This window comes from Rhodanobacter sp. ANJX3, from assembly GCF_014200755.1.
Taxonomy (GTDB): Bacteria; Pseudomonadota; Gammaproteobacteria; order Xanthomonadales; family Rhodanobacteraceae; genus Rhodanobacter.
The window spans coordinates 343,025-400,695 of sequence record NZ_JACHCM010000002.1 but is presented as its reverse complement, the minus strand read 5'-3'; the positions used below and the strand labels follow the sequence as shown (position 1 = coordinate 400,695).

Below are 57,671 nucleotides of genomic sequence, written 5' to 3'. Positions count from 1 at the left end.
CAGCTGCAGCAGGCGCTGGGCACCAAGGCGATGGAGACCAACCGGCTTTACATCGTTCTGCTGCTGACCGTTCTGGCGTCGATCGCGCTATGGGCTTACCGTATCAAGCGGTCGCAGATGAGCTTCATGAAGCTGGCGCGGCGTGATGGATTGACCGGCATTTTCAACCGCCAGCATTTTGTCGCCATGGCCGAACAGCAGCTGAAATACTGCCAGAAGTCGACTCGCATGGCCGGGCTGATCGTGATCGATCTGGACAACTTCAAGCTCGTCAACGATACCCACGGTCATGCCGTGGGCGATCACATATTGCGGCGCACGGTGGCCGCCTGCGAGGCGCATCTGCGCTCTACCGACGTTTTCGGCCGCCTCGGCGGCGAGGAATTCGGCATCCTGATGCCGGAGTGCGACCGCGACGTGGTAACGGGACGAGCGGAATTGATTCGTCTGGCGATTGCCAGCGTGTCCAACGGCGAGGATGCACCTGGCATAGAGGTATCGGCTAGCTTTGGCGTGTCGTCCACTGTGGAATCCGGCTATAACCTGCGGCAGCTGCTGATTCATGCCGACAAGGCGCTTTACGATGCCAAGCGCGGAGGCCGCAATCGCGTGGTCGTATTCGACGACGTCGAACCGTCCTTCGCTCGATCGGATCTGCCGCTGCAGCGCAGGTAAACGCCAGCGGCGACTGGTCGGCCGTGCTTTCGTGGCAAGGCTTGTCGTGGAAGCCACCGCGACTTCCGCTGCACATCCATCTTCTCGATGCGGCGATTTTTCTCCTTGGCACCCCGTGCCGCCGATACCGATGACTCGGGAAAGACTTCCGCGTGGCGCTATGCCGCACAAGGCGGCCCGTCATTTCTTTCGAATTTCATGTCACCATTCCGCTTGAAGTTGCGTTAAGCAGTCATAAAGCGAGTGGGGATACCGTGCTGAGCAAGTTGCGGCATCGGCGGTTCATGGCATGGCTGGGCATGGCCGCGATCTGGCTGACGATCGTGGCGCCGGTGGTGTCGCGAACCCTTGCTGTCGAGTCGTCCATGCCGAACTTGGGCGCTTGGTGCACCGGCCATGGGCTGGCTCCGCACCATACGCCGGAACCGTCGGCGCCCGCGACGCCGATGGACCACTGCGGTTATTGCACGCTGCTCGGCCACAGCCCTTTGCTGTCCGGCCATACCATCGTCTTTTCAGCGTCTACTCTGCCAGCGGCGTCCGTGCCGAGGCTCTGGGCCATTGGCGCCACGTTCGTCGATCCCGTTCTGAGCGCCAATCCTCGCGGACCGCCGTCGCTTCGTCACGGCTGATCTCGCCTAGCGTGCGCTGCGGCTGCGCACGTATCGGCTCTCGCGTCGCTGAAGGCCATCGTCCGAATCACTGCGCCTCTGTTTTGCGCGCGTCTTCGGTCGCATCTGCCTCGCGCTCTTAACTCATGGATGGCGCTGCCGCCGCGCGCGCCATTGACGGAATTTTATTCATGCGATTTTCTCCTTCGGGCAGTGCGTTGATCGCGCTGCCGTTCGTGTTCATCTTTTCTTCTTTTTCGACCGCCAACGAACTCACGGCGGATTCCACCACGCCACTGTCGACCTCGGCCAAGACGCTCAAGGCGGTCGACGTCAACGCAACCAGGTCGGCTGCGCCGCCGTTCGATCCCAACCTGCCGGTGACGGTCGAAACCATCGATGCGGCGCAGCTGCGCAAGCTCAATATCGTCAATGCCGAGGATTCGCTGAAATACATGCCGGCGCTGGGCATACGCAAGCGCTTCATCGGCGATGAAAACGCCACGTTTGCGGTACGCGGCAGCAGAAATTCGCAAAGCGCGCGTGGCTTGGTTTACCTCGACGGTTTGTTGCTGAGCGATTTTTCCAACAACACGTTCGGCACGCCGCCCCGCTGGTCCATTGTGTTTCCCGATCATCTGGCGCGCGTCGATGTGCTTTATGGCGCCTATTCCGCCCTTTATCCCGGCAATGCGATCGGCGCCACGGTGCTGATGACGACGCGTATGCCCGACAAGCTGGAGCTATCGGCACAGACCCAGTTGTTCACCCAGCATGTCGACAACGACGGCGTGGATGGCCATTACGGCGGTAGCCGCAACAGCGTCACCCTGGGCGATCGCGTGGGCAAGCTGTCGTTTCTGGCGGGGTTCGCGCACCTGCAGAGCAACGGCCAGCCGCTGGTGTTCGCTACGCAGAATCTCTCCAGCACCGCGGCCGGCAACGCCGCCGTACCCGTCACCGGCGCGCTCACCGATATCGGCCCGAATGGCCAGTCGCGTGCGACCTTGGGCATCAACAGCGAAGGGCAGGAGGTCACCTCGCAGGATCAGGCCAACCTCAAGCTCACCTACGATTTCACACCCGATCTGCGCGGCGGCCTGGACGTAGGCTACTGGAGCCAGGATATGAGCCATCGAACCGCCAGCTATCTGCGCGATGCTGGCGGTCAGACCGTGTTGGCAGGCACGGTGGCGATCGATGGCCGGCAGTACGTGATACCGGCGAGCTTTTTCGCACCGAGCACGCGCCGAAGCGAAAACTATCTCTACGGCCTGTCGCTGGGGACTCATCGCGACAGCGGCTGGAACGTACAGGCGCAGGCCTCGTACTTCGATCGCGCCAAGAGTCAGGATCGCTCGGCCGGCAGCGCGCTGACCTACGACGGTGCCGGTCAAATCACGCTGGGTGACGGCAGCCGCTGGCGTACCTTCGATGTGCGCAGCAGCTATCGCCCGGACCGCATCGACGCGGGCAGCCACTGGCTTAGCATGGGCTATCACTACGATGGCTACGCGCTGGTCAACAACACCTTCGCGCTGAATCAGTGGCGTGAAGGTGACGCCAGTGCGCCTCTCAGCGACACCGGCGGCAGTACCCAGACGCAGGCGATTTATTGGCAGGACGCCTGGCAGTTGAGTCCTCGCTGGCAGCTCACCTATGGGGCACGCTATGAGCAGTGGCGAGCTTTCGATGGTTTCATCAGCACAACGAGTGGAGCGGTGACGAGCTACGCTACGCTGCTGCCGCGCAAGGAAAAACATCTGTCGCCGAAGGTATCGCTGGCCTTTCAGCTGGACGATGCCTGGCGGTTGAGGTTGTCCGGTGCCCGCGCCTATCGGTTTCCGACGGTGGGCGAATTGTTCCAGGGCTCGTTCAGCGGCCTGAGTCTGGTCAACAACAATCCCTACCTCAAGCCGGAAAACGATCTTTCGCGCGAGCTTTCCGCCGAATGGACCACCGCACGCGGCCTGACCCGTTTTTCGCTGTATCGCAGCGACACGCGCGACACGCTCTTCAGCCAGACGGACTACAGCGTATTCCCGACGGTCACCAATGTGCAGAACGTGGCGCTGGTGCGCACGCGTGGCGCGGAGGTGAGCTATCAGGGGCAGGGTGTGCTGTTCGACCGTCTGGACCTGACCGCCAACGGCGCGTACACGCAGGCCACCACCGTAAGCGATCCGCAAAACCCCGGTGCGCAGGGCAAGCAGTTCTACCGCGTGCCGCGCTGGCGCGCCAACGTGATCGGCACATGGCACAGCAGCGAAAGTACCTCGCTGACGCTGGCCGGTCGCTATTCCGGTCGCCAGTACAACACGCTCAACCACAGCGATATCAACCCCGATACCTTCGGTGGCGTCAGCGATTTTCTGACCTGGGACAGCAGCTTCAACTGGATGGTAAACGCGCACTGGAATGTCGGTGTGGGCATCGACAATCTCACCAACCGTCGCTACTACGTCTATTACCCGTACCCGTCACGCACCATCTATGTCAAAGCCGAGGTGCATCTATGAACGCCGGCGGTGCCGCGAGCGAGCTGGCTAGAGTCACCACGGGTACGCGGCGCCAGCAGGTCTACCGGCTGATTTGGCGCTGGCATTTCTATGCCGGACTGTTCTGTCTGCCGTTTGTCGTATGGCTGTCGATCACGGGCATGATCTACCTGTTCAAGCCGCAGCTCGAACCGCTGCTGGAGCGGCGTTATGCCCACGTCACCGGCGGTCCGCCGCAAGCCGCGTCGGCCCAGGTTGCCGCCGCACTCGCCGCCGTGCCCGGCGGGGTGCTGAATGCCTATGAGTTGCACGCTGCACCCGAAGCGGCGACGCGTGTTCTGGTGGGCAAGGGGGCGCAGATCAATCGCGTGTTCGTCGATCCGTCCAGTCTGCGCGTGCTGCACGTGGTGAACGAGAACGATCGTTTTATGCGGGTGATCTTCTACCTGCACGGCGAACTGCTGCTGGGCACGGCAGGCTCGGTGCTGGTGGAACTGGCGGCGTCGTGGACGATTCTTATGCTGTTGAGCGGGCTGTATCTGTGGTGGCCTCGAACGCACCGCTTCTGCGGCGTGCTCTTTCCGCGCCTGCGCCACGGTTCGCGCACGTTCTGGCGCGACATGCATGCAGTCACCGGCGTATGGGTGTCGTGCTTCGCCCTGTTCCTGCTGGTGTCCGGACTGCCGTGGAGTAAATCCTGGGGCGGCATGCTGCAGACGTTGCGACAAACGTATGCACGTTCGGCCAGTGCGCAGGACTGGAGCATCGGCAGCGCACACGATAGGGCCGTCGCCAGCTTGCAGAATGCGCCGTTACGCGCAGCATTCATGCCCGGCATGCGTATGCCGGGCGATACCGAGGCGGCGGCAATCGGCTTGGACTACACGGCACTGGATCGAGTGCTACCCACCGTGATCGCTCAGCAACTCGCACCGCCGGTGCTGATTTCACCGCCGTCACGGTTCGCGCCCACATGGGCGGCGCGTTCCGATGCGGAGGATCGATCGCTGCGCGCCGATCTCGTGCTCGACGGCACCAGCGGGGCCTTGGTCAGCCGCACGACGTTTTTCCAACGGCCGCTGCTCGATCGCATCATCGGTTATGGCGTGGCCATCCACGAAGGTCGGCTGTTTCCGCCGCTCAATCAGATCCTGGGTGTGTTCACCGCGCTGGGCCTGATCACGCTGTCGTCGAGTGCGGTGGTGCTGTGGTGGCGGCGACGACCTGCCGGCGTGTTGGGTGCGCCACCTGCGCACGCGCAGACGCGGTATCCGATGTTGGTCGTCACGCTGCTGGTGCTGCTGGGCATCGCGCTGCCGTTGCTGGGCGCATCGATGCTCGTGATGCTGCTGGTCGAGCGAATAGGCCTGCGCCACTGGCCGCGAGCCCGACATTTTCTCGGACTCGCGCCGAAACTCGACGTCTGATCGGCGCCACACGACCTACGGCAAACGCAGGCATCGTCGTGTGGCATAGAGCTCAGGTGTGTCCGGCCACCGCGTGCGGCACGTAATGCTCTTCGAGCCTGGCGATTTCATCGGCGTCGAGGTTCAGCGACAGCGCGGCTACGGCGTCATCCAGATGGTGCGGCTTGGAGGCGCCGACGATCGGCGCGGTAACGAACGGCTTCTGTGCGACCCAGGCCAGCGCAACTTGCGCCTTCGATATGCCGCGCGCCTTGGCCACGGCAGCCACCGCTTCGACGACTTTTTTGTCGGCGTCGGGCACGGTGTACAGCGTCTTGCCGTAGACGTCGGTGGACTCGCGCTCGCTGCTTTCGTCCCAATCGCGGGTGAGGCGGCCTCGCGCGAGCGGGCTCCAGGGAATCACGCCGATGCCCTGCTCCTGGCACAGCGGCATCATCTCGCGCTCTTCTTCGCGATAGAGCAGGTTGTAGTGGTTCTGCATGGTGGCGAAGCGCGTCCAGCCGTGTTTCTCCGCCACGTACAGCGCCTTGCTGAATTGATAGGCGAACATCGACGATGCGCCGATGTAGCGCGCCTTGCCGGCTTTCACCACATCGTGCAGCGCCTCCAGAGTCTCCTCGATCGGGGTGCGCGGATCCCAGCGGTGGATCTGATAAAGATCGACGTAATCGGTGCCGAGCCGGCTGAGACTGTGGTCGATCTCGCTCATGATCGCCTTGCGCGAGAGGCCCATGCCGTTCGGGCCTTCGTGCATGCGGTTGAACACCTTGGTCGCCAGCACGATGCTGTCTCGCGAGCCGAAATCCTTCAGTGCGCGGCCGACGATTTCTTCCGAGGTGCCATCGGAATACACGTTCGCCGTATCGAAAAAGTTGATGCCCAGATCCAGCGCTTTGCGTATGAAGGGTCGGCTGGTTTCCTCGTCCAGCGTCCAGCTGTGTGCGCCGCGTTCGGCGTCGCCGTAGGTCATACAGCCAAGGCAGACGCGCGATACGTCGAGGCCGGTGCGTCCGAGTTTTACGTATTCCATCATCGTCTCCAGTAGCCGGTAGAAAAGGGCACGGCCGATAGCGCGGATCGGAGCAGTGCAAAGCGCAAGCCTAACCGTCCGCGTCGCCTAAAGGGTTGGCAACGCGTGAAAGCGCGCCTGCGATACGACGAGTTTTTGCGGCCTCGGCATACGGTCGAACGGGCGGACGGCTCGACGTCCATCGCGTCGATTTTTCATAGACACGCACTGGCGCGCGCGTTACAACGGTGATCTGTTCGTTCATGCTGGAGTGCTCGATGCGTCTCGCCTCAACCGCTTTATTTGCCGCCCTATGCGTGGCTGCCGGCACCGCGTGTGCGGCCGATGCGTCCGTGGCGCTGGCGCCGCAGATCACCGCCGCTGATTTCGCCCAGTTCGACAAGACCCTGAGTTCGGACGAATTTGGCGGGCGCAAGCCCGGCACCGCAGCCGAGCCGCGTACGATCGACTGGCTCGTCGAGCAGTACAAGCGCATGGGCCTGCAACCGGGCAACCATGGCTCGTGGTTTCAGACGGTGCCGGCCAACTCGATCCAGCTGTTGAATACCGATGTCACGCTGAATATTTCAGCCGGCGGCAAGACCAGCCAGTTCGCCAATCACGACGACATGGTGGTGCAGACTCTGCAGGCAAAAGCCAATGTCGACCTGAAAAACTCGCCGATCGTGTTTCTGGGTTTTGGCGCCGACGCGCCGCAGTGGCACTGGAACGATTACAAGGACATCGACGTCAAGGGCAAGACGGTGATCGTGTTGGTCAACGATCCCGGTTTCGCCACGCTGGATCCGAAGCTGTTCAACGGTCGCGCGATGACCTACTACGGCCGCTGGACCTACAAGTTTGCCGAGGCCGCGCTCAAAGGTGCGGCCGCCTGCTTCATCGTGCATACCAGCGACGCGGCGGCCGGCTATCCGTTCCGTGTGCTGCAAAACAGTAACAGCGGGCCGCAGCTCAGCCTGCCCAGCAGCGTCGATCCGTCGCCGCGCCTGCCGGTGGCCGGCTGGCTGACGCGCCCCGCGGCGGAGCGCCTGTTTGCCGCCGCCGGCCAGAATTTCGACGAGCTGGAAAAAGCCGCGGCCAAGCCCGGCTTCAAACCCGTGCCGCTGCAGGCCACGGCCTCGGTCAGCCTGAAAAACAAGATCGGCCATATCGAGTCGCACAACGTGCTGGCGATGGTGAAGGGCAGCAGCAAGCCCGACGAAGCAGTGATCTATACCGCGCACTGGGATCACCTCGGCACCGATCCTTCGCTGAAGGGACACAAGGTCTACGGCGGCGCGATCGACAACGGCACCGGCCTGACCATGCTGCTGGAGATCGCCGATGCGTTCGCGCATCAGAAAACGTCGCCGCCGCGCAGTGTGCTGTTCTTCATGCCGACGCTGGAGGAGTCCGGGCTGCTCGGCTCGCAGTACTACGCCTCCAAGCCGGTATTCGCGCTCGACAAGACCGTCGCGGATATCGCCGTCGATGCGCTGCCGATCATCGGCCGCGCGCACGACATGACCGTGATCGGCAAGGGCCAGTCGCAGCTGGAGGACATGCTGGCCGACGTACTGAAATCGCAGGGCCGGGTGATCTCGCCGGAGACCACGCCGGAGAACGGTTTCTACTTCCGCTCCGATCATTTCAACTTTGCCAAGGCCGGCGTGCCGGCGATGCTGGCGAGCTCCGGCCTCGATCTGCTCAACGGTGGGCGCGAGGCCGGTCAGAAAGGCGCGACCGAATACACCGCCCATCACTACCACACGCCGAACGACGTGTTCGATCCAAATTGGGATTATTCGGGCATCCTCGAAGACACGCAGGCGCTGTACGAGCTGGGGCAGAAGCTTAGCCAGGACAACGTCTGGCCGAAGTGGTACCCCGACAGCCCCTTCGCCGCCAAGCGTGAGGCGGATCCGCCGAAGTGAAGCCGAACTCAGCGTGAGCGGTTCGTCTGCAATCGGCCCAATAAAGTCAGGCACGCCTCTTCGATAAGGCGTGCCTGTTCGGCTTTCTTCGGCACCGGTTGCCAGGCAATCACGGAAAACCAGTAAGCCGAGGATTTCAGAAACGCGACAAAAATATCCGCCGCCAGTTTGGCGTCGAGCTGGCCCAGCTGGCCCGCGTCGCCAGCCTGCTGAAACCAGTGATAGACGCTGTTTTCCTTTTCGCCGAACTTCTCCATCAGCCGCAGGCTTTGCGCTTCGGAGCGCATGCACTCGACCATCAGCACGCGGCTGAGCCGGATGAAGTCCGGGTCGCAGATAAGCTGCATCTCCCGCATGCCGACCTCGCGCAGCTGCTCGATGAAATCGCGCTGGCGGTCGTAGTGCAGTTTGCTCAGCGGATCGACGCGTTCCATCAGCAGCGCCAATACCGCCTCCAGTACCGCGTCTTTGGATGGGAAATGCTTGTACAGCGTGCGCTTGGAAACCTCCGCCCGCGTGGCGATGGATTCCATGCTGGCGCCGGCCAGCCCGTGCTCGGCCAATTCGGCGATACCGGCGTCGAGCATGGCCTGCCGTTTTGTGGCGCTGCGGTTCAACAAGTCGAGCTCCTGATGGCTGGGCGTGTGGCGCCGGTCACCTAACGACCGGCTCACAAAGTACACGATATAGTTTACTTTCTTTATGGCGCGCCATAAAGTATACGAAGTCGTTTACTTTTAATGGAATGTCCGCTCATGGTCAGTGCACTCGTCATCATCGTGGTTCTGTGTCTTGTCCTGTTTGCCTGGCGTGTGATGGCGCAGCGGCAGCGTATCGTGCGACCGCATCCGCAGTCGCCGGCATGGCACAACGGCCGTTTTCGTAACGTGGCCAATACCCGAGCTGCAAGTCTGGGCGAAGTGCGTAAGGCTTTCCGCGCGCATCGCGGCCAGCGGCGCAAGCCGCAAAGTCCGTTGCCGGTGGTGACGGTGCGTCAGGATGTGCTGAGCGGTCCGCCCTCGCAGGCGTTGCAGGTCACTTGGCTGGGTCATTCCAGTGTGCTGATCGAGATCGACGGGCTGCGTCTGCTCACCGACCCCGTGCTCGGCGCGCGCGCCTCGCCGGTGCCGTTCGCCGGACCGAAGCGCTTCACGCCGCCGGCGCTTACGGTGGCGCAGCTGCCGCCGATCGATGCGGTGATCCTGTCGCACGATCATTACGACCATCTCGATCGCGACACCATTCGCGCGCTGGCCGATCGCGTCGGCCACTTCTATACGACGCTCGGCGTGGGCCAGCGGCTGATCGCCTGGGGCGTGGATGCCAAACGCGTCACCGAACTGGACTGGTGGCAGGAAACGCGCTTCGGACCACTGACCCTGGCGGCGACGCCGGCGCAGCATTTTTCCGGCCGCGGCCTTCGGGACGGCAACTCGACATTGTGGGCTTCGTGGGTGGTGCTGGGCACGCACGAGCGGCTGTTCTTCAGCGGCGATACCGGCATGCACGAGGGCTTTGCGCAGATCGGCGAACGCTACGGGCCGTTCGATCTCACCCTGATCGAATGCGGTGCGTACAGCGAGACCTGGCCCAACGTGCATATGCAGCCGGAGCAATCGATCGCCGCGCATCGGCTCGTGCGCGGAAAGACGATGATGCCGGTGCACTGGGGCACATTCGATCTGGCCTTCCATCGCTGGGACGAACCGGCCGAGCGCATCCGCGCGCTGGCGGCAGAGCAGGGCGTGCATCTGGTGCAGCCGCGTCCAGGCGAAACCGTTGGTCCCGACACGGCGTTGCAGTCGCCGTGGTGGCGTGCGTTCGAGGCGGAGGCTGTCGAGCATCCCTCACTCAACCTTTCCAGGGAAACCGGCGCATGAGCGGCTTCACGGTGAACGACATTCCCTCACAGCTTGGCAAGCGCGCCGTGGTAACCGGGGCCAATAGCGGCATCGGTTACGAAGCGGCGTTGGCTCTGGCCAACGCGGGCGCCGAGGTGATTCTGGCGGTGCGCAGCGAACAAAAGGGCAACGAGGCGCTGGCGAAAATACGCGCGCTTTCGCCGGGGGCGAAGGTAAGACTGGAATCTCTCGATCTATCGAAACTCGCATCGGTTGCGGACTTTTCCCGACGGCTACATGCCGAAGGCCGGCCGCTGGATCTGCTGATCAACAACGCGGGCGTGATGGCCCTGCCGCAGCGCCAGGTCACGGCCGACGGCTTCGAGATGCAACTGGGCGTCAATTATCTGGGCCACTACGCGCTCACTGCACAGCTGCTGCCGCTGCTGCGCAAGTCACCTGCGCCGCGCGTGGTCAACCTCAGCAGCGTGATGCATCGCTTCGGCAAGATACATTTCGACGATCTCCAGCTCGAACGCAGCTATACGCCGAACAGGGCCTACGGTCAGTCCAAGCTGGCCATGCTGATGTTTGCGCTGGAGCTGCAGCGCCGCAGCGATGCCAATGGCTGGGGCCTGATGAGCAACGCCGCACATCCCGGCATCGCCACCACGGCGTTGATCGCCAATGGCCTGGGTAGCGATGGCTTGGCCAGCAAGTTCAGCCTGTGGTTTGTCCATATCTTCGGCCAATCGGCAGAGGCCGGTGCTTTGCCCACGATTTATGCCGCCACGTCACCCGACGCCAAAAACGCCGGTTACTACGGTCCGGACGGATTCTCCGAAATCAAGGGCGCGCCCGCGCCCGCGAGAATTTCGGCCCGGGCCAACGACGTTGCGGCGGCGGCACGCCTATGGGATGTTTCGGCGACGCTGACGGCTGCCAGGTTCGGCTAGGCCGGTTGGGTTCGAGACATCACGTAACGGGGATACACATGTCCAAGCGGGGAAGGTCGTTCGGGGTCCGGGTGGCCTGTGCACTGGGTGCTGTGCTGGTGATTCTCGCCGCGCTTTTTTCTGGAAGCGATCGGACCATGCGATTCGCGTCGCCACGGCGAGCAGTGCCGAAGTGATCTGTTCGGGCGTGTTCGTCGAGGGCCTGACACCGGAGCGAGCGTTTACCGAAAGCTATGCCTACGACGAGGGATTGAAGCCGCTCAAGCGCGGCCTGCACTACGCGGTGAACTGTGCCAATCGCCGCATCACGACGGATTGGCACGGACACTTCGTCAGCCTGTCGACCTATTACTTCGCCCAGAAGCAGCAGCTCGAACCGTTCGGCATGCATCACGTGTCGATGGAATTCGACGGTGCGCAGACGCTGATCGGTTCCACCCGTATCTACGCCTCGGCGCGTGACTGGGCGCGCTTCGGCCAGCTTTATCTCGACGATGGCGTGGTGAACGGACGGCGCCTCCTGCCGGCTGGGTGGGCCGCGTTTTCGGCCCGCCCAACGCTGGACGCGCCGTACGGCGCTGGCTTTTGGACCAATGTGGCCGCAGCGGGCGACAAGGCGCCGCGCATCGATGGTCTGCCACCGGACGCTTATTTCGCCTCCGGCATGAACGGGCAGCGCATCGTCATAGTGCCGTCGAAGCATCTGGTGATAGTGCGGTTTGGCTCGACGGTCGATCCGCCGTGGTTCGATATGCAGGGACTGGTGCGCCTGGTCGACGACGTATCCGCTGCTGTCCACTGACATATCGCCGGTATCAAGGGCCTGATCCCCGACAGATGGCGTAGCACCGGGGTTTTCGGCCTCGTATAATGACGCATGCCTCAATGCCGCCAGTGGTTGCACCAGCATGACTGCTGACGAAATACGCGACCTTCTGGCGCGCGACCCCGATCGTTCCGAGCTCACCCTTCAATGGCTGGCCAACCAGGGCGTGGTCACCGCGCAGGTGATGTTTGGCCGTATGCTGCTCGAGGGCAACGGCACGATAAAAAGCGCGGCGGTTGCCCTGGCCTGGTTCGAACGAGCCGGAAAAAAAGGTCACGCCGAAGGCACCATGATGGTCGGGCGCTGCCTTGAAAAGGGCTGGGGTACAGACCCTGATCTGTCCCAGGCGTTTTTTTGCTACGTGTATGCGGCCAAGCTCGGCAACGACTGGGCGCAATACAACGCGGCGCGCATGTATCTCGATGGTCAGGGGGTAGAGCGCGACGCCGAGCGCGCCGCTTACTGGTACGCCAAGGCCGCCGAGCAGGGCCACGCCCGTGCCATGAACCTGCTCGCCCGCTGCTACGAAGAAGGCTGGGGCGTCATGCGCAACACCTTCAAGGCCAACGACTGGTATCGACGCTCGGCCGAGGCTGGCTATTTTCGCGGGCAGTACAACTGGGCCATGGCGCTCGTCGCCGAAGGCAGGATCGAAGACGCCGCGCAATGGCTGAAGCGCGCGGCCGAGGATGCGACGCCCGACGTAAAGGCCGCCATCGTCAGCTACGCGGTGCAGATGGATCATCCGGCGATGCGGGCGATCGTTTCTGCGTCAGCCGAGTAGTCTCGAGTAAAATTCGATCGAGTGTTGCTAACGACTGACGACGGCATGGACGCCATCCAAAGCGCTAATGGATGCCGTTGTTCGTCGTCCAGTCGGATGACTGTACGCCAGCTAGCTATTCGATCAAGGTTTGGCCGTCTGGCCGTCCAATTGATTGAAGTGGGTGATGGCGTTGAAGACCAGGCCGTAGCTGCCGATGGTTTCGCCGCGCCAGATCGGGTTGCCGGCGAATAGCAGCACGTTGCCCTTGCCGTAGTGGGCGTCGACCACGGCGGCGCGCTCGGCCATTTCATCGCCGCCGTCGAGCAGGCCTGCGATCAGCAACTTGTCGGCATCGGCGTAACGCACGATCACCTTGGGCTGCTGGTCGGCGGGAATCGCGAGCGGGTTGTTGCGCAGCTGCTCGGCATTGAGCGGCGTCGGCTGCCACGGCTTGGGATCGGGCAATGTGGGCGGAGCGACCGAGGCGCGTCCTTCCGGCGTATCGGTGTCGTGCGGGCCGCCGCGGCCGGTGGGGCGCTGGAAGTCCTTCGCGTTCGGCAGGCCGTCGTCGCCGGTGACCTGGTTGGAGACGGTGAACGACTGGCCGACCGAGCTGTACAGGGCCAGGTCATCGCTGGCGTAGCCGCTGGCGATCGGATTCTTGCGATCGACAAACGTGCCTTGCAGCACGCTGCCGACGACCTTGAGGTTGTGCGTCGGGGTGACAAACACGCCTGGCGCCAGGCCGCTGTCGATGGCGAACTTGGCAGTGTCTTCGGCGGTGACCAGGAGGCCGCCTTCGCGCACGAACTGCTTCAGGTTTTCCAGACCCTTGGCACTTAGCCCGGGACGGATGTCGTCGGTGGAATCGATCTTGCCGAGGTTCGGCGTGAGCTTGGTGGTTTTCCACGGCATCGGATTGCCCCACATCGGCAGGCCGTCGACGATTTGCTGCGCGCTCACGCCGCCGATCGGGCCGAACAGGATCACGTCGTACTTGGCATGCAGGTCGCCGCCGCGCGCCACGTCTTGGGTGCTGATATAGGTATACGGCACGTGCAGCTTGTCCAGTGCCATGCGCCACCAGCCCTCGGTCTGCGTATCGAGCCAGGTGTGCATCAGCGCGATGCGCGGCAGTTTGGAAGCGGGCACGTCGATCGCGGCCAGGCCTTGCGGTGGCGTAATGGTGTCGCTGACGGCGCTCATCGGCGCCTTGAGGATGGCGTTGTCGGTCACGCGCACGACCTGCACGTTGAACAGGTCGCCCATCGACCAGGCGGTGTCGTCGTAGGGATGCTGCTGCGGGTCTTTCGGCGACCAGTACTGGCGGTCGAGCAGGGCGTCAGCGATGCGCGAATAGGGCTGATCCATGCGCACCACGTAGCTGCCGGCGGCAAAGGTTTTCGACGTGGCCTTGGCCTTCGGATCGTCGCCCTGCTTGGGCAGCGTCACCGTGACAGGCGACGTGGTCCGGCTCAACTCCACGTGCTGCAGCTGCATCACGTGCAGCAGCTGGGCCTGTGAACCGGTGCGCGTTTCGTCGGCGGGGAAAACGTATGCCGCCGGGCCGGCTTCCTGCGGCTTCTCGATCGAGCGCTTGCCCTTGAGGTAGAAATTTTTCAGGAACAGCGGGCCGTTGTCGGAGAAATAATTCAGTGCAGTAAGCAGGCCGGTCTGCTCGTAGTTGTTGTTGTCGCGCTGTGACCACATGACCTCGGGTAACGGTGGGTTCGGCCGGTACCAGGTGCGCGCGTATTCTTTCGGGCTAAGCGTGCGCTTGACCGTGTCAGCGCCGTCGTTGCCGAAGGTTTCGTACAGGCGGCTGACGCCGTTGTGCATGGCGGCGATGAACATCAGATAGCCCGGGCTCCAGGTATCGAAGTCACCGTGGGTGAACACGCCGGGCATGCCGAGCTTGGTCAGCTCCTGCACATTGTTCCAGCCCAGCTGCTGCCACTCGCCGGTGAGGATGGGATCGATCCAGGCGTTGTAGGGGCCGTCGCCGACGGTGTTGTCGTAGAGGAACGGCACCGACTCGTGCAGATCGTGCAGCACCTGCGCGTGCCAGCCGATATAGGTGTCGGCGACGTTGCGCGTGAGGTTCAGCGTCATGCCCATCGCGTCGCGGTTGTTGTCGTGCGCCACGTAGTGGCCCCAGTACATCAGCGGCGAATAGTTCTGCCCTGGGTGCGCCAGGTGCCAGTTGTACAGATCCACCATGCGATCGCGGCCGTCGACTTCGACCACCGGCGTGATCAGCGTGATGACATGCGAGCGGATGTGCTTGATGTACGGCGAGTCGTCCACTGCCAGGCGATACGCCAGCTCCATCAGCGCCGTGGGCGCGCCGGTCTCGGTCGAATGGATGGTGCCGGTGATGTAGTAGACCGGCGTGGACTGCGCGACCAGCTGGTCGGCCGTTTCGTCGTTCATGCCGATGCTGCGCGGGTCGGCCAGCTTGGCCAGCCGTGCCTTGTTGGCGTCCAGATCGGCCAGCACGCTTTCGTCGGCGATCGCTACCGCGATCATCTCGCGGCCTTCTTCGGTCTTGCCGATGGTGAATACCTTCACCCGCGGGCTGGCGGCCGCCAGTGCACGAAAGTAACGATAGACGTCGGCCGAGTAGGGCAGATAGTTCGGCGCACCAGCGATATGGCCGAGCACCTTTTGTGGCGTCGGCACGGTCGCGGATGCCGGCAAATAGTCGGTCAGCGGCGAGTTGAACGACGGATCGGTGGTGAACTTCAGGATCTGGTCGGTATACGCCTGATCGATCGGCTGGCCGGGATCACGTGCATATGCCCGCGCATCGGCCGGGTCGTTGGCCGCCGTCGCGGCGCCCATGCCCAGCGCCAACAGCGCAGTCAACGAAAGCCGAATGGATACGCGCATGCTAATTCCCCTGATTTGGCGCCGTGCTCTATCGACACACTTTGCCAGAACGCAGGGGAATGGGTGTAGCCCATGAGTTGGGTGTTTATTGGCGTCGAACGCGGCTCCTGCGGCAGGATGGCGTCTTGGCCGTCGTCGTCAACCGGGCGGCGGCCCAGATCAAAAAATCTTAATGTGATACCGCTGCCGTGTTCGCATTGGCCGCATTTGTGACGCTAACGCCGGGCCCCAAGTTCGCGCCTAGAAACTGCACGACGCGAGTGAAAAGCTCGCTGACGTTGGCCTCGCTGTAAAACCCATGCATTTCCTCGGGTTTGTCCATCCACTCGTGCGCGATCCCACGCTTGGCCAGCGCCATATGCAGATTGCTCCCCTGGACGGAGGGCACGCGCCTGTCTTCGCCGCCGACCACGAGCATGACTTTGGCCTTGAGGCGATCGAGTTGATTGATTGGTGAATGCTGCGCCAGAACTTCCGTATCTTCGCCCAACACCCTTTTTAGATAGTTACTGCCAAATGTCGATTGCGGAATATCTCCACGGCTGTACATCAGTTTCAAATCGTATACACCGACGTAGCCAATTGCGCATTTATACAAGTCAGGTTCTTTCACCGCGCCCTCAAGCGCGGCATAACCGCCGTAGCTGCCGCCGAAGATACAGATGCGCCGCGAATCAGCGATGCCCTGATCGATCGCCCAGTGCGTGGCATCGGTCACATCGTCCTGCATCTTGCCACCCCATTCGCCCCAGCCGGCCTGCATGAAGCCGTAGCCATGACCGCCCGAGCCGCGATAGTTGACTTGCAGTACGGCGTAGCCGTGCGTGGCCATCATCTGTACGTAAGGGTCGTAGTCCCAATCGTCGCGGATACCGTAAGGGCCACCATGAACGAACACCACCATCGGCAGATGTTTGCCATCTTCGTGGCCCGGCGGATAGCTGATGTATCCCTCGAGTTTCATTCCATCGCGCGCGGTCACATCGAAAGGTTGTTTGGTCGCCATCTGCTCGGGATGGATCCAGGGTTGTCGCGCCAGAAGCTGGGTGAGTTTCTTTGCAGTGCGGTCATAGAGATAAAACGAGCCTGGATCGGCGTCGGCTTCGACTAGCACGACGCTCAGGTGACCATCGCTGGAACCGGAAACGATACGCACGCTTTCGCCGGGAAACTGTTTCATCAGCATGATCAGCGCTTTGGCGTCCGTATTGTCCCCATTGAAGAAGGCTGCACCCGCCCGTCCATCCTGAAAACTGACGCCGATGACATCATCATCGGCCGGTCCGTAGACCAAGCCCCTCGGTTCTACTTTGGGATTGGTCCATAAAACCTGCCAGGTCTGTTTGGCGGTGTCCCAGCTGCAGACGGCAAACCCGACATTCTCCTCGACGCAGTTGAAGTAGACGACACTGTCGTCTTGATTAAATGTCAGAGGCCTTGAACGTTCCGCGCTTGGCTTGGGCATCAGCTGCCAACCCTCAGCGTCAAGTGGATGCTGATACACCTGCATGTTCCCGTAAACGTCATCGCCATAAGCAAAGCGGATGTGACCTTTGTGATCGGCGACGAACTCCATGTTACGTGCTGGCGCGCTGATGATTTTCGTCATCGTGCCATCGCGTACATCCATTCGGTAAGCGATCGGCAAGCTACCTTCTCGGCCCGCGGCGTCCCACAAGCTGACACTTACCAGCACGTGGTTGGGGTCATCGTTAATTGTATGGATGAACTGAGCGCTGCCTCGTTCCGACGACGCGTGCTGAATATGCGATCCGGTGCTCATGCCGCCGCGAAAGCCGTACAGCAGCTGCGGATTGCCACCGTCCGCATTGACCCCGAACAACTCGCCCGTCGCCAGCGGCGAATCCAGTGCGCCGAATCGCGTGCCGACGGTATAAATGACGCGTTTCGAGGCCGCCCACCAAAAATCGATCACGTCGTCCCCTTCGCGGGGTTGCACGATGATGCCCTTTTTGTCGCTTATATGGATAAGGGCAAGAGCCGTCTTCCCCTTTACCACTGCTGTTGCGGCAAGGTATTCGCCGTCGGGCGATATCTTGACGTTCTCGTATTCGATGTGGCGCGCGAGATCTGCGAAAGAAACGGACTGTGCGTGCAAGGTGGTTACAGATACGAGTAATACCAACGCAATGATTCTGCGCTTCCAGTTCATCGTCTTGCTCCCTATGTCAGTAGAGTGCTCGTCCGCTCTCCCACGGTCGAATCACTGCCGCGTTATAGCAGCGAACGACACGAAGTGGGAGTCCCCTGGCGTCGAATGCCGAGGGTGCCATCGATTTGAAGTGTTTTCCTGGCTCATCAAGCAGAAGGGCGCCCGTGTCGGACGCCCTTCTATCCAACGGCAAAACGCTTGGACTATTTTTGGGAATTGAGTAAATCAGTAAGTTGATCAAGCTGCTGCCGGTAACCGTCGATGACCTTGGCGGTAATCGCGGCGTATTGGTTGGCCTCGTCCCAGCGTCGTGCCTCCAGCGCTTCGCGTACGCCGGGCAAGGTTTTGACGCCGTAGCCGGTCAACATGCCGGGCGCGTAGATCATGTGCTTGAACCACGGTCGGGTCGGCAGGCCGTGCGGATCGGTCAGCATCTGCTCCATGCGGGCCATGTGAGTACTGAGTTCGAGCGCTTGTTTTGGCGGTAGGTCGAAGCCTGCTGCCGCCCGTTTTCCGTAAGCCGCTTCGAAAGCCTGTGCGCTTTGCGTCAGCTGTTTTGCGGCCTGATCCAAGGGGGCGAGATCGATTGTCGGTACGTCGGAGTCGCGCTCTGGCGGTGCAACCGGCCGGGTGGGATCGGCATCTAGAGTGAACGCATGGGCATCGAGCAGTTTGTGCTGTTGTTCGGTGGCTTTGCGTGTGTTCTCGACAAGCTTGTGCAGCTCGTCCACGTACTGATTCAGCGTGGTGCTGAAATCGCCGAAGCGCATCGGCACCACGTCGGCATCGGCACTGCGCAGCACGATGTGGCCAACCACCTTGGAGAGCGCAACGCCGTATTCGAAGGTGGGATCGCCGAAACGGACGTAGTGATCGAATGAGTCGTACTGGGAGTGATAGATGCCCGCGTTGTCGTCCTCGTCACCAAAGCCGAGATCGAGCGAAGCAATGCCCAGATGCTCCAGGAAAGCGCTGAAGTCGGAGCCCGAGCCCAGTGCGGCCAGCGGCACGTCGCCGCCTTGGGCGGCGATTTTCGCGATGTCCTTCGCTTCGGGTTTGGCATCGTCGTCATTGCCGGCGATCAGCATGTGCGCCCGCAGGCGCTCGCGCACGCTGACCTTCGTCTCCGGGTCGGTCACGCCGTCGGCAACCTGATTGACCAGATGCTGCAGCGAATGGCTGCCGCCGGCGCCGAGAAAGCCGCGCCCGTTGGTATCGGAGTTGACGTACGTCACAGCCTTGGCCTGCAGCTCTTTCGCATGCGTCTCGGCCCATTCGGTGGAACCCAGCAAGCCCGGCTCCTCGCCGTCCCAGCTGGCATAGACCAGCGTGCGCTGCGGACGCCAGCCCTGTTTGACCAGCGCGCCGATCGCCTTGGCCTCGGCCATCAGCGCGACGTTGCCGGCCAGCGGATCCCAGGCGCCGAACACCCAGCCATCGTGGTGGTTGCCACGCACGATCCACTGATCCGGCGCCGTGCTGCCCCTTATTTTCGCTATGACGTCGTAGACCGGCTTCTGGCCCCAATTCGATTCGACCGTCATATGCACCTTGGCCGTGCTCGGGCCGACGTGATACGTGATCGGCAACGAGCCGCGCCAGTTGGCCGGCGCCACCGGCCCGCTCAGCGACTGCAGCAGCGGCGTGGCGTCGGCGTAGGAGATTGGCAGCACGGGAATCTTCAGCAGCGAGGTGGCGTCCTTGATCGCCAGTCGTTTGGCACCGGGTACCGAGCCAATGCCGGGCGTCAGCGGGTCGCCGGGATACACCTGCATGTCGGCCACCGAACCGCGCTGCACGCCGTCGGCGGGACGCCAGCCGCCCTTGGGATAGACGTCGCCCTTGGCATAACCGTCGTCGTGCGGATCGGAATAGATTAGGCAACCGATAGCACCGTGCTGCTGTGCCAGCTTCGGTTTCAGCCCGCGCCAGCCGCCGCCATAGCGCGTGAGAACGATCTTGCCGCGTACGTCGATGCCGCGACGGGCCAGGTCCTTGTAATCGTCCGGCATGCCGTAGTTGGCATAGACCAGTTCGGCGGTGACGTCGCCATCGGCACCGTAGACGTTGTAGGGCGGCAGTGCGCCATCCTGGATGTTCGAGGTGGCGTCACCGGCAATAGCCGGTTCCTTCAACGCCGCGGTGAAGGGCTGCGGCCCGAGCAATTCGAGCGCGACTTTCTTTGGCGTTGGGTAGAGCACATCGAAAGTTTCTATATGCGCATCCCAGCCCCACTCGCGAAACTTCGCCAACATGAATTCGGCGTTCGCCTTGTCATGCGGCGAACCCACCTGATTCGGCTGCGACGACATCTGCTTGAGCCAGATGCGCTGGTCGGCGGGGTCGAGCTGCGCGTCGAAGCGTTGTTCGAGGCCTTGCTGTTTGGCGGCGTTGCCCGAGCTGAAGCCGAGCATGTCCGTGCTGTGCTGATTGATATCGTCGTTTGCGGCGCAAGCGCCCCAGGTGGATAAGGCGCAAGCGATCGCCAGCAAGGGTCGAATCATCAATCGTGTCATGCATGGATCCTTCAGTGGTTATAATCAAACGTCAGGTGGTTCAAACTAGCTGGTCCGAATTTATCGTGTGTCAGGTATCTGCTTGTCCGGTGCTGCTGGCCGCCGCAGGAAGCGCTACGGGGGCGTCGGCGGGAATATCGATTTGCTGCTCCAGCAATACGACGTTTTTCTGATTGGTGTAAGTCAGTCGGTACTTTCCTGGCCGCAGGTAGAGCATGCCGCTAGGCTCGCTCTTATTAAAAAGAATACGATCATCCTGCTTGGCATTAAGTGGTATGGGGTCCAGCACCAGAATATCGGCAGCGATGGCATCCGGTCCCTCATCCACGTAATGCGCTTCCACCATGCATGGATAATCGTGCATGCATCGATTTCCGCTCACCGGAAAAGGTTTACGTAATCCGCCAAGGCTTACCCACGTCGGTCGGCCTGATTCGAACCGTTGCGCAGGAAAGAAGACGCTTATGTCGTAGCCGTCGCGCAGCGTCCATGGCTTGCCTTCGTTGTTTACAAAGACAGTCGGTACGGTGGGGTGATCATGCTGGATGACCATGTCGTAATAGGGATGATTGTCCTGGCTGACCTGATGCGGAAACATCACGGTCTGCTCGACGGTCAACGGGGCGATGCCCGATAGCTCATGAAGGTGTTCAGCCATCGATGAGCCACCGAGGACGCTGCCGGAAGACTGGATGTGCGCATACCCGGCATCGAGTACGAGCCTAGCATGGGGGTCTTTTTGGAATACTTCGTGGTAAAGATTGACCGCCTGTTCCTTTTCGCGAGCATCACCCGAAGCGTCCGAGATAGCTTCGTACGCAACCACCTTGAACCCGAGTCTCAGCGCGGTGCGAACCATCTCTGCGTAAATAGGCTCCTCAGTGTAAAAACCGCTGTTCTTGACGGGATAACCGCGCGACTGCAGGCCGGTATCGGCCTGATAAAGCGTTTCGGCGGCGAAATAGTTGAACCCCTCGTGACGTAGCTTGCTCAACAGCTGCACGGTCAAGGTTCGCGTCAGAGGCACGTTGTGCGCTTCGTTGAAGAAGACCGCGCGATAGTTTTTGGCAAGCTCGGGAATGGCTTCCAGAGCTGGTCTGGGCGAATAGCCTCCCTCTGCGAGGGGCGAGGCGTGATCTCCTGGCGCGGACGACTGCTTGATGGAAAAGCTGGCCGAGGCATCCGGATAATCGCCGATGAACGTCTGATACCAGCTGAGGTACTGACCGAAAATCAGTCGGAAGGCGGTGTCGGTACTTTTACCGTGCGCGTAGCGCATGACCTGGTACTGGGCGAGCAGGCCCTTGCGGCTTTCCGCTTGGTGCATGATCAGCTCGGATTTGCGCGATGCCTCCAACTGCTGAGATTTCCACTGAGCCGCCGATTGAGCGTGGACGGTGGTCGAAACACATGCCAACAGCAGGGCACTACCCAGCCAGCTGTCTTTATGAAGTGCTCTCATTCGCTTTTCCCCGTGACGACCGACGTTGCAGTTTTACCAGTCTGCAAGACGGCTGTCGCCTGGACGCCGCAAGGTTTTTGATGGACGGCCAATTTCTGGCTTACCCGTGCCAATCGTCACCTCACGTTTTGCCTGAATCGGGCGCACAATCAGCGGACCCTTGCCCGCCGCGGAGTTAATCATGCGCTCAACCGTTCTCCCCCTCCTGATCGCTCTTGCCCTGCCGGGCGCCGCACTGGCGCAGATGTCCGGTGCGCATACCGGGGCCATCTATGCCACGGTGGCCAAGGCCGTGGGCGATCCTGCGCGCGATGCCGACAAGGCCAACGACGCGCGGCGTAAAGTCAGTTCGATCATGGAGTTCGCGCATGTCCAACCGGGACAGAGCGTGCTGGAGCTGATTCCGGGCGGCGGCTATTTCACCCGCGTGTTCAGTGCCATCGTCGGCCCACGCGGGCACGTGTATACGATCTGGCCTAACGAATACGTCAAGGAAGATGCCGAGGATCTGGCCGCGGTGAAAAAGTTTGCCGCCGATCCGCACTATGCCAACGTCAGCGTTCTCGAACAGCCGGCCGACCAGCTGAGCTCACCGGCACCCGTCGACCTCGTGTTCACCTCGCAGAATTATCACGACTATCCGGACAAGTTCATGGGCAAGGTCGATCCCGCCGTGCTCGACAAGCAGGTGTTCGATGCGCTGAAGCCGGGCGGCCTGTTCGTGGTGATCGATCACGTGGCGCCGGCGGGCTCGGGCATGCAGGACACCGATACGCTGCACCGGATCGATCCGGCCATCGTCAAGCAGCAGATCGAGGCGGCGGGTTTTGTGTTTGACGGCGAAAGCAACGCGCTGCGCAATCCGGCGGACGATCACACGCTGAAAGTGTTCGACAAGGCGATACGCGGCCATACCGATCAGTTCATCTACCGCTTCCGCAAGCCGGCAAACTAAGCCAGTAGGTCACTGCAGGCCGCGCCAGATCGCGTCCAGCAGCACGTTCTGCGGATCCTCGCTCTGTTCCCAGTACATGATGCCGCCAAGATGCTGCGCTTTCACGAAGACAGCCTTGGCGGCGATGGACTGCGGATCGTCATAGCTGATGAACTGGCGGGTCGCGGCGTTCCAAAGATAAGGCGCCTGGGCCTGCGCGTCCCAGTAGCGCACGAAGCCGCGGCGGTTGATGAAGTCGGACTGCAACTGTGGCCACGGATGTTCGCTGCCGTAATGACCGTAAGCCTGGTAGAGACCGTTATGGTCGGGCTTCACGTCATCGAATTCGCGGCCGTAGAAGGCTGCGCCGATCAGCAGCTTGCCCGGCGGCACACCTGCGGCGAGAAACTGCTTCACCGCACGATCGGTGGTGCGCGCATCGGCCGGCGCGAGCGCTGACGCGTGCAGGCCGCTGTGATGTCCGGTTGTCTGCGTCATCGAGTTGACGACGTCGTAGGTCATCAGATTGAACCAGTCGAGGTACGGCGCTATCGCGGCGATGTCGATGCCGTCGACGAACGGCCCGTCGGCGACGGCCATGCTCAGTGTGTAATGGCGTCCGTGGCCTTGGCCCGCGGCATCCAGTGCAGTGCGGATACTTTGCAGCAGCAAGGTGAGGTGGGTCCGATCCTGCGGGCTCGAATGAATGCCCGATTCGGAATGACCGGGATATTCCCAGTCCACGTCGAGGCCGTCGGCATCGTTGTCGAGGAGCAGTTTCGTCGCGCTGTCGGCGAAGCGACGGCGGTTGGCCGGCGTGCTCGCCGCTTCGGAAAAGCCGCCCGCACCCCAGCCTCCGACCGACAGCACCACCTTCAGCGCGGGGTGTTTCGCCTTGAGACCCGTCAGCTGATGCAATTTCGTTGAGGCATCCGGATCGAGCACGACCCGGTCATCCGCGACCCGGGCGAAGGCAAAGATCAGCGTGTCGATCTTGCCGACGTCGACGTGATCCACACCGGCCTTGTCGACGTCGTAGCCTACGACGCGATAGTGCGGCGCAGGGGTACCGAGCGCGTAGACAGGCAGGTTGTGGCAGCCAGAGAGAAGCAGTGTCAGTGTCGCGATCAGTCTTGGACCGATCGGGTTGCGTTTTGGTGTGCCGCCGATCTTCATGGGCATCGTTCCGCTAGATACGATCGGCTATCTTCGCAGCCGCTACCGGCTTTGCCTATGCGTCTTTGTCCGCACGTGGTCTGGATAGCGATGTGCAGTCGCTGCGTAACCCGACGCCGATTGCCGGCACGATGATCCGCCGCCGATAGAAAAGGTCGCTGTGACACCTTATGCAGAAAAATGATCCACCATCGAGTCATGTGGCTGACCCAGCCGATCCGCCGCCGCCGCGCCCGGTCGAACCGGACGCGGCGGACTGCTGCGGCGAAGGCTGCGTGCCCTGCGTGTTCGACACCTATGAGCAGGCGCTTGAGCGTTATCGGGTGGCGCTGGCTGCGTGGCATGCGCGGCACGCTGGACATCCGTAGAAGGCGCCAGCGCTGCGGGCAGCACTGAACTACACTGCGCCGATCTCTTTCCGCGCATTCCAGGAATTCCCATGTCGCACGCCATGCACACCAGTTCGGTCCCCGTGTTCCGCCAGATGCTCGGCGGGCTCGATGCCATTCTCGCCAAAGCCGAGAAGCATATGGTGGCCAGGAGCATCGAGCCGGCGGCGCTGACCCAGGCGCGGCTGTTTCCGGATATGTTTCCGTTGGCCAAGCAAGTGCAGATCGCCTGCGATTTCGCGCGTGGCGTCTCGGCTCGTTTGGCCGGTGTCGAGGTGCCGAAGATGGAAGAGGGCGAGCCGACGTTCGACGGGTTGCATGCCCTGATTGCGAGAACGATCGGTTTTATCGATGGCCTGAGCTCAGCATCGTTCGACGACGCGGCCGTACGCGAAATCGTCACCCGGCCGGGTACGCCCAAAGAGCGCCATTTCAGCGGGCAGAGCTATCTGCTGAGCTATGGCCTGCCGCAATTTTTCTTCCATGTGACCACGGCCTACGCGATCCTGCGCCACAACGGTCTGGAGATCGGCAAGCGCGATTACATGGGCGAGTACTGAGTCGAAAGCGGTAGCAAGAGCGAAACCTCGTATCGGAGCTTGCACGTGATGCGTGCAAGCCGGGTGACTGCAGCAGCCTGAACCGAAGGACCGATGCAGCCACCGTCAGGAAGCGTGCGCGATTACTTGGCGTTCTTCTTCTTTTCCTGCTTGGCCAGCTTCTTTTCCTTCATGGTTTTTTCCGGCTTTTTCTTGTCGCTCTTTTTCGAATCCAGACCCTTGCTCATGCTGCTCTCCGCGGTGTGGTGGTGGGACGGTCGGCACTGCTGACATCGCTGCACGCGTTTCGGTGTCTGAAAGCGTCGTTGCAGCGTGCGAAAGTCTACGCTAGATACGTTCGTGCGGCGCCAGATATCGCCACTGGCCGGGCGGCAACTTGGCCAGCGAAATGCGGCCGACGCGCAAGCGCTTCATCGCCAGCACCTTCAGCCCGACCGCGTGGCACATCGGCTCGATCTGGGTGGGCTGCAGCACCTTGAACGCAAACCGCAGCCGCTGTTCGCTCTGCCAGCTGACCTTGATCGGCGGCATGGCGTAATTGTTGAAGTGCAGGCCGTGGTTGAGCAGGGCCAGTCCGTTGGCGATCAGCTCGCCGCTCACGTCGACCACAAACTCCTGCTCGACCCGATCGACGTCCTCGGTGAGCTTGCGCGTCACTCGCCAATCCTGGGTAAAAATCATCAGGCCGGTGGCCGCGGTCGGCAGCGGGAGTGGCGAGTTCAGCCGCTGCAGGTGACGCTTCAGCGGGCGCACGCCGGAGGCATCGTCGGCCCATCGCGTTTCCGGGACGACCAGCGCGCTGGCCGGATTCGGGCCGTCACCGGCGTCGTAGCCGACCGGCTTATGCAGCACCAGAGTGGCCGGTTCGGTGGCGATCAGCTGCGCGCCGGGGTCCAGTTCGACCGTTTGCGTATCGACCATGAACTGCGGTGTTTCCACCACTACGCCATCGACGCGTACCCAGCCGCCCTCGATGTACTGCTCGGCCTCGCGCCGGGAACACTGGGCAAGGGCAACGACGCGTTTGGCGAGGCGAACCGGTTCAGTCATCGAGATGCCGTGCAGGAGAGAGCGGCCATTGTAGGCGGGGTTCGGCGCTGTGGCTGCCCGATATCCCGCGGCCGGGTCGAAAGCCGTTGCCAATCGCGGCAACCGTCCCCAAATCATTGTCCATAGCTACCGCGAGAACTCCCATGATTCCTTTTTCGATACTCGACCTGGCGCCCGTCACCGAAGGCAGCGACCCGGCGCAGGCTTTCCGCAACACGCTGGACCTGGCGCAGAACGCCGAACGACTGGGTTACCGCCGCTACTGGCTGGCCGAACACCACAATATGGTGGGTATTGCCAGCGCCGCCACGGCCGTGCTGATCGGCTATGTAGCCGGCGGTACGTCGAAAATTCGGGTGGGCTCGGGCGGCATCATGCTGCCGAATCATGCTCCGCTGCAGGTGGCCGAACAGTTCGGCACGCTGGCGTCGCTGTACCCGGGGCGTATCGATCTCGGGTTGGGCCGAGCGCCGGGCACCGATCAGCCCACCGCCAAGGCGCTGCGCCGCTATTTCGACAGCGCCGACGCGTTTCCGCACGACGTGATGGAGCTGCTGGGTTACTTCGAGCCGGTGAAGCCGGGCCAGCCGGTGCGCGCCGTACCGGGCGCCGGGCTCGACGTGCCGGTGTGGCTGCTGGGTTCCAGCCTGTTCAGCGCGACGTTGTCGGCGCGCCGTGGCCTGCCGTTCGCCTTTGCCTCGCATTTCGCCCCCGACGCGATGGACGAGGCGCTGGCGCTGTATCGCCGCGACTTCCGCCCGTCGGCCCGGCTGCAGCAGCCTTACGCCATGCTCGGCGTCAACGTGGTGGCCGCCGAAAGCGATGCGCAAGCGCGCCGGCTTTTCACCACCCAGCAGCAGAGTTTCATCAACCTGCGGCGAGGCAAACCCGGTCTTATTCCACCGCCGATCGACAACATCGAGTCGTATGCCTCGCCGATGGAGCGCCACGGCGTCGATCACGCGCTGGCCTGCGCGGTCATTGGCGACGCCGATACGGTGGAAGCGGGCCTCGAGGCCTTTATCGAGCGGCACAAGCCGGACGAGTTGCTGATCACCGCCAACGTGTTCGAGCACGCGGCGCGGCGACGCTCGTTCGAAATTGCCGCCGGCGTGCGTGACCGGCTCGGCGCGGCCAGCCTGCAGGCAAGTTAAAGCGCTCAAGTGTGGGAAATAACCGAGTTGGCCCACGGATCGGCCATAATCGCGGTTATTCCACGAATTGCCGAAGCTTTTCCACGCATGAAGACACCCAAGGGCCTGCAGGATCTGATCGACGAAGGCGTTATCGACCAGGTACTGCGACCGCTGAAGAGCGGCAAAGAAGCTTCCGTCTATGTGGTGCGCTCGGGCGACGACGTCCGCTGTGCCAAGGTCTACAAGGACATGGCGCAGCGCAGCTTCCAGGCCCGCGTGCAGTATCAGGAAGGCCGCAAGGTGCGCGGCAGCCGCCAGGCCCGCGCCATGGGCAAGGCCACCAAGTTCGGCCGCAAGGAGGCCGAGGCGGCCTGGAAAAACGCCGAGGTCGACGCGCTCTACGCGCTCACCGCCGCCGGCGTGCGCGTGCCCAAACCGTACGGCTATTTCAACGGCGTGCTGGTGATGGAGCTGGTCACCGATGCGGAAGGCTATTCCGCGCCGCGCCTGGGCGAAGTGGAGCTGTCGGCAGACACCGCGCGCGACTACCACCGCTTTCTGATGCAGCAGGTGGCGCGAATGCTGTGCGTGGGCCTGATCCACGGCGACCTTTCCGAATACAACGTGCTGGTCGGGCCGGAAGGTCCGGTCATCATCGACCTGCCGCAGGTCGTCAGCGCCTCCGGCAACAACGCCGCGCGCACCATGCTTCGCCGCGACGTCGGCAACATCACCATCAGCCTGTCACGCTTCGCACCCGAGCTGCTGGACAGCTACTACGCCGAAGAAATGTGGGCGCTGTTCGAGCTCGGTGAACTGCACCCCGACACCGAGCTCACCGGCCACTTCGAATTCGACGAAACCATCGCTGACGTCGACAGCGTGATGCAGTCGATCATCGATGCGCGCGAGGAGGCGATCATTCGCCAGCAGGGCAGGGACGAGGCGGCGCAGGCGGATTGAGGCTGCGCCTGCCGGCGGGTAACTTGGTCGCGACGGCCTGGATCGATCGGAGCCGAATGTCTCGCGGTGGCGTTGCGAGCCGAGTCGGTTGTGCGCGCCCCCGGCAGCTGCTGCCTGCCGAGGAAAAGCGTTCGCGCCTATACGCAATCCGCCGACAGATCCGCACCGGAACGCAGCACGCAGATGGGCAACCGTCGGTGCTTGCCGGCTTGCTCCGATCGGTCCGGCCAGAATGACCGTCACTTGAAAGCGGCTAGGCTTCGGGCTGAAAAAACGTGCCATGATTTGCCTGCCGCCGAAACAACGCGCGGCATGGCATGCCGTAGAGATCGTCTTGTCGATTTGCATGGCAGTCGACTATCGACGCCACGCCCTTTATCGTTTTACCGTTACTGCCGCCTATTGAACCATTCCAAGGGTAACCCGAGCAGGCAAGCTCGTTCGAGAACGGACATCGAATGAGCGGTGGGGCATCCATTGGGTATCTTGCCGAATCCTATCTATTTCGTCGCAGAGACCTGAAGCTATATGTCCGTAGACAGCCAAGAACCAAGCATGCGCCAGATGAATACGCGAGATCGGCTGTTGCACGCAGCCGAAGCGTCATTTATCGAGCATGGTTACGAAGCCATGCTGCTGCAGGATGTTACCCGTCGCGCGAAGGCGAATGCGGCTGCCGTGAACTATCATTTCGGCGGCAAAGAGCTGTTGATGCGTGAGGTGCTTTCCATGCGTCTGGACCGCTTGAACTCCGAACGGCTGCAGTTGCTTTCATGCTGCGAGCAGCGTCGTGGCCGGCGGCCGCTGGACGCTACCGAAGTACTTAGCGTGCTGTTCGTGCCGGCGTTGCGGCTCAGTCGCCCGCCGGCCGGTAGTCCGGCTTTCATCAGCCTGCTGGGGCGCGTCTATAGCGACTCCTCGCCGTTTATCCGCGATTATCTGGAAGAACACTACCGACCGATCTTCGAACGTTTCTTCGAGGCGTTTTCGCGAGCCTTGCCCGACATGTCGCGCAGCGAACTCAGCATGCGCTTGCGCTTCAGTCTGCAAGGCCTGGCTGGCCTGCTAGCAGGCCAGCGCGTCGATGAACTGATTGCCGCATTGAGCATGGGGAAGTCGATCGATGAAACCGTGCTGCTGGCGCGCTTGATCGCACTGGTGCAGCCCATGCTTACCGATCCGCTGGGTACGCCGAAGCAGGTGCGCGCCGTGGAGCAGGTCGAGAAACTCGCCCATGTCGCCGCGCAGGCCACCGATGACGCCGCAAAGGCAGCCGTTTCCGTACCGGGCAGGCGCTCGATCAAACGAAAAGCTTCTTAGCCTCGCGTCCATGGTGTCGCGCTTCATGCACGGCTTGCCGGTCCCGCCAGGTTCGGCGCGATGCGCGCAGAGGCAGCCGAAGACGGGCGACTTTGCTGCCGCGATGCCATGAAACCCTTCTGAAGACGGCGCGACAAGTGGCCCGGCAAGACGGTGCCGTTCGAACAGGAGTTTTCCATACGGATCGCGGTCCCTCTTGATTCGGCGGTTTTCGCTGGCGAGCGCAAGTCCATCAGACCGCTCGTCGATCTCCTTGCCGTCGATGGACATGCATTACGGCTCCTGCGCCATAGCCGGGGCGGCAGGAGATGGCTGCGGTGCAGCAAACGATGTCCCTGGAAGCCGGTTGGCAGGCGCTCCCGCCATCCGGAGCGTCGATGCTCATGCCGCTGAAAACTCAAGCCCGCACGTTCATCGCCAGTACTCGGCGACACCTGCCACAAGCCTGCGCGGGCACATGGTGCGTTGCAGATTGACCCGTGCCTGTGCCGGGCTCATTGTAAAACCTCCATTTCAAATGGTGCATTGAAATAATGATTTCAATGCACTCATTGAATTTCGGGGTGCCGAAAAACACCGAGAAAGGTCGACCTGAAATCGATCTGAAACCGATGTTGGGCGGTGGGGTAAGTCAGTGAGCTGAACCAGCGTTTGTGTTGCATCTGGCCATGGAGGCATGGGGCGCATGTTCGTCAATAGGAAAGACATCGGGGTCAGCGGAGCTGATACGCGAAAGCGCTTGTGCGTGCCGCGTGCGGCCGAATCGCGATTCATCCAGCACGGATACGAGGCGAGGTCGCTGCACCAGATCGCCCCAGGCGCGAATCCCAACCCGGTCGCCATCAACCATCACTTCGCCGGCAACGCACTATTGATCGAAGAGATGTTGGCTGCGCGGCTGGACTCTCTCAATCGCGAACGTCTGCGGTCATGCCAGGGAAGCTTTTGCTGCCTTCTGGCTGGCGAAGGCATGGATGCATGGATCGCCGCCATCGGCGCAGGCGAGGCCGCCGATGCAGCCGTACTGCTGGCGCGCCCGGACGCGCTGATCAGTCTGACGCTAACTGCCACGTTGGGTGCCACCGAACGAGTCAGCCTTGTGCGGCAGGTCGTAGAGCAGGCGAGTGCGGCCGCGCTTGCGATCGATGCGCCCGATGTGCCGCCGGGCAACCGGCGCCGGCGACCATCGCCGAAAAACGAGTCGTGGGGTGGCCGGATACGCAGGGAATCGTTTTAAGCCGTTGCCGCTGTCCGGCACCGGGCGGTGCCGTGACATCTCAACCGATGCCGCAAGGCATCGCCTATCAACTGGAGATACAACATGAAAGTGCAATCCAAATCGCTGTTGTTGGCATGCATGTTGGCCGTGGGCTCGATGGGCGCTGCGCCAGCGTTCGCTGCTCATGGCGTTCCTCTGAATACGACGTTCAGCGCTTCGGGAGCGACCAGCCTGACGGCGGGCGGCATAACCGTCGCCTGTACCTCGACTTTTACGCTGGTGAGCGGTGCCAACGTGGCCAATAACACGACGGTGACGCAGGCCGTCTTTACCGGCAGCAATCCCATTTGCGCCTCGCTGACTGCGCAAGGCTTGCCCTGGCAGGTGACTTACAACTCGACCACCGCGGCAACCATTCAGAACGTCAGCATCAGGACGCCACTGACGACTTGCGCCGGCAATGTAAGCGCGGCGATCAACAGCGCCGCCAGCAGCATCACGATCAGCGGCAATGTGGGCTCCGGCTGCACCGCCAGCGGCGTGCTCGCCGTATCGCCTGCATTCCAGGTGATAACTCCCAACTGATGCCTTGAGCGTCTGAGAGTGCAAGGCATGCAGAGGAACGCTCGTCGGTCGTCTGCATGCCGTTTTTCCTGCAACGTTTGCCGACCTGAGAGAACTTTTTAATGGAAAAGATCCGATCATTGCATCGTCATGTCTCCACGCGCCTGGCGACGACCGCGCTGGCCTCGGCGGTAGTTATCGCGTTGTGCGTGCCGACGCATGTGCACGCTGCCGCGTTCCAGCTGCCGGTTTCCAACGCCGCGGGATTCGGCCGCGCCTTTGGCGGCGGCTCGCTGTGGCAGAACGATCCGTCCGCCTCCTACAACAATCCCGCCGCGATGGCGTGGTTCACCTCGCCGGTAGTGCAGGGTAGCTGGATCGGCATCGACATCAGCACCCAGTTCCACGGTTCCATGACCGATCCGTCGGGTGCGCCGTTGCCCGGCAGCAATCCCAACGGCGGGGACCATCTGAACAATGACGGCTCGGCCTTCGCCGTATTGCCGGTCTCGGATCGTTTCGCTCTGGGTTTCGGGCTGGACGTACCTTATGCGCTGGTAACCAAATACAGCCCGGACGCGCGATTTGCCCAGTTCGGCACCATGACAAGCCTCAAGTCGATCGGTCTCAATGTGTCCGGCAGCTTCAAGATCAGCGATACCTTTGCGCTGGGTCTTGGCGTAATCGCCCAGCGTACGCGCGCCCAGCTCAATAACGGGCTCAATCTCGGCGGGACCGCATATGCGTCGGGGGCCACGGGGGGCATTCCCACGCCGCTGGACGAAGTCGCGCAAATCAACGTACGCGTGCACAACTGGTCGGAAGGTTATTTTCTTGGCGGCGAATGGAAGCCAACCGACGATGATTCGCTGGGTGTGAGCTACCACTCGCGCGTGGGCAACCGGCTGACCGGCAGCTATTTTATCTCTTATCCCAACGCTGCCACAGCAGCCGACGCGCAAGGTCTGATCAACGCGATTCCCGTATTGAATGCGATCTTCACAGGCCTGCCCGGATTCGGCGCTTTTCCGTTGCCCGAACTCAACGGAAGCGGCAGCAATTCCCCCGCCTCCGCCGTGCTCAACCTGCCGGCGTTCGTCAATATCGACTATCTGCACCGGTTCAACGATCGCTTCAGCCTGGGCGCTTCCGTGCAATGGACCAACTGGTCCAAATTCCAGACCCTGACGCTGTCCTCGCAGGGGGTCAACTTGATCACGTTGCCCGAGCATTATCGCAACAGTTATTCGTTCAGCCTCGGTGGCGACTACATATTGAACGATCAGTGGACGTTGCGAGGTGGCGTGGCTTACGACGAGACGCCCACGGTAACCGACACGCGCGAGACGCGAGTGCCGGACAATAACCGCAAGGTTCTCGGTCTTGGCGTGGGCTACCAGGCCACCGATCGTCTGAGCTTCGACGCGGCGTATGAGCACCAGTTCGTCAGCAACGCCACGATAAAACAGACCAACCAGGTCGCGCTCGGTGGCGGCACGATTGACGGATATGCCAAGGACAGCGGTGACGTCGTCTCGTTGACGGCCACGTATAAATTCTAGATCGGCCAGCGGGTGAGTTCCCGATCGTGCAGTCGTCTGTTTGCACGAACCCGTCATCCGCGGATGACGTCGGGCAGGCTGCGGGATGGCCGGTGTTTTCATTTCACAGCGGCAACGGACGCTTCTACGCCGGCAGACGATGGCTGGGATGCCTCGTCTGCCGACGACCACGGGTGTTCCATTTTGTGGAAAAGTGGAGGCCATCGACGTCCGGCCCTCCGGTAAAGCCGGACCGTCGTGACCGCGCGCTGCACGCGGTTTGGTCGCGTCCTGCGAACCCATGCCGACAGCAAGGCGCTGGCGGGAGCGCCTCACCGGCAGCGCGTACCGATGCAACAGGTGAGGCCCATGTCCCGGAGGGATCCGATAATGCGCGGCGGCCGATCGTCGACGCCCGTGAGAGGGCGGTCATTCGTCAGCCGCGCACGGGCGAGGCGGTGCAAGCGTAGGCGTTGGGCACGGCGCGACGCAGCGCTGAACCGCTGCGCGCACTTACGCGTAGGGGGTTCCATCCTTGTGCACGAACGTCCACTTGCCGTTGTCCATAAGGGCTTCCAGATCGTCGTCGGGATAACGGACTTCGTCGCCCGCAATTCGGTCGCCGACTTCGAGATACAAAACGTCTTCCGACGTTTCGTTCACCAGACAGTGTCCATCGCCCGTATTCGCCTTGAATCCGGCGCACATGCCAGGGTCGAGCTGCGTCGAACCCACGTCCGTTCTGAGCGTGGGATGCCCTTGCAGAATATAGACGAACTCGTCTTGTCGAGTATGCGCATGACGCAGCGATGAAACGGCATTTGGGCTCAGTCGAGTGAGATTGACGCCGAAATTCGCGAGGCCGAACATGTCGCCGAGCGCGCGCTTCTCACGCCCGGCCATGCGCGATGCGAAAGGCTCGGGGTAATTGGACGGCCGGGTTCTTACTGGCGCGTCGAAGGCCCTTATGGCCGCAGGTTTGGCATCTTCCGACATACCTATCCTTTGTTGTGAAAAACGGAAAAGCACCCGCGCACGAGATTTGGCGGCCGTTTTCCCCCGAGCTTCGCTCGGCGCATCAAGAGCCAACTTTTAGTTCGCTGTCCATCGAACGTAGCCCTACACAAGCACTTGCCGGGCCGCGAGTCATATCAGGCACAAACACGCCCCATCACTGGCCGGCAGGTGGCTGCCAGAGCTCGATCTTGTTGCCTTCCGGATCGATAACCCAGGCGAACTTCCCGTACTCCGAGTCGTCGATCTTCTCGAGCACGTTGCAGCCTTCGTCGCGCAGGGCTTTCACCAGGGCGTATAGATCATCCACGCGATAATTGACCATGAAAGATGCCGTGCTCGGCGCAAACTGATCTCCCTCCGACGAACCGACCGACCAGACGGTTGTCCCAGCCACCGGCTGGCCTTCGTCATCGGTCCAGGGAAAAGCGGTTCCACCCCAAGCCTGGACATCGATGCCGAGATGCTGTTTGTACCAGGCCCGCAGTGCGGGAGCGTCCTTCGCCTTGAAAAAGATGCCGCCAATGCCAGTGACCCGTTTCATGGAACCTCCGCGGTTGGTGGTAATGAGAGGATGCCTTTTTGAGAACTAATGCTTGAATTGAGCAGTGGCGGTTTGCGCCTTGAATGAAGTGTCAGGCCACTCCCTGCCGAAAGCCGCGTCGAATCCAGCGAACGGTGCCGATAAAAACCCAAAATAGAAAAACAGGCATAACGATGTAGGTGATGATTGCGAAGGGATGCGCATTTACGTGAAAAGGAGTATCCCGATTTCCCGTGGTAATTATGTTGAAGAAGGGATTGGGTACGGGTGATACGGCAAACTTTGGTGTGACTGAGGGGTAGGCTGCGGCGACGATCAGGCTTGCAAGCAAGAGCCAAACTGCCCACAAGGCGACAAACAAACGATTCCATCCACTGAGTATCATAAACATCTCCGTGTCAATTAACGTACAAATTCAACGATGAGCCATCAGTGATTCGTACTCCGAAGCAGAACAAACGTTTTGCTTTCCAGTCAAGGACGACAGAGCAACGATCAAGACAGATCTCGATTCTCAGGGCGTCACGTTCAGCAGTTCCACATCGAACACCAGCGAAGCGCCGGGTGGAATGGCGTCGCCGGCGCCATTGTCGCCGTAGCCGAGCGACGCGGGAATCAGCAGGGTACGTTTGCCGCCGACGCGCATGCCGGCGACGCCCTGGTCCCATCCTTCGATGACCTTGCCTTCGCCGAGGGTGAAGGTGAACGGTGTGCCGGTGTCGAGCGAGCTATCGAATTGGCTGCCGTGGTGATCCTTGGCGTTTTTATCGTAGAGCCAGCCGGTGTAGTGCACGACCACGTCCTTGCCGTTCATCGCTACCTTGCCGGTGCCGACTTTCGTATCGATCACGATGAGCTTTTGCACTTCGCCCTGGGCATGCGCCTGCGGCGAGGCGCTGCAGGCGGTGATGACGAACAGGGCGAGCAGGGGCAGCAACCAGCGCATGGATTGATTCCTTGGTGAGTATGGTTGGATGTGAGCGATGGGACCGAGAACGGCTGCATCGGTGCGCCATTGTTCTTGAAAACGAACCGGCGCGGAAGCCGCGCGCTACACGCTCAGCCGACGGTTTCGGCCATACCCATGCGCTGCATCGGATCGATCGTCACCGACTCGGCGTCGTTCATCAGCTGCAGCTGGCCGTCCTGGATCAGTGCCTGCAGGCGCATGCCTCGCTGCAGCAGCGGCAGCAGTTCGGCCACGGTGGCAGCAGGGATATCGAGCACGGTGAGGTTTTTATGGCGCGCCAGCGAAGCGCCGACTTTGCTCCACCAGATATCGGCCGTGTTGCCGCCGTAGTTGATCACCACGACCTGGCGCGAGCGGCCGCATGCCTTGCGGATACGCGCTTCGTCGGGCTGGCCCAGCTCGATCCACAGCTCGATCTCGTCGGTATAGTCCTTGCGCCACAGCGCCGGCTCGTCCTCGTCGCTGACGCCCTTGCCGAATTCCAGTCGGTCTTCGGCATACAGGGCAAAGGCCAGCAGTCGCACCATCAGCCGCTCTTCGGTTTCCGACGGGTGGCGTGCCAGGGTCAGCGCATGGGTGGCGTAGTAGTGCCGATCCATGTCGCTGATCTGCAGTTCGACTTTGTAGATGGTGGCGTTGAGTGCCATGAGCGTGGCCGTCGGAGGTATCCCGCCCATTCTACGCCTCTCGCAGGCCCATCCGCGGTCGCCTGGACGATTCTGGCGATGTCAGCGCTCGTTCACCTGTAGCCCCTTGACCAGCCGATCGAGCTGGCTTTTCATGACTTCCTGCGGTACCGAACCTTCCGCCGCGACGAAAGCGGTGTAGAGCACGGTAGAGGAATCGGTGGGTTCGCCCACCACGGTGGCGATGCGGGTGACGCCGTCCTTGTTGTACGCCACGCTGTCGTCGGGCGGCTGGCGATGCCGAAACTTGTCCCACTGGTTGCGAAAGCCGTCATCGAGATCGTCGGTCGGCGCGATATGCCGATTGACGTTGATGCGCGTGTTTTCGTGGGCATCGGGTCGGGCCTCGACGTCGGCCACTTCCCAGCTCGCCGTGCGGCGATCCTGGCTGGCGCTGTTGACGATGTAGCCGAAACCCAGGTCGAGATAACTGTCTGGATCGATCTTCTGCAGGTCCGGGGTATAGGTGAGGCTGAAGCGCTTGGAGTGGAACGCGAACCGGTGGCCGTAGTCGATGCGCAGATCGATGCCAGAGAAAGCGGCAGGCAGCAGGGCCGTGTTCGTCAGATAGTCCTTCCACTGCGCCAGCGTGCCGCCGTAGGACATGTCGACGAAGTCGCAGGCCGCCTGCACGTCGATCATTGCGGGATGCTGCTGGCTGGCCGGCACCAGGCGGATCATCGAAACATAACCGTCTGGAACCGGCAGCGAAAAGGCGATAGCAATCGCGTTGCCGTAGGCAAGCGGCCACACGCGAACCTGCCAGTGCCGCTGGTAGGTGTCGCTGAAGATCGTCTGCTGAGTGGGCTCGCCCAGCGACGTGACCCGGACCTTCGCCGAACCGATATCGCGGAAAAACGACCAGCTCTTCAGCGTCAGATCCATGAACGTCTTGGCGTGCCCATATAGCTCGCTGGCGGTCAGGTCGTCCGGCTTGCGCAAGTGCATCAATATCAAGTTGCCACCCACGACGCTGGTTTCCACAAAGCCGTTCCTCTGCAGCGATGAACGGCTTGCCTGCGGCCGCGCCATCACCCAAGTGCCGCTGCCGTTGCGTCGAATGATCGCTGGGAAGGTGCGCAAGTCGGCGTTGGCGTGCAGCAGACGATTGGACCCGTCGCCGTTCGGAAACAGCTGATCGGCATGGGCCTCGCTCAGCTTTTTCAGCTGGCCGTCGACAAAGGCATCGCGCAGCGTTAGGTACGTGGCGCTGAAATCGGCGAAGCTCTTTGGCAGGGCGAACTGCTGCTTGAAGGTGTCGGTCTGGGACGTATCGAGAAAGCTGGCCTGATAGGGAAAACGCTTGTCGATCACGGCGAGGTGGCCCGGCGCTTTCAATACCTCGTCGATCGGCAGGGCGTAGTTGAGATTTTCGTTCGGCGATTTCATCAACACGATGCCGATGATCTTGCCGTCCTTGTCCAACAGCGGACCACCGCTGTTGCCGGGCGAGGCGGCGGCGGAGAAGCGCATCCATTTCCAGCGTCCGTCCTGATCTTCCGGCGTGTCGGAGGTATACAGGCCGTCACGAACGATCACGCCGGTGCCCAACGCATTGCCGACTGCGTAAACCACCGTGTTCAATGTGGGCTTGGTATTGATGTCCAGCGCGGTGACTTTGGACGGCTGAGTGGCCAGCGAAAAAACCACGAAGTCCTGGCCCAGCGAAAACTGCGTGATCTTGTCGATGGCATAAACGTGGCCGTCCGCATCGCGTAGTGCCGGTGCGCCCATCAGGCTGCCGACGCCAAGATTGATGACATGCGCCGCCGTCACATAGCGGTTGCCGCCGAGCGCGAAAGCCGTACCGATCGACAGGTATTTGTCGTTGCGAAATTGATACGGCAGCAGATCCAGCGGCAGCGCCTTCTCATACGTGAGCGGGTCGTCGACCGGCTTGGGAATCACCACTTCGAAGGTGGCGGCCTGCACTTTCTGCAGCATCCCAGGATCGAGGCTGGCCGCCAAGCTGGGATGGATGCCGGCGAGTGACAGTGAGAGGACCAGCAGTGTGGCGAGGCCGACGCGAGCGATCCATGGCCTGATAGATGAAGCGGCTTGTTCCCTAAACCTCGATGCCTGCATGGTGAGTCCTTGTTGTTCGCAAAACGGATGCCGAGCCACGTGTCGGCAGGGATGCGTTCGGGCTGAGTCATGCCCGCGTCGAGTCTATTCAAAGCTCACCGCAAATACATATCGGCCTCATTAAGCCATAGTCGAAAGAAGCTGCAGATCGACCTCTAATGCGCACTACACTCACCGGCATGAGCCTGACCACGATCTATGCCCGCGATGCCGACGCCAGCACCGTGCATCTGCCTGCCGGACCGTGGCCGACCGTGCTGGACAGTTTGTGTGCGACTTTTACGTCGATCCCCCGCGAGCAGTGGCTCGATCGCATGGCGCGCGGGCGCGTGCTGGATGCACGCGGTGTCGCCATCACGCCGACGATGTCGCATCCGAGTATGGGATTACGCGTTCATTACTACCGTGAGGTGGTGGATGAAACGTCCATTCCCTTTGCCGAGAACGTGCTGCATGTCGACGAGCATCTTGTGGTGGCCGACAAGCCGCATTTCCTGCCGGTGATACCCAGCGGTGGTTTTGTGGAGCAGACGCTGCTGCGACGACTGATGCGTCGGCTGGACAACCCCGATCTGGTGCCGCTGCATCGGATCGACCGTGCCACCGCGGGGCTGGTGTTGTTTTCGGCCAATCGCACCAGCCGCTCGGCCTATCAGGCGCTGTTTCAGCAGCAGCGCATCGAAAAACGCTATGAGGCGCTGGCGCCGCCCTTGCCCGAGCAAGCTTTTCCATTGACTCGACGCACACGGCTGGTGCGCGGCGAACCGTTTTTCCGCACGCAGGAAGTCGACGGCGAACCGAACAGCGAGACACGTATCGAAGTGATGGCTGCGGTCGAGCGTGGAGATGAGAGTTGGCGCTACGCGCTCTATCCCATTACCGGCAAGAAGCATCAGCTGCGCGTGCATATGGCCGCGCTCGGGGCGCCGATTCTCAACGATCCGTGGTATCCGGTGTTGACTGAGCGGGATATCGATGATTACCAGCGGCCGCTGAAGCTGCTGGCAAAAACGCTGGCGTTTGTCGATCCGCTATCCGGCGAACGGCGAGAGTTCGAGAGTCGCCTGCGCTTGTGAGCGTTCTGCGAGCCGCGCGCGGCCGGCGGCTTTCGACCTCGAAACAACCACGGCGGGCCATTCCACGCTATCTTTCCCCGCAGCATCCGTCCGGGGAGAATCATTCGTGAGTGCACAACTGCCATCCAGCGCCGCGCCGCGCACCGAATTGACCGTTCGCGGCCTGATTATCGGCGTGGTCATCACGCTGGTATTTACCGCGGCCAACGTGTTTTTCGGCCTGAAGGCGGGGCTGACCTTCGCCACGTCGATTCCGGCGGCGGTGATCTCGATGGCGATCCTGCGCGGGTTCAAGAACTCCACGATCCAGGAAAACAATATCGTGCAGACGATTGCCTCGTCGGCGGGCACGCTGTCGGCGATCATCTTCGTATTGCCGGGGCTGGTGATGATCGGCTGGTGGAACGGTTTTCCGTTCTGGGTGACGTTCGGCATCTGCGCGACCGGCGGCATTCTCGGCGTGATGTATACGATCCCGCTGCGCCGCGCGCTGGTGACCGATTCGGACCTGCCGTATCCCGAAGGCGTGGCCTGCGCCGAGGTGCTGAAGGTCGGCGGCGGTGACGATTCCGAATCGTCCGCGGAAGAAAGCAGCAAGGACGGCTTGCTGGCCGTCGCCGCGGGTACGGCGGTATCGGCCGTATTCGCTATCGTGGTGGCGACCAAGATTTTCGCCAGCGACGTGGTGCAGTACTTCCGCATCGGCGATCGCGGTGGCGCCACCGGCTACGACTTCAGCCTGTCGTTCGCCTTGTTGGCGGTCGGCCATCTGGTAGGTCTGTGGGTCGGCGTCGCCATGCTGCTGGGCGCGGCGATCGCCTGGGGCTGGGCGGTGCCGCACTATACGGCGCTGGCGGGAGCAGCCGGTGCCGCGGCCGACGTGGCGCAGGCGGCTTGGAGCCACAAGGTACGCTTTCTCGGCGCCGGCACCATCGGCGTGGCGGCGATCTGGACGCTGGCCAAACTGGTCAAGCCGGTGATCAGCGGGCTCGATTCGGCGATGGCCGCCTCGCGCGTGCGCAAGTCCGGGCAGGGCGCCACGCTGCCACGTACCGAGCAGGACATGCCGATCGGCATCGTTGGCCTGATCAGCCTGATCTGCCTGCTGCCGATCGCGTGGCTGCTGGGCAATTTCGCGGTGACGACGGGACTCGGTTCGCATCTGTGGCTGCTGATCGCGGGCGGCATCGTTTTCGTCGTGGTGATGGGCTTTTTGGTGTCGGCGGTGTGCGGCTACATGGCCGGCCTGATCGGTTCGTCCAATAGCCCGTTGTCGGGCGTCGGCATTCTGGTCGTCATCATCGCCGCGCTGCTGCTGGTAGTGACCGTGCAGTCGCAGCTGCCGGTCAGCGCGGGCAAGGGCATGGTCGCGTTTGCGTTGTTCATCACCTCGGTGGTGTTCTCGGTCGCGACGATCGCCAACAACAATCTGCAGGATCTGAAAACCGGCCAGCTGGTCGATGCCACGCCCTGGAAGCAGCAGGTGGCGCTGGTGATCGGCGTGCTGGTCGGCGCGGCAGTGATTCCGCCGGTGCTCGATCTGTTGAACAAAGCCTACGGCTTTGCCGGCATGGCCGGCGTCGATCCGGCGCGCGCGTTGGCAGCGCCCCAGGCGGGCCTGATCTCGGCGCTGGCGCAGGGCGTGATCCAGGGCAACATCGACTGGAGTCTGATCATTCTCGGCGCGATCATTGGTGTCGCGCTCATCATCGTCGACGCGCTGCTGAGTCGCTTCAGCAAGTCGGCCTCGCTGCCGCCGCTGGCGGTGGGTCTGGGCATCTATCTGCCGATCTCGACCACGTTGATGATCGTGGTCGGCGCGATGGTCGGCTGGTATTTCGACAAGCGCGCCGACCAGACGCCGAAAGCCGAGGCGACCAAGCAGCTCGGTGTGCTGCTGGCCTCGGGCATGATCGTGGGCGAGAGCATCATCGGCGTGATCATTGCCGCGATCGTGGTGTTTTCGGGCAAAGCCACGCCGCTGGGTCTGGTGGGTGACGGGTTCGATACGGCAGCGATCTGGATGGGCGGTATCGCCTTCGTGCTTGTCAATCTGGCGCTGTATCTGTGGGTAGCCAAGCGGGGCCGGAAGTCGGCGCTGGCCTAGGAGCTTGCCGGACTTTAGCTGGCCGGGCTACAAATCCGGCCATGCGGTCCATCTACCGTCGACTCTTGGCCCATAGCACCACGATGGGCCGGCGAATCGCCAAAAATCTGTCCTCGCATGGTCAGATTTTCGCCTCGACCGCCAAAGCCCGACAGGCTCCTAGCATTCCTGTGACGATGGCGAACGCAGCCAACAGGTTGTTCACGACCTGACATAAGCCAGGCTTTACACTAGACAGCTATACAGAGGGAGTTCGTCGTCGCGTGAAGCCACAGGGCCCTAAGCCAACAGACGCGCAGCCACAAGACGTGCAGGAAAAGGTCGAGCCGGCGTTGAGCGCCGAGCAGGTGCTGGCGCCGCCGAGCCAGCGCATGGTGCTGTTGCGCCGGCTGGCCGGACCGCTGTTCTCCGTGGCCATGCTGTGCCTCGCACTGTGGGCACTGCATCTGCTCGCCAAAGAGGTGGATTACCACCAGGTACGCAAGTACGTGAACCGGCTGTCGCGCGGGCGGCTGCTGCTGGCGGCGCTGTTCACGGCGCTGGGCTATGGCGTGATGACGCTGTACGACCGCTACGCGCTAGTGTCCATCGGCCGCAAGCTGTCGTGGCGCCGCGTCACCCTGATCTCCTTCATCAGCTACGCCTTCAGCAATGCGGTGGGCATGGCGCTGCTGGTGTCCGGCTCGATCCGCTACCGGTTTTACATACAGAACGGGTTGACCACCGCCGAGGTGGGCCGAATCGTGCTTTTCTGCACCACCAGCTTCTGGCTCGGCCTGCTGGCGCTCACCGGCGTGACCCTGTTGTGCATCCCGCTGCCGCTAGATTTTCAGCTGGCCCCGCTGCGCGTGATGGCGCAGTTGCGTATTCCCATTGCGCTGGCGCTGACCGCGGTGCCGCTGCTGTGGCTGGCCGGCGGTTTGCTGCGTCGGCCGCTGCGCATTTTCAATCTGCGCATCAATATGCCGTCGGTCGCGACAGGCTTTCGGCAGATTTTGATCGGCGCGTTCGACTGGGGTCTAGCCGCGGCGGTGCTCTACATTCTCATGCCGGACCAGCTCAACAACGGTTTCGGGCACTTTCTGGCGATCTTCGTGATTGCGCAGATCGCCGGCCTGGTCAGCCACGTGCCCGGCGGCCTGGGCGTGTTCGAGGCGATCATGCTGGCCGGCTTCGGCGCCACCGGCAATGAGGCGCTCGCCGCGCCGATCCTCGGCGCGCTGGTGGTGTTCCGGGTCATTTACTACCTGCTACCGCTGTGCGGCGCCATCGTGATGGTGCTGCAGCGCGAGGCGCGCGGCATCCGGCAAAAATCGCTGCTGTCGCCGTGGTTCACCGGACTATTGCCATCGTTCTTTGCGGGGCTGACCCTGGTCTCCGGCGCGGTGCTCCTGTTCTCCGGCGCCACGCGCGCGTTGCCGAACCGCATGGAGCTGCTGCGCGAGGTGCTGCCGCTGTCGGTACTGGAAGTGTCGCATCTGCTCGCCAGCGTCATTGGCATGCTGCTGCTGATTCTGGCGCGCGGGCTGCAGCGCCGGCTCGACGCCGCCTACGTGCTGACCCTGATTCTGCTGGTGGCCGGCGCGATCTTCTCGCTGCTCAAAGGCATTGATTACGAAGAGGCGACCCTGCTCACGCTGCTGGCGATGGCGCTGGCACCGGCGCATCGTCTTTTTTACCGGCGCGCCTCGCTGTTCAGCACCACCTTTTCACAGGGCTGGATTCTGGCCATTCTGGCGATTCTCATCTGTGCGGCATGGCTGGTGACATTCAGCTTCAAGCACGTCGATTACAGCAATAGCCTGTGGTGGGAATTCAGCTTCCACGAGGGTGGCGCGCCGCGCGCGCTGCGTGCACTGGTGGCCGCGGCGGCAGCCGGCATGCTGTTTGCCGTCGCCAGCCTGATCAAGCCGTTGAAGCTGCATCGCGAGCCGCCGACCGAGGCCGAGCTGGCGCAGGCGCTGCCGCTGATCAAGCAGTTTCCATCGGCCCAGGCGCATCTGGCGCTGATGGGCGACAAGACCCTGCTGTTCGATGCCGCTCACACGGCTTTCGTGATGTACGACATCGAGGGCCGCAGCTGGGTCACCATGGGCGATCCGGTCGGGGCCGACGACGACACTCGCCGCGAGCTGGTCTGGGCGTTTCTCGAACAGTGCGAGCGCGGCGGCGGCTGGCCGGTGTTCTATCAGGTCAGTCCGGCGGATCTGGACCTGTATCTCGAAGTAGGCATGAACCTGCTGAAGATCGGTGAAGAGGCGCGCGTGCGTCTGGATGGCTTCAATCTGGACGGCAAGTCCAAGAAAGTGCTGCGCAATACGGTCAACAAGCTGGGGCGCGAAGGACTGCGCCTGGAAATCATTCCGGCCGAATCGGTCGCTCCGCTGCTGCCGCAGATCAAGCAGGTGTCCGATGCCTGGTTGGGCGACAAGCGCGGGCGCGAGAAGCGCTTCTCGCTGGGCGCTTTCGATCCGCGTTATCTGGTGCGTACGCCGATGGCGCTGGTCTGGCAGAACGACAAACTGGTGGCGTTCGCCAACCTGTTTCTCACCGACACGCACGAAGAAGCCTCGGTGGATCTGATGCGCTTTCTGCCCGACGGTCCGCCCGGCATCATGGATTATCTGTTCGTGGAACTGATGCAGTGGGCCAAGGCCCAGGGCTATCGCTGGTTCAACCTCGGCATGGCGCCGCTGGCCGGTTTGCAGAACCGGCGGCAGGCGCCGCTGTGGAACCGCTTCGGCGCCCTGGTATTCGGCCGTGGCGAGCGCTTCTACAATTTCCGCGGGCTGCAGCGTTACAAGGACAAGTTCGATCCGGAATGGGAGCCGCGCTATATGGCGGTGCCAGGCGGCATCGCCTTGCCCATGATTCTGACCAACGTCGCCAGCCTGATCGCTGGCGGCCTCACAGGCGTGGTACGTCGATGAAAGGCCGGCCGATGAAACACAAGAAGCTCGTGGCGCTGGCCATCGTGGTCGTAGTGGTGGCGGTCGTGCTGCTGATCTGGCGACCGTTCGCCCGCGTCAGCCTCGAGAGCGTCACCGTGCCGATGCAGGTGAGCAGCTTCAGCTCGCCGCCGCCGGCCGGCAAAAGCGATGTGATGGCGATCATCTATTCCGGCGACGGTGGCTGGGCCGACCTGGATCGTCGCCTCGGCATCGCGTTCATCGACCGCGGCATTCCGGTACTCGGCGTCAACACCTTCAAGTACTACTGGCGCAACCGGACGGCCGACGAATCGGCCGCCGAGCTCGATGCGTTGATGACCAAATACACCACCGCGTGGAACAAGCCGCGCATCTGGCTGATCGGCTATTCCTTCGGCGCCGACCTGCTGCCCACCCTGGTCGGTAAACTCAGCCCGGCGAACCGGGCGCGCATCACCCAGCTGGTGCTGCTGGCACCGAGCAAGGAGCTCAATTTCGAGATCGAGCTCGAGGGTTACATGATCAAGCAGGGCTGGTTTCAGGACCACTTCAAGTCGTTGATGGAAAGCATCAACCCGATCAAGGAATACGATGCCATGCCGCCGCTGCAGGCGCTCGACAACAAGCCGCCGGTGGTCTGCTACTACGGCCTGGACGATGCCGACGACACCGTATGCACCGAGCCCAACGTGCCCAAGTGGATCGTCATGCATCCGAAGAAGGGCGACCATCACTTCGACGGCGGCTACCAGCCGCTGGCCAAGCAGATGCTTGACGAACTGCCGGCGTCATCGGCGTCTGCTGCAGCTAGCCATTAACTTGACGCAGTGTTCGGAGTTGCCGCCGGGCGTCGCTCAATTCTCCGGCCGTTCCTCTGCTCTGCGTCGCGTGGCCGAGATGGCCCGCGCGACCACCAGGGCGAGAAACGCGCTGACCACCAGCGAGAGTTCCAGACCGTAAGCCCACCACTGGCGTGACAGCGCCAGCGATACCGGCATGTGTTCGGACAGCGGTATAAGCACATAGATCGTGAGCACGATGCCTGCAAGGTAAAACAGCGCCGATCGCGCGGTGGGCACAACGAACGAGCAATACGCGGCCAGCAGCGCACCAAAGGTGATCACGCCCGCGCCCAAACCATAGACGACGAGGGCGTCCCATAAAAACAGCCCGATCTCGAATGCTGCGCGCGAACGCAAGCCGAGAAAAATTCCGCGCGGAGCCGAAAACGCTGCCGTGTAGGCGAGCGTGTGAACTACCACAAGCCCAACCGCGACGCCGAGCAAACCGCAAAACAGGGAGTGGCGGCGCAGTGTTTTCGGCATGGCGAGTGTGTCCACGAACAAGGTGGCGTGGCGCTTATTGGATACCAGCCGCTGCGGCCGCGAAAGCGCCGCTGTTGACGCAGGTTCAGCCCCTCATTTCGATGACCGGCCCGATAGCCAAGTACAATGGCATCTCGTTTTACTGCCAAGAAATCCTGTGACGGCTGCCGGTGTGTTCGCAGCGCCGCCCGATGCGGCGCTGGATGCGTTGTTCTTTCCTTTCGAGTCGGCCCAACTTCGCCTGCCGGCGGACGGTCGCGTGCTTTTTTTGAACGCGCGTGCCGGCGTGCGGCTGCGCGAGATGGCGTCGAAAAGCTGGCTCTGCCAGCAGAGCTTTATGCCGTTTGCGGACGAACTGGCGCGCAACGGCTTTGCCGTTGGTGAGCCCGCGCAGGGCGAGCAATTTGACCTGGTCATGGTGTTACCGCCACGCCAGCGCGACGAATCGCGCGCGCTGTTCGCGCGCGCTTTGCAGCATCTCGCGCCTGGCGGCAAGCTGTTGGCGAGCATGCCCAATACGGAAGGCGCCAAGTCAGGCGAAGCCGATCTGTCCAAGCTGGCCGGCGCCGTGCAGCACGTTTCCAAGCACAAATGCCGGGTCTTCTGGAGCACGCCCGCGAGCGCCGATATCGATCAGCCGCTGCGAGACGAATGGCAGGCCCTGGATGCACCGCGCGAGATGATGGACGGCTATATCAGTCGGCCCGGATTGTTCGCCTGGAATCGCGTCGATCGCGCCTCGGCACTGCTGGCGTCGCATTTGCCTGCCAGCCTGCACGGTCGCGTGGCCGATCTCGGCGCGGGCTACGGCTATCTCGCAACGCAGCTGATCGCGCGCTGTCACGGGGTGACGGCGCTGGATCTGTACGAGGCCGAGGCACGTGCGCTGGAGCCGGCGCGGATCAATCTGGATCGCGCCTGTCGCGCCAGCGGGCATGCCCCGGAAGTAGCCGTCCACTGGCATGACGTTACGCGCGGTCTGCGGCAGACCTACGATGCGATCGTCAGCAATCCGCCGTTTCATCAAGGTCGCGCCGATCTGCCGGCGCTGGGTCAGGCGTTCATTACCAGCGCGGCGGATGCGCTGCAGCCGGACGGCTGTTTGTGGCTGGTGGCCAATCGCCACCTGCCGTACGAGGGGCTGCTGACCCGACGTTTTCGCGAGATGCGCGTCGTGGTACTGGAAGAGGGTTTCAAGGTGATCGAAGCAAGCGGAGTGCGGCAATGAAACGGGTCAAGCCATGAAGTTAGTCAAACTGATCGCCAATCTGGGCTACGGCAGCCGCAAGGACGTCGCGCAGATGTTTCGCGCCGGGCGCATCACCGACCTCGCGGGCGAGGTGCTGTACGCCGACGACGTCGTGCCGCATGAAACCATCCGCATCGACGATGAGCCGATCGATCCGCCGGTGGGTTTGGTGCTGATGATGAACAAGCCGCTCGGCGTGACCTGCTCGCGCAAGGATCCGGGGCGGGTGGTCTACGATCTGCTGCCGCCGCGCTACAACGTGCGCACGCCGTCGCTGTCCAGCGTCGGTCGACTCGATCGCGATACCACTGGACTGCTGCTGTTTACCGACGACGGTGCGCTGCTGCATCGGATCATTTCGCCCAAGGCCCAGGTAGCCAAGGTGTATGAGGCGACGCTGGCGCAGGATCTGCGCGGCGACGAAGGCGAGCTGTTCGCCAGCGGCACGATGATGCTGGAGTCGGAGAAAGAGCCGCTGGCGCCTGCTTCGTTGGAAGTGCTCGGGCCGCGCCACGCGCGTCTGACCGTGACCGAAGGCCGCTATCACCAGGTGCGTCGGATGTTTGCCGCGGCCGGCAACCACGTCGAAACCCTGCAGCGCGTTTCAGTGGGTGGACTCACGTTGGGCGACTTGCCGCTGGGCGAATGGCGTGCCATCGATGCGGCAGAAGCTGCAAGGATTTTCGATCCCGCGTGATTAGCGGCGGCGGTCTAATGCCTTTAGATCAGATTGACGAGGGTCGGCACGGGCTCGCCGTACCACTTCAGCCGCTCATCCTGACAGCTGGGGCTGCCCATCGCGTACTTGCGACAGATCGACGGACGTTCGTCGTAGATCGTGCAGCGCGAGGTGTTGGGATCCACCGCGGCACACCAGCCGTCGTCACCTTTGGCCAGCGTTTCCATGCCGTGCAGATCGCGATCGATCAGCCATTCGGGCACGTGATCCTCGGGCATCAATACCACCGTGAGGCGGCAGCAGATGGCTTCACAGGATGTGCAGCGGATGCTGGGATCGATGCTTTCCGCGTAGGGTTTGGCGAGGCTGTTCACGCGTCAGCATGACAGCATCGCTCGCAGCGCATATGAACCGAGGCGTTTCAGCGCGCCGCCATCAGCTGTTGTTATCGCGCCACAGTGCCTGCCAGCCCTCGTTCCCCAGGCGCTGCAAGGTGTCCATGTTGCGCCGGTAGATGGCGTCGGTATCGGTCATCGCTTCCATCGCGCGCTCCACGCTGGCTTCGCGCAGCAGGTGCAGCGTGGGGTAGGGCGAGCGGTTGCTGAAATTCTCGATATCGTCCGGATCACTGTCGGCGAATTGATAATGCGGATGAAAACTGGCGACCTGCAGCTCGCCCTCCAGCCCCAGCGTTTCCACCGCGGCATCGGCGCTGTCGAGAAAATCGTTGTAGTCGAGAAAGTCGCCCAGCACGTGCGGATGGATCAGCAGCGTGGTTTCGCACTCGCTGGCGTCGATCGCATGAAGGCTCTGCAGCTCGCCGAGCAGATCGTCCAGCAGCGCGTCGGTGTCGCGCGCGTGGCTGACCACGTAACGGATCTTTTGCTGCACCATCGGCGCGCGTGCGAACGGACACAGGTTGAGGCCGACCACGGCACGCTCGACCCAGCGACGCGTGGCGTCGATATAAGGTTCGTCGCCAGGCTGCAGATCGGCGGTGATGAAAGGACTGACGGAGTCGTTCATAGCGTGCGGCGGTAACAGAGAAAGCGCGACTATAGCCGCTGCACCGGTCGACATCATTGGCGATCGGCCGACGCATCCCCATATCGTTTGTTCGACCATTCAGGCGCGCGCCGTATGCATCAACCGACCTTCGATAATGCGTTCGTCCGCGAGCTGCCCGGCGATGCGGTGCTGGGCTCGCGCCGTCGGCAGGTGGAGGGCGCCGCGTATTCGCGCATCGATCCGTCGCCGGTGAGCGCGCCGCGGCTGCTGGCGTATTCGCGCGAGATGGCGGCGACGCTCGGTTTCAGTGAAGAGGATGTGCTCGATCCGCCATTCGCCCAGGTTTTCGGCGGCAACGCCTTGTTGACCGGCATGGAACCCTACGCCGCCAACTACGGCGGCCATCAGTTCGGCAACTGGGCCGGCCAGCTGGGTGACGGCCGGGCGATCTCGCTGGGCGAAACCGTCAATACCCGTGGCGAGCGCTGGGAACTGCAGCTGAAGGGCGCCGGCCTGACGCCGTATTCGCGCGGTGCGGACGGCCGCGCGGTGCTGCGTTCGTCGGTGCGCGAGTTTCTGTGCAGCGAGGCCATGCATCATCTCGGCGTGCCGACCACGCGCGCGCTGAGTCTGGTCGATACCGGCGAGCATGTGGTGCGCGACATGTTCTACGACGGCAATCCCGCGCCCGAGCGCGGGGCCATCGTCTGCCGCGTGGCGCCGTCGTTCATCCGCTTCGGCAACTTCGAACTGCCGGCCTCGCGCGGCGATATCGCGTTGCTCAAGCAGCTGGTCGATTTCACCATCTGGCGCGATTTTCCGGAGCTGGAAGGCGAGGGCGAAGCGCTCTATGCCGAATGGTTTGCGACCGTATGCGAGCGCACCGCGCAGATGGTGGCGCAGTGGATGCGGGTGGGCTTTGTGCACGGGGTGATGAACACCGACAACATGTCGATTCTCGGTCTCACCATCGACTACGGCCCGTATGGCTGGGTCGACAATTTCGATGCCGACTGGACGCCCAATACCACCGACGCGCAGCGCCGCCGTTACCGCTTCGGCCAGCAGCCCAACGTGGCGTGGTGGAATCTGAGCCGGCTGGCCGGTGCGCTGGCGCCGCTGTTTGCCAGCACCGATCCGCTGCAGGCCGGACTCGATCGCTATGCCACGGCGTTCGGCCTGGCCGATCGCGCCACCATCGCGGCCAAACTGGGTCTGGCCGAATGCCGCGACGACGACGTGACGCTGATTCAGTCGCTGCAGTCGCTGCTGCAGCAGGCCGAAGTCGACATGACACTGTGGTTCCGCGCGCTGGCCGATCTCGACCTTGCGGCTCCCAGCCTCGCGCCGTTCGACGACGCGTTCTATGACGAGGCGAAAAAACAGCAGGTGACGCCGGACTTCAACGCGTGGCTGGCGCGCTACACCGCACGGCTGGCCAACGACCCGCAGTCGACCGAGCAGCGTCGTGCCTGCATGAACGCGGCCAACCCGCGCTACGTGCTGCGCAATTACCTCGCGCAGCAGGCGATCGATCGGGCCGAGCAAGGCGACAATAGCGGCATCGACGAACTGCTGGATGTCATGCGCCATCCTTACGACGAACAGCCGGAGCGGGAGCATTACGCACAGAAGCGTCCCGACTGGGCAAGGCAGAAAGCCGGTTGCTCGATGCTGTCGTGCAGCTCCTGAGCCCACGCCCGAGCGACGCTTTGTCTGCTACGAAAACGCAAAAAGCAGGCAATGCCGGCTTTTTGCTTGAATGAGTGGTGCCCTCGAGACGATTCGAACGTCCGACCTGTCCCTTAGGAGGGGACCGCTCTATCCAACTGAGCTACGAGGGCAGCGGCGGGATTTTCGCATGGATCTTCCGACGGTGCGATCCGAGCCACGCGCACCTACCTGGTCCGCCCATTCTGGCGGCCGTCTCCCGGCCGATAAACAAGGCGCCTGCTAGAATGGCGGGCTAGGTCCTTTCAATTCACGGCGCCGCAAGGTGCCAAGCCCGTATCAGGAGTTACCCATGCCCCACGCCATCCTCACCGCGCTCGGCCTTTCCGACGCGCAGTCCGGCACGTATCTCGGTCAGGGCGAGTGGTCGAAGACCACCGACGCCGGCACGCTGCAGCCGGTCAACCCGGCGACCGGTGAAGTGATTGCCAGCGTGCATGCGTCCAGCGCCGCGGATTATGCGACGATCGTCGAGCGTGCCCAGGCAGCGTTCAAGGTCTGGCGCACCACGCCGGCGCCACAGCGTGGCGAAGCGGTGCGGCTGTGCGGCGAAGCACTGCGCAAGCACAAGGATGCGCTCGGTTCGCTGGTTGCGTTCGAGATGGGCAAGATCAAGCCCGAGGGCGATGGCGAAGTGCAGGAGATGATCGACATCGCCGACTTCGCCGTGGGCCAGAGCCGCATGATGTATGGCGCCACCATGCATTCGGAGCGCCCGGGTCACCGCATGTACGACCAGTACCATCCGCTGGGCCTGGTCGGCATCATCAGCGCGTTCAATTTCCCGGTCGCGGTCTGGGCGTGGAACGCCATGCTGGCCACCATCGCCGGCGATATCTGCATCTGGAAGCCGTCGCCGAAGACGCCGCTGTCGGCGATCGCCACGATCAAGATCTGCAACGAGGCGCTGAAGGCCGGCGGATTCCCGGACCTGTTCTTCCTGTTCAACGACGCCGGCACCGAGCTGTCGCAGGCGTTTGTCGACGACAAGCGCATCCCGCTGATCAGCTTCACCGGCTCGACCAAGGTCGGCCGCATGGTCGGCGAGCGCGTGGCGCACCGCATGGGCCGCTCGCTGCTGGAGCTGGGCGGCAACAACGCGATCATCCTGGACGAAACCGCCGACCTGAAGCTGGCCATCCCCGGCATCGTGTTCGGCGCGGTCGGCACCGCCGGCCAGCGCTGCACCACCACGCGCCGGCTGTTCGTGCATCACTCGATCCATGACAGCGTGGTCGAGACCCTGGTCAAGGCCTACGGCCAGGTCGAAGGCAAGATCGGCGATCCCACGCTCGCCACTACGCTGATGGGCCCACTCAACAGCCCCGAGGCGGTGCAGGGCTATCTGGCCGCTGTGGAAAAGGCCAAGGCAGCTGGCGGCAAGGTGCTGACCGGCGGCAGGGCGCTGACCGAGCGCAAGGGCAACTTCGTGCTGCCGACGATCGTCACGGGCTTGAAAAATTCGGACGAGGTGGTCCAGACCGAAACTTTCGCACCGATTCTCTACGTGATGCCGTTCACCACGCTGGACGAGGCCATCGACATGCAGAACGACGTGCCGCAGGGCCTGTCCTCGTCGATATTCACCAACAACCTGCGCGCGGCCGAGCAGTTCCTTTCGGCGGCAGGTTCGGATTGCGGTATCGCCAACGTCAACATCGGCACCTCCGGTGCGGAGATCGGCGGTGCGTTCGGTGGCGAAAAGGAAACCGGCGGTGGCCGCGAATCCGGCTCGGACGCCTGGAAGGTCTATATGCGCCGACAGACCAATACCATCAACTACTCCGACTCGCTGCCGCTGGCGCAAGGCATCAAGTTCGATCTGTAATCGTTCGAGCTTTTATGGCGCCGACGAAAGGCGGATGATGCGTCACCGCCTTTCGATCGCGAAGGCTTTGTTCCCACCCTGCACGCGTGAGCGAACCGATGAGCTATCAACCGGCGTACCCATCCGCCCGCACGACCAGCACCATGGCCATCGTCAGCCTGGTCTTCGGCATTCTCTCCTGGCTATTGCTGCCCTTCATCGGAGCGATTGTGGCCGTGGTCTGCGGCCATCTGGCGCGCAGCGAAATACGTCGTGCGCCGGTGGATACGGTGCTGGAGGGCGACGGCATGGCCGTCGCCGGACTGGTGCTCGGCTATCTGCACCTGACTTTTGTCGTGATCTGCCTCGTCGTGCTGTTTGGCGTGCTGTTTTTCAGCATCGGCACGTTCTGGCACTGATTCGGCAGAAGCGACCGATTTGCCTTCACGGCTGCTTGTCCGGATTTCATGCGTCAAGAGAAGCTTTTGTTACTTTGCTTTTCAGCTATGGCACTATGATCTGCGACAATTCAAGCTGCCTTGGTTCTAAGTTCGTCAGCTAATGTCTAGATACTCCAGAATAAGGAAATTTTCGGATGACATCGCAAACTATCGATCAGCCGTCGTTGTCTAGCACCAGCGCATACGCCGTCGTCAGCCTGATCTTTGGAATATTGACTTGGGTAGCGCTACCTTTGGCCGGTGCGCTGGTTGCCATTGTTTGCGGACGATTAGCAATGAGGGAAATCAGCAGGGCGGCGCCAGGTGAAATCGCGGGAGCCAGCCTTGCCAAAATCGGTATGTTATTAGCCCGCGTGCAGGTTGTACTTTGCGTGTGTTATGTCGCTGCTCACATGATCATGCAATTGATGTTTCGGCATCATTGAATATCCGCGGCACTACGTATCAGTGAATCGTTTCCACACGCCTTTTGATTTTCGTAGCTACCGCATCGTCGTCGCCGGCGGCAGTCGCGGTATCGGGCGCAGCATGGCGCTGGCGTTTGCGCAATCGGGCGCCGCGGTTTCGATCTGCGCACGCGGTGAACTCGCGCTGGAAGACACCCGTGTAGCGATGGCGGCATTCGGCGGGGTGACGCATGCGCAATCGTGCGATCTTGCCAGGCTCGATGAGATAGACGGCTATATTGCCAACGCGGCGACGGCTTTGGGTGGCGTCGACGTGCTCATCAACAACGGCACCGGTTTCGGTTTTGCCGATGACGAAGAGAGCTGGATGTCGGGCATCCATGTCGATCTTCTGGCGGCCGTTCGTGCGTCTCGCGCGGCGCTGCCGTTTCTCACGGCATCGAAGCGAGCGAGCATTCTGCACACCACGTCGATCGCCGCGCTGCGCCCGCGCGGCAGCGGTGCGCCGTATGCGGCGGTCAAGGCGGCGCTGACGCACTACGCCGGATCGCAGGCGTTGGCCCTCGCGAAAGACGGCATACGCGTCAACGCCATCGCGCCGGGTTCGATAGAATTTGCCGACGGCCTGTGGGAGCAGCGCAGCAAGGACGCTCCCGACGTCTATCGCGCCACGCTGGCGAAGATTCCATTCGGGCGCTTTGGCAAGCCCGAAGAGGTGGCGCACGCCGCGCTGTTTCTGGCATCGCCGTACGCGGGCTGGATCACCGGGCATACCCTGGTAGTCGACGGCGGACAGATGCTCAATGGCTGAGTATCTGGATAGAGATCCAACCATAGGCAGGCCCGAATAACATGACGCCGCTGCAATCCACCTCGCGCTTCAGCGATCGCGTCGACGACTACGTGCGCTATCGCCCCGACTATCCGGCGGCACTGCTTGAATGGCTGCAGCGCGAGTGCGGTGTCACGACTGATTGGCTGGTGGCGGATGTCGGCGCCGGCACCGGCATTTCGTCGAAGATGCTGCTCGACGCCGGCTATCGGGTGATCGCGGTGGAGCCGAATGCGCCGATGCGCGCGGCGGCTGAAACGTGGCTGGGTGGCGATGCCAACTTCAGCGCGGTCGATGGCCGCGCCGACGCCATCGGCCTGGACGATGCCAGCGTCGATCTGGTCACCGTGGCACAGGCCTTTCACTGGTTCGATGAAGAAACGACGCGGCGCGAGTTTGCACGCATTCTCAAGCCCGGCGGCCTGGCGGCGATCTGGTGGAACTCGCGCCGGCTCACCGGTACGCCGTTTCTGGAAGGCTACGAAGCGCTGCTGCAGAACTACGGTACCGATTACACCAGCGTCGCCGAACGCTACGCCGACGACGTGCGGATGCGCGCGTGGTTCGGCGCGGGGTATGTCGGCAGCGGGCGTTTTCCGCACAGCCAGAAGCTGGATTTCGAGGCGCTGCGCGGGCGGCTGATGTCGTCCTCCTATGCGCCCAAAGAAGGCCATCCCAAACATGCGCCGATGCTGAAAGCGCTGCGCGAGCTGTTCGAGGCCTGCGCCGAGCGCGGCACGATAAGCTTCGATTACGACACCCGCGTCTTTGCGGGTCATCTGGCCTGACCATGTACGACGTTCTTCGCCCCCTGCTGTTCAAGCTCGATCCTGAAGTGGCGCACGGCCTCACGCTGTACGGGCTGGGCGTGGCTCAGCGCAGCGGCTTCGCGCACTGGCTGGCCAGGCCGCCGGTGGATCTGCCGACCACGGCGTTCGGCATCACCTTCCCCAATCCGGTCGGCCTGGCCGCTGGGCTGGACAAGAACGCCGACCATCTCGATGCACTGGCCGCGCTGGGCTTCGGTTTTATCGAAGTCGGCACGGTCACCCCGCTGCCCCAGCCGGGCAACGACAAGCCGCGCATGTTTCGACTGGCCGGACACGAGGCGATCATCAATCGTCTCGGCTTCAACAACGGCGGCGTCGAGGCGCTGGTGCGCAACGTGCAGAAGGCGGCCTATCGCGGCGTGCTCGGCATCAATATCGGCAAGAACAAGGACACGCCGAACGAGCGGGCCGTCGACGATTACCTGATCTGCCAGCGCCGCGTGCACGAATACGCCAGCTACATCACCGTGAATATCTCCTCGCCGAACACGCAGGGTCTGCGTGATCTGCAGGAAGAGGCCACGCTGCGCCGCTTCATCGGCACGCTGCGCGAGGCGCAGGAGCAACTCGGCTCGCAGCAGGGAAAGCGCAAGCCGATGCTGCTGAAGATCGCGCCGGATCTGGCCGAGGCCGAGCTCGATGCGATCGCCGAGGTGCTGCTCGATACCGGCATCGACGGCGTCATCTGCACCAACACCACGATCGATCACGCCTCGGTGGCGGATGATCCGCAAAGTACCGAGACGGGCGGGCTTTCCGGCAGGCCGCTGTTCGATCGCGCCACGGCCGTGCTGGCCGGTATGAGCCGTCGCGTGCAGGGGCGTATTGCGCTGATCGGCGTCGGCGGCATTCTCGACGGCAGCAACGCGGCGGAGAAAGTCGAGGCCGGCGCGGCGCTGGTGCAGATCTATTCCGGGCTGATCTATCGCGGGCCGCAGCTGATCGGCGAATGCGTCAACGAAATGCGCCGGCAGCGGGAAGACACGCATGCCGGCTGAGCGCATGAACACCACGCCGCAAGGCACGGACATGCCAGCGGAGCGAATAGATATGGGTGGCTACACGCTGATCGAAAACGCCTCGCTGGCGACCCGCAACACGCTGCGCGTGGCGGCCAAGGCCAGCCTGCTGGCGGAAATTCGCGATGCCACCAAGCTGCCCGAACTGCTGCAGTTTCCGGGCATTCGCGATCGCCCGCTGCTGGTGCTGGGCGAGGGCAGCAACGTGCTGTTTACTGGCGACTTCGACGGCACGGTGCTGGTCATGGCCACGCGAGGCGTGCAGGTCGAAAGCGATGGCGACAGCGCGCGCATCGCGGTGGCCGCCGGCGAGCGCTGGGACGACTTCGTGCGCTGGACTCTGGGTCAGGGTTACGCCGGCATGGAAAACCTGATCCTGATTCCCGGCACGGTCGGCGCCGCGCCGATTCAGAACATCGGCGCCTACGGCTGCGAAGTGGCCGAGTTCGTCGAGAGCGTCGAGGCGTGGGACATCCGCGAGCATCGTGTGATGACGCTGGATCATGCGACCTGTGCCTTCGCCTATCGCGACTCGCTGTTCAAGCGCGAGCCCGGTCGCTACATCGTCACCGCCGTGCGCTTCGTGCTGCCGCGCCAGCGCGAACTGCGCACCGACTATGCCGGTATCCACGATGAGCTCAAACGCATGGGCGTGGACAAGCCCGCGCCGTTCCACGTGGCCGAGGCCGTGGTGCATCTGCGCACGAAAAAATTGCCCGATCCGGAAGTGATCGGCAACGCCGGCAGCTTCTTCAAGAATCCGATCGTCGAGCGCGCGCTGGCCGAATCGTTGGCAAACGCGCATCCCGGTCTGGTGTCCTGGCCGGCCGGCGACGCGCACAGCAAGCTGTCCGCCGCGTGGCTGATCGAGCAGGCCGGCTTCAAGGGCCTGCGCGAGGGCGACGCCGGCATCTCCAATCGCCATGCGCTGGTGCTGGTCAATCACGGCAGGGCCAGCGGCGCGCAGCTGTGGGCGCTGGCGCAGCAGGTAATGGCCGGCGTACAGAAGACCTTTGGCGTGCAGCTCGAGCCCGAGCCGCTGATTATCGGTGCGAGCCCGCGCTGACGACGATCGCTGACGACGATTGGCTGCCATCGCCGGAACTTGCGATCGAGCCTGCGTTCCATGGAAGCGTTCGCCGCGGGCGCTCTCCGCCATACCTGCTGCGGTTCTGCCTCGTCATGGGATCATGGCTTCTGGCACGCGGCAGTCGGCCGGGGCGCCAGCAGAATTCCGTCGTCGTTTCATGGTCGAACAAGGCGCGGCATATCGCGCCCGCACGACACCTCCCATCAGCAATCCACAAGGAATCAACGGTCATGATGTTGAACAAGCTCAAACCCCTGACATGGAGCGTGCTGCTGGGTATCGGTTTGCTGGGCGGCGCGGCGCATGCAGCCGAGGCGGCGATTCCGGCCGTCGCCAGCGAAGCGGGCAACGTCACCCGCGCCACGCTGACGAACGGCCTGCGCGTGGTCATCGTGCGCGACACGCTGGCGCCGATGGTCACCACGCAGATCACCTATCTGGCCGGCGGCTGCGAGACGCCGAAGGGCTACCCCGGCACCGCGCACGCGCTGGAACACATGATGTTTCGCGACAGCGCCGGCATGACCGGCGCGCAGTTGAACGAGATGACCGGCAAGATGGGCGGCGACAACAACGCCTTCACCACCAACGATGCGACCCAGTATTACTTCGTGGCGCCGTCGGCCTATCTCGACATCCTGCTGCATATCGAAGCCACCCGCATGCAGGGCCTGCTGGTCAGCGACAAGGACTGGGGCCTGGAGAAGGGTGCGATCGAGCAGGAGGTATCACGCGACATTTCCGATCCGGGTTTCCTGGCCTTCGAGAAGGCCGAGGGAGCGCTGTTCGCCGGCACCGGCTACGAGGCCGATCCGCTGGGCACGCGGCCCACGTTCGACAAAACCACGTCGGCCGTGCTCAAGCAGTTCCACACCGACTGGTACGTGCCGAACAACGCGATCTTCGTGATCGTCGGCGACGTCGATCCGCAGGCCACGCTGGCCAAGGTCAAGCAGCTGTTCGATCCGATTCCGCAGCGCGCCACGCCGGCGCGCGTGCCGATCGCGCTGAAGCCGTTGAAGCCGCAGACCATCAGCAGCAGCACGCCGCAGGGCACCGGCACGGTGCAGTTTCTGTATCGCATGCCGGGCCAGCAGAGCAAGGATTACGCCGCGGCGCAGGTGCTGATGGACGTGCTGGGCAATGCGCGCAGCAGCCTGTCGGAGCTGGCGGCGCAGGGCAAGGTGCTCAGTGCCGATGCGCAGATGCAGCCGTTCACCCGCGGCGGCATCGGCGCCATCGAGGCCAGCTTCCCCAAAGGCGGTGACGCCAAGCAGACCCAGGCCAATCTCGAGGCCGTCGTGGCACAGCTGTTGAAAGACGGCATGTCGCCCGAGCTGGTCGATGCGGCCAAGCGCTCCGAACTGGCCCAGGCCGAGTTCA

Annotated in this window: 50 protein-coding genes and 1 tRNA gene (2 of these 51 running past the window's edge); 33 read left to right on the top strand and 18 right to left on the bottom strand. The window is 62.5% G+C overall.

Annotation, left to right across the window (positions count from 1 at the left end; genetic code table 11):
* The 4 genes from HDE76_RS06540 to HDE76_RS06525 all read left to right on the top strand — a co-directional run.
* Window positions 1-675 carry the end of a GGDEF domain-containing protein gene (locus tag HDE76_RS06540; RefSeq protein WP_343205672.1) on the top strand. 1,074 nt of this gene lie to the left of the window's left edge, so the window shows 675 of its 1,749 coding nt (coding positions 1,075-1,749); its start codon lies off the left edge, out of view; the stop codon is at window positions 673-675.
* Between the two features lie 152 nt (window positions 676-827).
* Window positions 828-1,307, top strand: coding sequence for a DUF2946 domain-containing protein (locus tag HDE76_RS06535; protein ID WP_184506145.1), 480 nt, complete (start codon window positions 828-830; stop codon window positions 1,305-1,307).
* Window positions 1,308-1,477: 170 nt separating this feature from the next.
* A complete protein-coding gene (locus HDE76_RS06530; protein WP_184506143.1) occupies window positions 1,478-3,805 on the top strand; it encodes a TonB-dependent receptor in 2,328 nt (775 codons plus the stop codon).
* On the top strand, window positions 3,802-5,211 hold the full coding sequence (locus tag HDE76_RS06525) for a PepSY domain-containing protein (protein WP_184506141.1): 1,410 nt from the start codon (window positions 3,802-3,804) through the stop codon (window positions 5,209-5,211). Before HDE76_RS06530 ends, HDE76_RS06525 begins: the two co-directional genes overlap by 4 nt.
* A gap of 52 nt (window positions 5,212-5,263) precedes the next feature.
* Here the strand turns inward: HDE76_RS06525 and HDE76_RS06520 are convergent, their stop codons facing one another.
* Window positions 5,264-6,241 carry an aldo/keto reductase gene (locus HDE76_RS06520; protein ID WP_184506139.1) on the bottom strand — a complete coding sequence of 326 codons (978 nt, stop codon included), beginning with the start codon at window positions 6,239-6,241 and terminating at the stop codon, window positions 5,264-5,266.
* A gap of 257 nt (window positions 6,242-6,498) precedes the next feature.
* Between HDE76_RS06520 and HDE76_RS06515 the strand changes: the two genes are divergently transcribed.
* A complete protein-coding gene (locus tag HDE76_RS06515) occupies window positions 6,499-8,154 on the top strand; it encodes a M28 family metallopeptidase (RefSeq protein WP_184506137.1) in 1,656 nt (551 codons plus the stop codon).
* Between the two features lie 8 nt (window positions 8,155-8,162).
* On the opposite strand, the gene HDE76_RS06510 is transcribed toward HDE76_RS06515, so the two are convergent.
* The gene (locus HDE76_RS06510) at window positions 8,163-8,774 is read right to left on the bottom strand and encodes a TetR/AcrR family transcriptional regulator (RefSeq protein WP_184506135.1); all 612 of its coding nucleotides are present in this window, start codon (window positions 8,772-8,774) and stop codon (window positions 8,163-8,165) included.
* A 135-nt stretch (window positions 8,775-8,909) separates the two neighbouring features.
* Between HDE76_RS06510 and HDE76_RS06505 the strand changes: the two genes are divergently transcribed.
* The 4 genes from HDE76_RS06505 to HDE76_RS06490 all read left to right on the top strand — a co-directional run bounded on the left by HDE76_RS06505 (window position 8,910) and on the right by HDE76_RS06490 (window position 12,561).
* The gene (locus HDE76_RS06505; RefSeq protein ID WP_255481458.1) at window positions 8,910-10,034 is read left to right on the top strand and encodes an MBL fold metallo-hydrolase; all 1,125 of its coding nucleotides are present in this window, start codon (window positions 8,910-8,912) and stop codon (window positions 10,032-10,034) included.
* Window positions 10,031-10,951: an SDR family oxidoreductase gene (locus tag HDE76_RS06500; RefSeq protein ID WP_184506131.1), complete on the top strand. Its 921-nt coding sequence runs from the start codon at window positions 10,031-10,033 to the stop codon at window positions 10,949-10,951. The genes HDE76_RS06505 and HDE76_RS06500 overlap by 4 nt, the downstream gene beginning before the upstream one ends.
* A 172-nt stretch (window positions 10,952-11,123) precedes the next feature.
* Window positions 11,124-11,753 carry a serine hydrolase gene (locus HDE76_RS06495; RefSeq protein ID WP_343205671.1) on the top strand — a complete coding sequence of 210 codons (630 nt, stop codon included), beginning with the start codon at window positions 11,124-11,126 and terminating at the stop codon, window positions 11,751-11,753.
* A 106-nt stretch (window positions 11,754-11,859) separates the two neighbouring features.
* Window positions 11,860-12,561 carry a tetratricopeptide repeat protein gene (locus tag HDE76_RS06490; protein WP_179479969.1) on the top strand — a complete coding sequence of 234 codons (702 nt, stop codon included), beginning with the start codon at window positions 11,860-11,862 and terminating at the stop codon, window positions 12,559-12,561.
* A 123-nt stretch (window positions 12,562-12,684) separates the two neighbouring features.
* Here HDE76_RS06490 and HDE76_RS06485 read toward each other — a convergent pair whose 3' ends face one another.
* From HDE76_RS06485 to HDE76_RS06470, 4 genes are all read right to left on the bottom strand, one after another.
* A complete protein-coding gene (locus HDE76_RS06485) occupies window positions 12,685-15,435 on the bottom strand; it encodes a M14 family zinc carboxypeptidase (protein ID WP_184506129.1) in 2,751 nt (916 codons plus the stop codon).
* A gap of 169 nt (window positions 15,436-15,604) precedes the next feature.
* Window positions 15,605-17,608, bottom strand: coding sequence for a prolyl oligopeptidase family serine peptidase (locus HDE76_RS06480; RefSeq protein ID WP_184506127.1), 2,004 nt, complete (start codon window positions 17,606-17,608; stop codon window positions 15,605-15,607).
* 203 nt (window positions 17,609-17,811) lie between these two features.
* Entirely contained in the window at window positions 17,812-20,124 is a 2,313-nt protein-coding gene (locus HDE76_RS06475; protein WP_184506125.1) for a transferrin receptor-like dimerization domain-containing protein, read from the bottom strand.
* Window positions 20,125-20,194: 70 nt separating this feature from the next.
* Window positions 20,195-21,586 carry a hypothetical protein gene (locus HDE76_RS06470; protein ID WP_184506123.1) on the bottom strand — a complete coding sequence of 464 codons (1,392 nt, stop codon included), beginning with the start codon at window positions 21,584-21,586 and terminating at the stop codon, window positions 20,195-20,197.
* A 181-nt stretch (window positions 21,587-21,767) separates the two neighbouring features.
* On the opposite strand from HDE76_RS06470, the gene HDE76_RS06465 reads away from it, so the two are divergent.
* Window positions 21,768-22,541 (top strand): class I SAM-dependent methyltransferase, encoded by a 774-nt coding sequence (locus tag HDE76_RS06465; protein ID WP_179479977.1) that lies wholly within the window; start codon window positions 21,768-21,770, stop codon window positions 22,539-22,541.
* 9 nt (window positions 22,542-22,550) lie between these two features.
* Here HDE76_RS06465 and HDE76_RS06460 read toward each other — a convergent pair whose 3' ends face one another.
* On the bottom strand, window positions 22,551-23,696 hold the full coding sequence (locus HDE76_RS06460; protein WP_255481456.1) for a glycoside hydrolase family 18 protein: 1,146 nt from the start codon (window positions 23,694-23,696) through the stop codon (window positions 22,551-22,553).
* 200 nt (window positions 23,697-23,896) lie between these two features.
* Here HDE76_RS06460 and HDE76_RS06455 point away from each other — a divergent pair, with 200 nt between their 5' ends.
* Together HDE76_RS06455 and HDE76_RS06450 are read left to right on the top strand one after the other, a co-directional pair.
* Entirely contained in the window at window positions 23,897-24,064 is a 168-nt protein-coding gene (locus HDE76_RS06455; protein WP_343205670.1) for an oxidoreductase-like domain-containing protein, read from the top strand.
* Window positions 24,065-24,135: 71 nt separating this feature from the next.
* Window positions 24,136-24,645, top strand: coding sequence for a DUF1993 domain-containing protein (locus HDE76_RS06450; RefSeq protein ID WP_184506117.1), 510 nt, complete (start codon window positions 24,136-24,138; stop codon window positions 24,643-24,645).
* Window positions 24,646-24,972: 327 nt separating this feature from the next.
* On the opposite strand, the gene HDE76_RS06440 is transcribed toward HDE76_RS06450, so the two are convergent.
* On the bottom strand, window positions 24,973-25,695 hold the full coding sequence (locus tag HDE76_RS06440) for an rRNA pseudouridine synthase (protein ID WP_179479985.1): 723 nt from the start codon (window positions 25,693-25,695) through the stop codon (window positions 24,973-24,975).
* A 143-nt stretch (window positions 25,696-25,838) separates the two neighbouring features.
* Between HDE76_RS06440 and HDE76_RS06435 the strand changes: the two genes are divergently transcribed.
* The 6 genes from HDE76_RS06435 (at window position 25,839) to HDE76_RS06410 (ending at window position 32,459) form a co-directional block, all read left to right on the top strand.
* The gene (locus tag HDE76_RS06435; RefSeq protein ID WP_184506115.1) at window positions 25,839-26,849 is read left to right on the top strand and encodes an LLM class flavin-dependent oxidoreductase; all 1,011 of its coding nucleotides are present in this window, start codon (window positions 25,839-25,841) and stop codon (window positions 26,847-26,849) included.
* Between the two features lie 87 nt (window positions 26,850-26,936).
* Complete coding sequence (locus HDE76_RS06430) at window positions 26,937-27,794, top strand: PA4780 family RIO1-like protein kinase (RefSeq protein ID WP_179479989.1); 858 nt, start codon at window positions 26,937-26,939, stop codon at window positions 27,792-27,794.
* 564 nt (window positions 27,795-28,358) lie between these two features.
* The gene (locus HDE76_RS06425; protein WP_255457783.1) at window positions 28,359-29,114 is read left to right on the top strand and encodes a TetR/AcrR family transcriptional regulator; all 756 of its coding nucleotides are present in this window, start codon (window positions 28,359-28,361) and stop codon (window positions 29,112-29,114) included.
* A gap of 745 nt (window positions 29,115-29,859) precedes the next feature.
* The gene (locus HDE76_RS06420; RefSeq protein ID WP_184506113.1) at window positions 29,860-30,351 is read left to right on the top strand and encodes a hypothetical protein; all 492 of its coding nucleotides are present in this window, start codon (window positions 29,860-29,862) and stop codon (window positions 30,349-30,351) included.
* An 84-nt stretch (window positions 30,352-30,435) separates the two neighbouring features.
* Window positions 30,436-30,918, top strand: coding sequence for a hypothetical protein (locus HDE76_RS06415; RefSeq protein ID WP_179479994.1), 483 nt, complete (start codon window positions 30,436-30,438; stop codon window positions 30,916-30,918).
* Between the two features lie 101 nt (window positions 30,919-31,019).
* Window positions 31,020-32,459, top strand: a complete 1,440-nt coding sequence (locus HDE76_RS06410; protein WP_184506111.1) for an outer membrane protein transport protein — start codon at window positions 31,020-31,022, stop codon at window positions 32,457-32,459.
* A gap of 492 nt (window positions 32,460-32,951) precedes the next feature.
* Here HDE76_RS06410 and HDE76_RS06405 read toward each other — a convergent pair whose 3' ends face one another.
* From HDE76_RS06405 to HDE76_RS06380, 6 genes are all read right to left on the bottom strand, one after another.
* The gene (locus tag HDE76_RS06405) at window positions 32,952-33,434 is read right to left on the bottom strand and encodes a cupin domain-containing protein (protein WP_184506109.1); all 483 of its coding nucleotides are present in this window, start codon (window positions 33,432-33,434) and stop codon (window positions 32,952-32,954) included.
* A gap of 175 nt (window positions 33,435-33,609) precedes the next feature.
* Window positions 33,610-33,996 carry a VOC family protein gene (locus tag HDE76_RS06400; protein ID WP_179480000.1) on the bottom strand — a complete coding sequence of 129 codons (387 nt, stop codon included), beginning with the start codon at window positions 33,994-33,996 and terminating at the stop codon, window positions 33,610-33,612.
* 91 nt (window positions 33,997-34,087) lie between these two features.
* Entirely contained in the window at window positions 34,088-34,387 is a 300-nt protein-coding gene (locus tag HDE76_RS06395; protein ID WP_184506107.1) for a hypothetical protein, read from the bottom strand.
* A gap of 123 nt (window positions 34,388-34,510) precedes the next feature.
* Window positions 34,511-34,942: an FKBP-type peptidyl-prolyl cis-trans isomerase gene (locus HDE76_RS06390; RefSeq protein ID WP_184506105.1), complete on the bottom strand. Its 432-nt coding sequence runs from the start codon at window positions 34,940-34,942 to the stop codon at window positions 34,511-34,513.
* Between the two features lie 113 nt (window positions 34,943-35,055).
* Entirely contained in the window at window positions 35,056-35,613 is a 558-nt protein-coding gene (locus HDE76_RS06385; protein ID WP_184506103.1) for a YaeQ family protein, read from the bottom strand.
* An 81-nt stretch (window positions 35,614-35,694) separates the two neighbouring features.
* Window positions 35,695-37,737: a serine protease gene (locus tag HDE76_RS06380; protein ID WP_184506101.1), complete on the bottom strand. Its 2,043-nt coding sequence runs from the start codon at window positions 37,735-37,737 to the stop codon at window positions 35,695-35,697.
* Window positions 37,738-37,895: 158 nt separating this feature from the next.
* Between HDE76_RS06380 and HDE76_RS06375 the strand changes: the two genes are divergently transcribed.
* From HDE76_RS06375 to HDE76_RS06360, 4 genes are all read left to right on the top strand, one after another.
* The gene (locus tag HDE76_RS06375; protein ID WP_255481454.1) at window positions 37,896-38,813 is read left to right on the top strand and encodes a pseudouridine synthase; all 918 of its coding nucleotides are present in this window, start codon (window positions 37,896-37,898) and stop codon (window positions 38,811-38,813) included.
* A 106-nt stretch (window positions 38,814-38,919) separates the two neighbouring features.
* Window positions 38,920-40,920: an oligopeptide transporter, OPT family gene (locus HDE76_RS06370; protein WP_184506099.1), complete on the top strand. Its 2,001-nt coding sequence runs from the start codon at window positions 38,920-38,922 to the stop codon at window positions 40,918-40,920.
* A gap of 263 nt (window positions 40,921-41,183) precedes the next feature.
* Window positions 41,184-43,850 carry a bifunctional lysylphosphatidylglycerol flippase/synthetase MprF gene (gene mprF, locus HDE76_RS06365; RefSeq protein ID WP_343205669.1) on the top strand — a complete coding sequence of 889 codons (2,667 nt, stop codon included), beginning with the start codon at window positions 41,184-41,186 and terminating at the stop codon, window positions 43,848-43,850.
* An 11-nt stretch (window positions 43,851-43,861) separates the two neighbouring features.
* Complete coding sequence (locus tag HDE76_RS06360; protein ID WP_184506097.1) at window positions 43,862-44,668, top strand: AcvB/VirJ family lysyl-phosphatidylglycerol hydrolase; 807 nt, start codon at window positions 43,862-43,864, stop codon at window positions 44,666-44,668.
* 36 nt (window positions 44,669-44,704) lie between these two features.
* Here the strand turns inward: HDE76_RS06360 and HDE76_RS06355 are convergent, their stop codons facing one another.
* On the bottom strand, window positions 44,705-45,175 hold the full coding sequence (locus HDE76_RS06355; protein ID WP_179480011.1) for a hypothetical protein: 471 nt from the start codon (window positions 45,173-45,175) through the stop codon (window positions 44,705-44,707).
* A 157-nt stretch (window positions 45,176-45,332) separates the two neighbouring features.
* On the opposite strand from HDE76_RS06355, the gene HDE76_RS06350 reads away from it, so the two are divergent.
* Together HDE76_RS06350 and HDE76_RS06345 are read left to right on the top strand one after the other, a co-directional pair.
* Window positions 45,333-46,403: a class I SAM-dependent methyltransferase gene (locus HDE76_RS06350; RefSeq protein ID WP_343205668.1), complete on the top strand. Its 1,071-nt coding sequence runs from the start codon at window positions 45,333-45,335 to the stop codon at window positions 46,401-46,403.
* A 13-nt stretch (window positions 46,404-46,416) separates the two neighbouring features.
* Window positions 46,417-47,121 (top strand): 16S rRNA pseudouridine(516) synthase, encoded by a 705-nt coding sequence (locus tag HDE76_RS06345; RefSeq protein ID WP_179480015.1) that lies wholly within the window; start codon window positions 46,417-46,419, stop codon window positions 47,119-47,121.
* Between the two features lie 23 nt (window positions 47,122-47,144).
* Here HDE76_RS06345 and HDE76_RS06340 read toward each other — a convergent pair whose 3' ends face one another.
* The gene (locus tag HDE76_RS06340) at window positions 47,145-47,477 is read right to left on the bottom strand and encodes a YkgJ family cysteine cluster protein (RefSeq protein WP_179480017.1); all 333 of its coding nucleotides are present in this window, start codon (window positions 47,475-47,477) and stop codon (window positions 47,145-47,147) included.
* A gap of 61 nt (window positions 47,478-47,538) precedes the next feature.
* Complete coding sequence (locus tag HDE76_RS06335) at window positions 47,539-48,129, bottom strand: DUF1415 domain-containing protein (protein ID WP_179480019.1); 591 nt, start codon at window positions 48,127-48,129, stop codon at window positions 47,539-47,541.
* 114 nt (window positions 48,130-48,243) lie between these two features.
* On the opposite strand from HDE76_RS06335, the gene HDE76_RS06330 reads away from it, so the two are divergent.
* Window positions 48,244-49,803: a YdiU family protein gene (locus tag HDE76_RS06330; protein WP_184506095.1), complete on the top strand. Its 1,560-nt coding sequence runs from the start codon at window positions 48,244-48,246 to the stop codon at window positions 49,801-49,803.
* Between the two features lie 75 nt (window positions 49,804-49,878).
* Here the strand turns inward: HDE76_RS06330 and HDE76_RS06325 are convergent.
* Window positions 49,879-49,955: transfer RNA gene (locus HDE76_RS06325), tRNA-Arg, on the bottom strand.
* Between the two features lie 179 nt (window positions 49,956-50,134).
* On the opposite strand from HDE76_RS06325, the gene HDE76_RS06320 reads away from it, so the two are divergent.
* The 8 genes from HDE76_RS06320 to HDE76_RS06285 form a co-directional block, all read left to right on the top strand.
* Window positions 50,135-51,670, top strand: a complete 1,536-nt coding sequence (locus HDE76_RS06320) for an aldehyde dehydrogenase family protein (protein ID WP_179480023.1) — start codon at window positions 50,135-50,137, stop codon at window positions 51,668-51,670.
* 98 nt (window positions 51,671-51,768) lie between these two features.
* On the top strand, window positions 51,769-52,068 hold the full coding sequence (locus HDE76_RS06315) for a DUF4190 domain-containing protein (RefSeq protein ID WP_179480025.1): 300 nt from the start codon (window positions 51,769-51,771) through the stop codon (window positions 52,066-52,068).
* 176 nt (window positions 52,069-52,244) lie between these two features.
* Complete coding sequence (locus HDE76_RS06310; protein ID WP_179480026.1) at window positions 52,245-52,535, top strand: DUF4190 domain-containing protein; 291 nt, start codon at window positions 52,245-52,247, stop codon at window positions 52,533-52,535.
* A 22-nt stretch (window positions 52,536-52,557) separates the two neighbouring features.
* The gene (locus HDE76_RS06305) at window positions 52,558-53,328 is read left to right on the top strand and encodes an SDR family oxidoreductase (RefSeq protein ID WP_343205667.1); all 771 of its coding nucleotides are present in this window, start codon (window positions 52,558-52,560) and stop codon (window positions 53,326-53,328) included.
* Window positions 53,329-53,369: 41 nt separating this feature from the next.
* Complete coding sequence (locus HDE76_RS06300; RefSeq protein WP_184506093.1) at window positions 53,370-54,137, top strand: class I SAM-dependent methyltransferase; 768 nt, start codon at window positions 53,370-53,372, stop codon at window positions 54,135-54,137.
* A gap of 2 nt (window positions 54,138-54,139) precedes the next feature.
* Window positions 54,140-55,177 carry a quinone-dependent dihydroorotate dehydrogenase gene (locus HDE76_RS06295; RefSeq protein ID WP_179480030.1) on the top strand — a complete coding sequence of 346 codons (1,038 nt, stop codon included), beginning with the start codon at window positions 54,140-54,142 and terminating at the stop codon, window positions 55,175-55,177.
* 52 nt (window positions 55,178-55,229) lie between these two features.
* The gene (gene murB, locus HDE76_RS06290) at window positions 55,230-56,264 is read left to right on the top strand and encodes a UDP-N-acetylmuramate dehydrogenase (protein ID WP_179480362.1); all 1,035 of its coding nucleotides are present in this window, start codon (window positions 55,230-55,232) and stop codon (window positions 56,262-56,264) included.
* Window positions 56,265-56,518: 254 nt separating this feature from the next.
* On the top strand, window positions 56,519-57,671 hold the 5' end (the start) of the coding sequence (locus HDE76_RS06285; RefSeq protein WP_179480032.1) for a pitrilysin family protein. Its footprint extends 1,553 nt past the window's final position; 1,153 of the gene's 2,706 nt are visible here — the first part of the coding sequence; its start codon is at window positions 56,519-56,521; its stop codon lies off the right edge, out of view.

Excerpts from the sequence above, each read along its gene's own strand:
- HDE76_RS06410 (WP_184506111.1), top strand. The coding sequence starts at position 31,020 with ATGGAAAAGATCCGATCATTGCATCGTCATGTCTCCACGCGCCTGGCG.
- HDE76_RS06295 (WP_179480030.1), top strand. The coding sequence starts at position 54,140 with ATGTACGACGTTCTTCGCCCCCTGCTGTTCAAGCTCGATCCTGAAGTG.
- HDE76_RS06490 (WP_179479969.1), top strand. The coding sequence starts at position 11,860 with ATGACTGCTGACGAAATACGCGACCTTCTGGCGCGCGACCCCGATCGT.
- HDE76_RS06525 (WP_184506141.1), top strand. The coding sequence starts at position 3,802 with ATGAACGCCGGCGGTGCCGCGAGCGAGCTGGCTAGAGTCACCACGGGT.
- HDE76_RS06450 (WP_184506117.1), top strand. The coding sequence starts at position 24,136 with ATGTCGCACGCCATGCACACCAGTTCGGTCCCCGTGTTCCGCCAGATG.
- HDE76_RS06430 (WP_179479989.1), top strand. The coding sequence starts at position 26,937 with ATGAAGACACCCAAGGGCCTGCAGGATCTGATCGACGAAGGCGTTATC.
- HDE76_RS06505 (WP_255481458.1), top strand. The coding sequence starts at position 8,910 with ATGGTCAGTGCACTCGTCATCATCGTGGTTCTGTGTCTTGTCCTGTTT.
- HDE76_RS06435 (WP_184506115.1), top strand. The coding sequence starts at position 25,839 with ATGATTCCTTTTTCGATACTCGACCTGGCGCCCGTCACCGAAGGCAGC.
- HDE76_RS06375 (WP_255481454.1), top strand. The coding sequence starts at position 37,896 with ATGCGCACTACACTCACCGGCATGAGCCTGACCACGATCTATGCCCGC.
- HDE76_RS06440 (WP_179479985.1), bottom strand. The coding sequence starts at position 25,695 with ATGACTGAACCGGTTCGCCTCGCCAAACGCGTCGTTGCCCTTGCCCAG.
- HDE76_RS06480 (WP_184506127.1), bottom strand. The coding sequence starts at position 17,608 with ATGAACTGGAAGCGCAGAATCATTGCGTTGGTATTACTCGTATCTGTA.
- HDE76_RS06460 (WP_255481456.1), bottom strand. The coding sequence starts at position 23,696 with ATGAAGATCGGCGGCACACCAAAACGCAACCCGATCGGTCCAAGACTG.
- HDE76_RS06335 (WP_179480019.1), bottom strand. The coding sequence starts at position 48,129 with ATGAACGACTCCGTCAGTCCTTTCATCACCGCCGATCTGCAGCCTGGC.
- HDE76_RS06320 (WP_179480023.1), top strand. The coding sequence starts at position 50,135 with ATGCCCCACGCCATCCTCACCGCGCTCGGCCTTTCCGACGCGCAGTCC.
- HDE76_RS06360 (WP_184506097.1), top strand. The coding sequence starts at position 43,862 with ATGAAACACAAGAAGCTCGTGGCGCTGGCCATCGTGGTCGTAGTGGTG.
- HDE76_RS06515 (WP_184506137.1), top strand. The coding sequence starts at position 6,499 with ATGCGTCTCGCCTCAACCGCTTTATTTGCCGCCCTATGCGTGGCTGCC.
- HDE76_RS06485 (WP_184506129.1), bottom strand. The coding sequence starts at position 15,435 with ATGCGCGTATCCATTCGGCTTTCGTTGACTGCGCTGTTGGCGCTGGGC.
- HDE76_RS06500 (WP_184506131.1), top strand. The coding sequence starts at position 10,031 with ATGAGCGGCTTCACGGTGAACGACATTCCCTCACAGCTTGGCAAGCGC.
- HDE76_RS06425 (WP_255457783.1), top strand. The coding sequence starts at position 28,359 with ATGAATACGCGAGATCGGCTGTTGCACGCAGCCGAAGCGTCATTTATC.
- HDE76_RS06300 (WP_184506093.1), top strand. The coding sequence starts at position 53,370 with ATGACGCCGCTGCAATCCACCTCGCGCTTCAGCGATCGCGTCGACGAC.
- HDE76_RS06385 (WP_184506103.1), bottom strand. The coding sequence starts at position 35,613 with ATGGCACTCAACGCCACCATCTACAAAGTCGAACTGCAGATCAGCGAC.
- HDE76_RS06330 (WP_184506095.1), top strand. The coding sequence starts at position 48,244 with ATGCATCAACCGACCTTCGATAATGCGTTCGTCCGCGAGCTGCCCGGC.
- HDE76_RS06390 (WP_184506105.1), bottom strand. The coding sequence starts at position 34,942 with ATGCGCTGGTTGCTGCCCCTGCTCGCCCTGTTCGTCATCACCGCCTGC.
- HDE76_RS06310 (WP_179480026.1), top strand. The coding sequence starts at position 52,245 with ATGACATCGCAAACTATCGATCAGCCGTCGTTGTCTAGCACCAGCGCA.
- HDE76_RS06315 (WP_179480025.1), top strand. The coding sequence starts at position 51,769 with ATGAGCTATCAACCGGCGTACCCATCCGCCCGCACGACCAGCACCATG.
- HDE76_RS06465 (WP_179479977.1), top strand. The coding sequence starts at position 21,768 with ATGCGCTCAACCGTTCTCCCCCTCCTGATCGCTCTTGCCCTGCCGGGC.
- murB (WP_179480362.1), top strand. The coding sequence starts at position 55,230 with ATGGGTGGCTACACGCTGATCGAAAACGCCTCGCTGGCGACCCGCAAC.
- HDE76_RS06395 (WP_184506107.1), bottom strand. The coding sequence starts at position 34,387 with ATGTTTATGATACTCAGTGGATGGAATCGTTTGTTTGTCGCCTTGTGG.
- HDE76_RS06405 (WP_184506109.1), bottom strand. The coding sequence starts at position 33,434 with ATGTCGGAAGATGCCAAACCTGCGGCCATAAGGGCCTTCGACGCGCCA.
- HDE76_RS06475 (WP_184506125.1), bottom strand. The coding sequence starts at position 20,124 with ATGACACGATTGATGATTCGACCCTTGCTGGCGATCGCTTGCGCCTTA.
- HDE76_RS06380 (WP_184506101.1), bottom strand. The coding sequence starts at position 37,737 with ATGCAGGCATCGAGGTTTAGGGAACAAGCCGCTTCATCTATCAGGCCA.
- HDE76_RS06520 (WP_184506139.1), bottom strand. The coding sequence starts at position 6,241 with ATGGAATACGTAAAACTCGGACGCACCGGCCTCGACGTATCGCGCGTC.
- HDE76_RS06355 (WP_179480011.1), bottom strand. The coding sequence starts at position 45,175 with ATGCCGAAAACACTGCGCCGCCACTCCCTGTTTTGCGGTTTGCTCGGC.
- HDE76_RS06415 (WP_179479994.1), top strand. The coding sequence starts at position 30,436 with ATGAAAGTGCAATCCAAATCGCTGTTGTTGGCATGCATGTTGGCCGTG.
- HDE76_RS06400 (WP_179480000.1), bottom strand. The coding sequence starts at position 33,996 with ATGAAACGGGTCACTGGCATTGGCGGCATCTTTTTCAAGGCGAAGGAC.
- HDE76_RS06530 (WP_184506143.1), top strand. The coding sequence starts at position 1,478 with ATGCGATTTTCTCCTTCGGGCAGTGCGTTGATCGCGCTGCCGTTCGTG.
- HDE76_RS06345 (WP_179480015.1), top strand. The coding sequence starts at position 46,417 with ATGAAGTTAGTCAAACTGATCGCCAATCTGGGCTACGGCAGCCGCAAG.
- HDE76_RS06470 (WP_184506123.1), bottom strand. The coding sequence starts at position 21,586 with ATGAGAGCACTTCATAAAGACAGCTGGCTGGGTAGTGCCCTGCTGTTG.